The 57,671-nt window shown below is 55.9% G+C and carries 50 protein-coding genes and 1 pseudogene (1 of these 51 running past the window's edge); 20 read left to right on the forward strand and 31 right to left on the reverse strand.

Features of this window, described 5'->3' with window-relative positions; translation table 11 throughout:
- Positions 1-643 (reverse strand): annotated as a pseudogene (locus ACQY5R_RS13710) (glutathione S-transferase family protein); the annotation flags it as partial.
- A 70-nt stretch (positions 644-713) separates the two neighbouring features.
- The gene (locus ACQY5R_RS13715; protein ID WP_428609432.1) at positions 714-1,412 is read right to left on the reverse strand and encodes a pirin family protein; all 699 of its coding nucleotides are present in this window, start codon (positions 1,410-1,412) and stop codon (positions 714-716) included.
- Between the two features lie 88 nt (positions 1,413-1,500).
- On the opposite strand from ACQY5R_RS13715, the gene ACQY5R_RS13720 reads away from it, so the two are divergent.
- From ACQY5R_RS13720 to ACQY5R_RS13740, 5 genes are all read left to right on the forward strand, one after another.
- The gene (locus tag ACQY5R_RS13720) at positions 1,501-2,397 is read left to right on the forward strand and encodes a LysR family transcriptional regulator (RefSeq protein ID WP_428609434.1); all 897 of its coding nucleotides are present in this window, start codon (positions 1,501-1,503) and stop codon (positions 2,395-2,397) included.
- Between the two features lie 118 nt (positions 2,398-2,515).
- Positions 2,516-2,782 carry an HlyU family transcriptional regulator gene (locus tag ACQY5R_RS13725; protein WP_428609436.1) on the forward strand — a complete coding sequence of 89 codons (267 nt, stop codon included), beginning with the start codon at positions 2,516-2,518 and terminating at the stop codon, positions 2,780-2,782.
- Complete coding sequence (locus ACQY5R_RS13730; protein WP_428609438.1) at positions 2,779-3,420, forward strand: hypothetical protein; 642 nt, start codon at positions 2,779-2,781, stop codon at positions 3,418-3,420. Before ACQY5R_RS13725 ends, ACQY5R_RS13730 begins: the two co-directional genes overlap by 4 nt.
- Positions 3,421-3,455: 35 nt before the next feature.
- The gene (locus tag ACQY5R_RS13735; protein WP_428609440.1) at positions 3,456-6,119 is read left to right on the forward strand and encodes a CHASE2 domain-containing protein; all 2,664 of its coding nucleotides are present in this window, start codon (positions 3,456-3,458) and stop codon (positions 6,117-6,119) included.
- 25 nt (positions 6,120-6,144) lie between these two features.
- The gene (locus ACQY5R_RS13740) at positions 6,145-6,606 is read left to right on the forward strand and encodes a TerB family tellurite resistance protein (RefSeq protein ID WP_428609442.1); all 462 of its coding nucleotides are present in this window, start codon (positions 6,145-6,147) and stop codon (positions 6,604-6,606) included.
- Positions 6,607-6,623: 17 nt separating this feature from the next.
- Here the strand turns inward: ACQY5R_RS13740 and ACQY5R_RS13745 are convergent, their stop codons facing one another.
- On the reverse strand, positions 6,624-7,397 hold the full coding sequence (locus ACQY5R_RS13745) for an anti-sigma factor family protein (RefSeq protein ID WP_428609444.1): 774 nt from the start codon (positions 7,395-7,397) through the stop codon (positions 6,624-6,626).
- On the reverse strand, positions 7,394-7,906 hold the full coding sequence (locus ACQY5R_RS13750) for an RNA polymerase sigma factor (protein WP_428609445.1): 513 nt from the start codon (positions 7,904-7,906) through the stop codon (positions 7,394-7,396). Before ACQY5R_RS13750 ends, ACQY5R_RS13745 begins: the two co-directional genes overlap by 4 nt.
- A gap of 672 nt (positions 7,907-8,578) precedes the next feature.
- On the opposite strand from ACQY5R_RS13750, the gene ACQY5R_RS13755 reads away from it, so the two are divergent.
- Both ACQY5R_RS13755 and ACQY5R_RS13760 read left to right on the forward strand, forming a co-directional pair.
- Positions 8,579-9,037 carry a c-type cytochrome gene (locus ACQY5R_RS13755; RefSeq protein ID WP_428609446.1) on the forward strand — a complete coding sequence of 153 codons (459 nt, stop codon included), beginning with the start codon at positions 8,579-8,581 and terminating at the stop codon, positions 9,035-9,037.
- Positions 9,038-9,177: 140 nt separating this feature from the next.
- Positions 9,178-10,272: an alkene reductase gene (locus ACQY5R_RS13760; protein WP_428609447.1), complete on the forward strand. Its 1,095-nt coding sequence runs from the start codon at positions 9,178-9,180 to the stop codon at positions 10,270-10,272.
- A gap of 9 nt (positions 10,273-10,281) precedes the next feature.
- Here the strand turns inward: ACQY5R_RS13760 and ACQY5R_RS13765 are convergent, their stop codons facing one another.
- Positions 10,282-10,875: a c-type cytochrome gene (locus tag ACQY5R_RS13765; RefSeq protein WP_428609448.1), complete on the reverse strand. Its 594-nt coding sequence runs from the start codon at positions 10,873-10,875 to the stop codon at positions 10,282-10,284.
- A 277-nt stretch (positions 10,876-11,152) separates the two neighbouring features.
- On the opposite strand from ACQY5R_RS13765, the gene ACQY5R_RS13770 reads away from it, so the two are divergent.
- Positions 11,153-11,356, forward strand: coding sequence for an SAP domain-containing protein (locus ACQY5R_RS13770; RefSeq protein WP_428609450.1), 204 nt, complete (start codon positions 11,153-11,155; stop codon positions 11,354-11,356).
- Here ACQY5R_RS13770 and glgA read toward each other — a convergent pair.
- Complete coding sequence (gene glgA, locus ACQY5R_RS13775) at positions 11,347-12,816, reverse strand: glycogen synthase GlgA (protein ID WP_428609452.1); 1,470 nt, start codon at positions 12,814-12,816, stop codon at positions 11,347-11,349. The two genes, ACQY5R_RS13770 and glgA, sit on opposite strands and share 10 nt — an antisense overlap.
- Positions 12,813-15,026 carry a 1,4-alpha-glucan branching protein GlgB gene (gene glgB, locus ACQY5R_RS13780; RefSeq protein ID WP_428609454.1) on the reverse strand — a complete coding sequence of 738 codons (2,214 nt, stop codon included), beginning with the start codon at positions 15,024-15,026 and terminating at the stop codon, positions 12,813-12,815. Before glgB ends, glgA begins: the two co-directional genes overlap by 4 nt.
- 392 nt (positions 15,027-15,418) lie before the next feature.
- Here glgB and glgC point away from each other — a divergent pair, with 392 nt between their 5' ends.
- From glgC to glk, 6 genes are all read left to right on the forward strand, one after another.
- Positions 15,419-16,687 (forward strand): glucose-1-phosphate adenylyltransferase, encoded by a 1,269-nt coding sequence (gene glgC, locus ACQY5R_RS13785; RefSeq protein ID WP_428609455.1) that lies wholly within the window; start codon positions 15,419-15,421, stop codon positions 16,685-16,687.
- Between the two features lie 19 nt (positions 16,688-16,706).
- On the forward strand, positions 16,707-18,389 hold the full coding sequence (locus ACQY5R_RS13790) for a glycoside hydrolase (protein WP_428609457.1): 1,683 nt from the start codon (positions 16,707-16,709) through the stop codon (positions 18,387-18,389).
- A gap of 2 nt (positions 18,390-18,391) precedes the next feature.
- Positions 18,392-19,858: a 4-alpha-glucanotransferase gene (gene malQ, locus ACQY5R_RS13795; protein WP_428609458.1), complete on the forward strand. Its 1,467-nt coding sequence runs from the start codon at positions 18,392-18,394 to the stop codon at positions 19,856-19,858.
- Positions 19,859-19,861: 3 nt separating this feature from the next.
- Positions 19,862-22,357 (forward strand): glycogen/starch/alpha-glucan phosphorylase, encoded by a 2,496-nt coding sequence (locus tag ACQY5R_RS13800; protein WP_428609460.1) that lies wholly within the window; start codon positions 19,862-19,864, stop codon positions 22,355-22,357.
- 95 nt (positions 22,358-22,452) lie between these two features.
- On the forward strand, positions 22,453-24,114 hold the full coding sequence (pgi, locus tag ACQY5R_RS13805) for a glucose-6-phosphate isomerase (RefSeq protein ID WP_428609462.1): 1,662 nt from the start codon (positions 22,453-22,455) through the stop codon (positions 24,112-24,114).
- Between the two features lie 10 nt (positions 24,115-24,124).
- On the forward strand, positions 24,125-25,144 hold the full coding sequence (glk, locus tag ACQY5R_RS13810; RefSeq protein ID WP_428609464.1) for a glucokinase: 1,020 nt from the start codon (positions 24,125-24,127) through the stop codon (positions 25,142-25,144).
- Positions 25,145-25,296: 152 nt separating this feature from the next.
- Here the strand turns inward: glk and panP are convergent, their stop codons facing one another.
- On the reverse strand, positions 25,297-26,940 hold the full coding sequence (panP, locus tag ACQY5R_RS13815; protein ID WP_428609466.1) for a pyridoxal-dependent aspartate 1-decarboxylase PanP: 1,644 nt from the start codon (positions 26,938-26,940) through the stop codon (positions 25,297-25,299).
- Positions 26,941-27,264: 324 nt separating this feature from the next.
- On the reverse strand, positions 27,265-27,906 hold the full coding sequence (locus ACQY5R_RS13820) for a class I SAM-dependent methyltransferase (RefSeq protein WP_428609468.1): 642 nt from the start codon (positions 27,904-27,906) through the stop codon (positions 27,265-27,267).
- A gap of 474 nt (positions 27,907-28,380) precedes the next feature.
- Here ACQY5R_RS13820 and cfa point away from each other — a divergent pair, with 474 nt between their 5' ends.
- Positions 28,381-29,577 (forward strand): cyclopropane fatty acyl phospholipid synthase, encoded by a 1,197-nt coding sequence (gene cfa / locus ACQY5R_RS13825; protein ID WP_428609469.1) that lies wholly within the window; start codon positions 28,381-28,383, stop codon positions 29,575-29,577.
- 5 nt (positions 29,578-29,582) lie between these two features.
- Here cfa and ACQY5R_RS13830 read toward each other — a convergent pair whose 3' ends face one another.
- The 5 genes from ACQY5R_RS13830 to ACQY5R_RS13850 form a co-directional block, all read right to left on the reverse strand.
- Entirely contained in the window at positions 29,583-30,233 is a 651-nt protein-coding gene (locus tag ACQY5R_RS13830) for a response regulator (RefSeq protein WP_428609471.1), read from the reverse strand.
- 21 nt (positions 30,234-30,254) lie between these two features.
- Positions 30,255-31,604 (reverse strand): cache domain-containing protein, encoded by a 1,350-nt coding sequence (locus ACQY5R_RS13835; RefSeq protein ID WP_428609473.1) that lies wholly within the window; start codon positions 31,602-31,604, stop codon positions 30,255-30,257.
- Positions 31,605-31,773: 169 nt separating this feature from the next.
- A complete protein-coding gene (locus ACQY5R_RS13840) occupies positions 31,774-33,063 on the reverse strand; it encodes a TRAP transporter large permease (protein WP_428609475.1) in 1,290 nt (429 codons plus the stop codon).
- An 18-nt stretch (positions 33,064-33,081) separates the two neighbouring features.
- Positions 33,082-33,615, reverse strand: coding sequence for a TRAP transporter small permease subunit (locus ACQY5R_RS13845; protein WP_428609476.1), 534 nt, complete (start codon positions 33,613-33,615; stop codon positions 33,082-33,084).
- Between the two features lie 55 nt (positions 33,616-33,670).
- Positions 33,671-34,753 (reverse strand): TRAP transporter substrate-binding protein, encoded by a 1,083-nt coding sequence (locus ACQY5R_RS13850; RefSeq protein ID WP_428609477.1) that lies wholly within the window; start codon positions 34,751-34,753, stop codon positions 33,671-33,673.
- A 487-nt stretch (positions 34,754-35,240) separates the two neighbouring features.
- Between ACQY5R_RS13850 and ACQY5R_RS13855 the strand changes: the two genes are divergently transcribed.
- Positions 35,241-36,617, forward strand: coding sequence for a cache domain-containing protein (locus ACQY5R_RS13855; protein WP_428609478.1), 1,377 nt, complete (start codon positions 35,241-35,243; stop codon positions 36,615-36,617).
- Positions 36,618-36,752: 135 nt separating this feature from the next.
- Here the strand turns inward: ACQY5R_RS13855 and ACQY5R_RS13860 are convergent, their stop codons facing one another.
- From ACQY5R_RS13860 to ACQY5R_RS13880, 5 genes are all read right to left on the reverse strand, one after another.
- A complete protein-coding gene (locus ACQY5R_RS13860; protein WP_428609479.1) occupies positions 36,753-37,499 on the reverse strand; it encodes an SDR family oxidoreductase in 747 nt (248 codons plus the stop codon).
- A 158-nt stretch (positions 37,500-37,657) separates the two neighbouring features.
- Positions 37,658-38,137 carry a cupin domain-containing protein gene (locus ACQY5R_RS13865; RefSeq protein ID WP_428609480.1) on the reverse strand — a complete coding sequence of 160 codons (480 nt, stop codon included), beginning with the start codon at positions 38,135-38,137 and terminating at the stop codon, positions 37,658-37,660.
- A gap of 250 nt (positions 38,138-38,387) precedes the next feature.
- Positions 38,388-38,975, reverse strand: a complete 588-nt coding sequence (locus tag ACQY5R_RS13870; protein ID WP_428609481.1) for an RBBP9/YdeN family alpha/beta hydrolase — start codon at positions 38,973-38,975, stop codon at positions 38,388-38,390.
- 135 nt (positions 38,976-39,110) lie between these two features.
- Positions 39,111-39,764: a VOC family protein gene (locus ACQY5R_RS13875; RefSeq protein ID WP_428609483.1), complete on the reverse strand. Its 654-nt coding sequence runs from the start codon at positions 39,762-39,764 to the stop codon at positions 39,111-39,113.
- A 43-nt stretch (positions 39,765-39,807) separates the two neighbouring features.
- Positions 39,808-40,659, reverse strand: coding sequence for an alpha/beta hydrolase (locus ACQY5R_RS13880; protein WP_428609485.1), 852 nt, complete (start codon positions 40,657-40,659; stop codon positions 39,808-39,810).
- 144 nt (positions 40,660-40,803) lie between these two features.
- Here ACQY5R_RS13880 and ACQY5R_RS13885 point away from each other — a divergent pair, with 144 nt between their 5' ends.
- The gene (locus tag ACQY5R_RS13885; protein WP_428609487.1) at positions 40,804-41,436 is read left to right on the forward strand and encodes a gamma carbonic anhydrase family protein; all 633 of its coding nucleotides are present in this window, start codon (positions 40,804-40,806) and stop codon (positions 41,434-41,436) included.
- Positions 41,437-41,708: 272 nt separating this feature from the next.
- On the opposite strand, the gene ACQY5R_RS13890 is transcribed toward ACQY5R_RS13885, so the two are convergent.
- From ACQY5R_RS13890 to ACQY5R_RS13900, 3 genes are all read right to left on the reverse strand, one after another.
- Positions 41,709-42,287: a PEP-CTERM sorting domain-containing protein gene (locus ACQY5R_RS13890; RefSeq protein ID WP_428609489.1), complete on the reverse strand. Its 579-nt coding sequence runs from the start codon at positions 42,285-42,287 to the stop codon at positions 41,709-41,711.
- A 325-nt stretch (positions 42,288-42,612) separates the two neighbouring features.
- Positions 42,613-44,790 (reverse strand): malate synthase G, encoded by a 2,178-nt coding sequence (locus ACQY5R_RS13895; protein WP_428609491.1) that lies wholly within the window; start codon positions 44,788-44,790, stop codon positions 42,613-42,615.
- Between the two features lie 176 nt (positions 44,791-44,966).
- The gene (locus tag ACQY5R_RS13900; RefSeq protein ID WP_428609493.1) at positions 44,967-46,193 is read right to left on the reverse strand and encodes an MFS transporter; all 1,227 of its coding nucleotides are present in this window, start codon (positions 46,191-46,193) and stop codon (positions 44,967-44,969) included.
- Positions 46,194-46,615: 422 nt separating this feature from the next.
- Between ACQY5R_RS13900 and ACQY5R_RS13905 the strand changes: the two genes are divergently transcribed.
- Entirely contained in the window at positions 46,616-47,233 is a 618-nt protein-coding gene (locus ACQY5R_RS13905; RefSeq protein ID WP_428609495.1) for a LysE family translocator, read from the forward strand.
- A 39-nt stretch (positions 47,234-47,272) separates the two neighbouring features.
- Positions 47,273-48,214, forward strand: coding sequence for a DMT family transporter (locus tag ACQY5R_RS13910; protein ID WP_428609497.1), 942 nt, complete (start codon positions 47,273-47,275; stop codon positions 48,212-48,214).
- Positions 48,215-48,230: 16 nt separating this feature from the next.
- On the opposite strand, the gene ACQY5R_RS13915 is transcribed toward ACQY5R_RS13910, so the two are convergent.
- From ACQY5R_RS13915 to ACQY5R_RS13930, 4 genes are all read right to left on the reverse strand, one after another.
- On the reverse strand, positions 48,231-49,193 hold the full coding sequence (locus ACQY5R_RS13915; protein ID WP_428609499.1) for a YbgA family protein: 963 nt from the start codon (positions 49,191-49,193) through the stop codon (positions 48,231-48,233).
- 198 nt (positions 49,194-49,391) lie between these two features.
- The gene (locus ACQY5R_RS13920) at positions 49,392-49,856 is read right to left on the reverse strand and encodes an endonuclease domain-containing protein (protein ID WP_428609501.1); all 465 of its coding nucleotides are present in this window, start codon (positions 49,854-49,856) and stop codon (positions 49,392-49,394) included.
- A gap of 2 nt (positions 49,857-49,858) precedes the next feature.
- Positions 49,859-50,725 carry a TIGR01777 family oxidoreductase gene (locus tag ACQY5R_RS13925; protein WP_428609502.1) on the reverse strand — a complete coding sequence of 289 codons (867 nt, stop codon included), beginning with the start codon at positions 50,723-50,725 and terminating at the stop codon, positions 49,859-49,861.
- Positions 50,726-50,785: 60 nt separating this feature from the next.
- Positions 50,786-51,655: a LysR family transcriptional regulator gene (locus ACQY5R_RS13930; protein WP_428609504.1), complete on the reverse strand. Its 870-nt coding sequence runs from the start codon at positions 51,653-51,655 to the stop codon at positions 50,786-50,788.
- Positions 51,656-51,770: 115 nt separating this feature from the next.
- Here ACQY5R_RS13930 and ACQY5R_RS13935 point away from each other — a divergent pair, with 115 nt between their 5' ends.
- Positions 51,771-52,697: a DMT family transporter gene (locus tag ACQY5R_RS13935; protein WP_428609505.1), complete on the forward strand. Its 927-nt coding sequence runs from the start codon at positions 51,771-51,773 to the stop codon at positions 52,695-52,697.
- Positions 52,698-52,771: 74 nt separating this feature from the next.
- Here the strand turns inward: ACQY5R_RS13935 and ACQY5R_RS13940 are convergent, their stop codons facing one another.
- The 5 genes from ACQY5R_RS13940 to lpdA form a co-directional block, all read right to left on the reverse strand.
- Entirely contained in the window at positions 52,772-53,482 is a 711-nt protein-coding gene (locus tag ACQY5R_RS13940) for a TSUP family transporter (protein ID WP_428609507.1), read from the reverse strand.
- A gap of 284 nt (positions 53,483-53,766) precedes the next feature.
- Positions 53,767-53,910, reverse strand: a complete 144-nt coding sequence (locus ACQY5R_RS13945; RefSeq protein WP_428609509.1) for a hypothetical protein — start codon at positions 53,908-53,910, stop codon at positions 53,767-53,769.
- 76 nt (positions 53,911-53,986) lie between these two features.
- Complete coding sequence (locus ACQY5R_RS13950) at positions 53,987-54,496, reverse strand: c-type cytochrome (RefSeq protein WP_428609511.1); 510 nt, start codon at positions 54,494-54,496, stop codon at positions 53,987-53,989.
- A 222-nt stretch (positions 54,497-54,718) separates the two neighbouring features.
- Complete coding sequence (gene lipA, locus ACQY5R_RS13955; RefSeq protein WP_428609512.1) at positions 54,719-55,681, reverse strand: lipoyl synthase; 963 nt, start codon at positions 55,679-55,681, stop codon at positions 54,719-54,721.
- Between the two features lie 17 nt (positions 55,682-55,698).
- Positions 55,699-57,671: the 3' portion of a dihydrolipoyl dehydrogenase gene (gene lpdA, locus ACQY5R_RS13960; protein ID WP_428609513.1), read on the reverse strand. 112 nt of this gene lie beyond the right edge of the window; 1,973 of the gene's 2,085 nt are visible here — the last part of the coding sequence; its start codon lies off the right edge, out of view; its stop codon occupies positions 55,699-55,701.

Genomic DNA, 57,671 nt, shown 5'->3' on the forward strand with positions numbered 1-57,671 from the left:
GCCAGGGTGTCGTTTCAAGACGTTGCTCCAACTGTTCCAGTGCTTCGAACAGTTGATCAAAAGCCGTTTCATAGGCGTGCTGGGTGCGGGCAAACCCGGCTTTATAAACACCGTTGTTGATGCGCTCGTAGATATAGGCGTTGATCTCGTCAATCTGTCCACGCAATGGTGTCGGGTAGAGATCCACTGTCGGCTCTCCCCACTCATCGAAGGCTTCATTGAACATGCGGATGATTTCGGAAGATTCGTTGTTGACGATCAAGTCACGCTGTATGTCGTACAACACCGGGACCGTGACCACACCGTCGTAGTCCGGTTTTACCCGTTGGTAGAGCTGGGCCAGTTGGTGATAACCATGTACGTGATCCGTGGTGGCACCGGGGTAGTTGCCGAACAGCCAACTCTCTTCCGGCATTATCGGGTTGACCACCGATACCGAAATGACCTTTTCCAACCCCTTCAGCTTGCGGTAGATCAGGGTGCGGTGAGCCCAGGGGCAGGCCAGTGATACATAGAGATGGTAACGGCCGGGCTCGGCCTTGAAACCGCCCTCGCCACTGGGTCCTGCCGCACCGGTGGGCGTGACCCAGCTGCGGAATTGGGATTCCCAACGTACAAATTCTCCAGCCTGATTGTTTCGCATAGTTAGTGTTCTGTAGTGGTAGGGGGTTATCGAAAGCGCGTCGGATAGCGCGTGATGCCACGAAGAGGCCCTAAGGCAGGTCAAACAGCAGCACTTCCGCCTGGTCGATGCCGGTCAACGATACAGTGGGTTCGTCTGACAGGGTGATGGCGTCACCGGCGCTCAGGGTCTCGCCATTGATGAGCACTTTCCCCCGGGCTACATGGAGATAGGCGGTGCGCCCCGCTGCCAAGTCATGGCTGACGGAATCGCCCTGTTCCAACAGGGTGCCGTAGAGCAAACCATCCTGATGCGCGCTGATCGATCCGCTGCGGCCATCCGGAGAAACCAGGATCTGCAGGACACCGCGTCGCTCCGACAGGGGGAAATGCTTCTGGTTATAGCCGGGTGTCACACCCTGTCGATTGGGCAGCAGCCAGATCTGCAGCAGATGCACCGGTTCGTTGTGGGAGTGGTTGAATTCGCTGTGCAGGACGCCCGTTCCGGCCGTCATGCGCTGCACCTCGCCGGCCGGGATAACGGTGCCGTTCCCCATGCTGTCCTTGTGCTCGAGCGCACCGTCCACCATGTAGGTAACGATCTCCATGTCCCGATGCGGGTGGGTGGGGAACCCGCCGGAGGGGGCAATGTGGTCGTCATTGATTACCCGCAGGATCGACACCCCCATATGCTCGGGGTCGTAATAATCGGCGAAAGAGAAACTGTGGTAGCTCTCCAGCCAGCCAATATTGGCATGGCCGCGTGCCTCGGCTGTTCGGATCTGTTTCATGAATTCGGCTCCTCTGGTTGATGGATAGAGTTTAGTTGTTTAGTATTTGTCAATAAATATCATTATATGCAAATAACTATTACGAATAGTGAAACAATATGACTTGAATGCCCTGCGCAGTTTTGTTGCGGTGGTCAATGCCGGCAGCTTCAACAAGGCGGCGCAGCAACTCGATACCAGCACTCCGGCTATCAGTCGCCGCTTGGCAGCGCTGGAGCGGGAGCTGGGCGTGCGGCTGATGAACCGTACCACCCGGCGCTTTGATCTGACGGAGTCCGGTCGACAGTTTTATGCGGATGTCACCGCTATTCTGCAATCCCTGGAGGAGGCCGAAGAGCGGATCAATTGCGCCAGCGAAACCCTGAGTGGCACGCTGCGTATTGCCGCCCCCCTCAGTTTCGGTATCCACTGCCTCGGTCCGTTGTTACCCGCCTTTCTCGAACAACACCCGACACTACGTCTGCAGGTTCAACTGGAGGATCAGTTAACGGACTTGATTGCCGGGCAGGTGGATCTGTCGATACGCATCGGGGCGCTGTCCGATTCCAGTTATGTCGCGACCCAGATCAGCGAGCTGCCACGGGTGGTCTGTGCGTCACCGGATTATCTGGCGCGGCGGGGCGAACCCCGTGTACCGGCCGATCTGAAACAGCACAACTGTCTGCATTACAATAACCTGAGCCTGCGCGAAGAGTGGAGTTTTCAGGGCGACAAAGGGGTGGCTCAGGTCGAGGTGGGGGGAACGTTCTGTGCCAATAACGGTGAGTTGTTGTGCGAGGCGGCCCGGCAGGGCACGGGGGTGGTGGTACTGCCCGGCTTCCTTGTCGAGCAGGCTATTCAGCGGGGAGATTTGCAGCCGATCCTGACCGACTATCGTGCGACGCCTTTGGGGCTGTTTGTACTGCGCCCATCCCGCACCTTTACCCCGGCGCGCATCCGGTTGTTCATCGAATACCTGCAGCAGGCGTTTTCCGATTCTCCCTAGAATATCGGGGAGTCGCTGCAGGGACTTTATGAATGGCGGGCGATATGGGATAACAGGCCGATGGATGCGGGAACGAAAGGAACCGACAGGTGAGGCGAATGGGGGAGTTATGGGATTGATGGATTTTTTGAAAACGCTGACGACCGGTAAGGCCACCGTGGCCCAGGAAAAGCCGGAGCCGGTGCATTATAAAGGTTTCGACATCCAGCCCGACCCACTGCATGAAGAGGGCCAGTACCGCGTGCAAGGCTGGATATCCCAAGGCGATAAGCGCCACCATTTTATCCGTGCCGATCTGTTGCCGACTTATGCGCTCTGTGTCGAAGAGACGCTGCGCAAGGCGCGCGTACTGATCGATCAACAGGGAAGTCATCTGCTGTCATGAACCGCCACCCCACTGTTAATCGACACTATTTGATCGGTTCGATTTTTATCGCGCTGGGTCTGGTGCTGATGATGGGCGCGTTCGGTATCGGACCGCTCTCTCCAGCGGATCTGAATGGGCCAGCCTGGATTGGTGTAGCGACAGGTATGGTGTTTGCGGCTGCCGGTGCGGCGGTGATGCTGGGGCGTGACGCGCCTCGTCTCAGGCTCGCCCTGGTAGTGACTTTGTTGGCAGGTCTGGCCGTGATCGGTAACTGGATCGCGTTCGGCATTGGGGAGCGTACCTGCAACGGCAGTATCGGTCTATTGTTTGTCCTGACGGAGCAATCCCTCAGCGGTCTGGCTTGCCGTATCCCTTTCGCTGTCGGGGCGATAATGACCAACGGTATCCTGCTGTATGCGGTGGCCACACTGATTCAGAAAATAGCGGGTGGGCCGCCACGGCTGAATCGGCTGGTGAAACTGGCGGAGTGGCTGATGTTGTTGTCATTGGGACCGGTGCTGATTCCGCTGATCGCCGCACTGCTGCTCATGGCGGTGAGCGGCGCACTGTGGAAACGCCTCACCACCGGTTTCTGGCCGCGTAATGAGGCATTTATCCAGCGGCGTCGACTGAAACGGACACAGGGTCGTGGCTGAATCACCGCAAGACCATTCCGGCAGCGTGGCGGCGTATGCTGAATAGCGCGGCCACCACCATCAAGCGGGTGGGTCGGGGGCCGTTGCGCCTTTCGCCGGAGTGGTTGTTGCTGTCGCTACTGCTGATCGGCGGCATACTGTTTGCCATGCAGGCGCAGTGGCTGTGGCGCATCGATCAACTGTTCTACGATATCCAACTTAAAACCTGGTCGCGCGCGGCACCGGACGATATGGTGATCGTGGCCGTCGATAGCGCCAGCCTGTCGACCTACGGACGCTGGCCCTGGCCTCGGTCCCTGCATGCCGACCTGATCGACCGGCTCAGTGAACAGGGTGCGCGGGCGATCTTTATGGATATCCTGTTTGTGGAGCCGGAAAGACGTGATCCACAAGGGGACGCCCGGCTGGCGCAAGCGTTGGCCAGCAGCGGCCGTGTCTATCTGCCGGTCATTATCGAGCAGCAGTTTGACCGGTTGGTCGAGACCCTCCCCATGCCGACCCTGCGTGAGCAGGCCAAGGGGCTGGGGCATGTTGATATCGATCTGGATCCGGACGGCATCGCCCGGCGCGTGTTTCTGCGCGAGGGATTGGGCGAGGCCCGTTGGCCCAGTATCGCGGTGTCGATTCTGCGGGGGATGGAGCCCTCGATATTGGCGTCGTTGCCGGGCGGCCGCAACCCCGCCACCGCCTCTACCGGGCCGCAGACGATCGTGCGCGATAACCACGTTTTGATTCCGTTCGCCGGACCTCCCGGTCACTTTCACCGCATCTCCTACCAGGATGTCCTGCAGGGTCGCTATGCTGCGGACACCTTCGATAACAAGATCGTATTGGTCGGCGCAACGGCACCGGGACTGGGTGATCTGTTGCCGACGCCACTATCCGGTTACAACCGGCCGATGTCCGGCGTTGAGATCAATGCCAATCTGATCGATGCCCTGCGGCGCGGGATCACCATTGAATCACTGGGTCAGGCGCTGCAACTGCAGATTAACGGCGTGATCCTGTTTTTGGCGTTTCTCTCGTTCCCCCTGTTGAAGCCCAAGGTGGTGTTGCCGGTGCTGAGCATTGTTGCACTCATGACCTTGGGTATGAGTGCGCTACTGCTGCACGGGTTGCATATCTGGTATCCGCCGACCGCGATCCTGATCGGCCTGTTGTTGGGCTTTCCGCTCTGGAGTTGGCGCCGCATGGTACGTACCGTGCACTACTTTGAGCAGGAGTTGACCCGGCTGCGTGCCGAACCACGCGGTATCGGCTTTGCCGAGATTCCGGCCGAGATTAGCCGCGGGCTCGATTTTCTGCAGGCAATCCTGCAGCTCGAGGGCTGGATCCTGTTGGATGCCGGTGGAGCGGTCCTGCAACGGAATGGCTGGCAGGCGCCACCCACGGCGCCGATACTGCCGGTCCCCGCTGAACCGCTTATCCAGCAACAGCGGCTCTGGATCCGTATCCCCCGGGGCGACAGCTACTGGCAACTGGGTGTCGAGACGGCTCAGGAGCGGGTGGCGGATGAGCCTTCGCTGCAGTTGCTGGTCGACTACACCCAACAGTTTGCCGTCACCTATCTGCCGGAGCGCCGGGGCAATGTGGAGTTGGTCGAGCGTCAGGTACGCCGGGTGCAGACCGCTATTGCCGACCTGCGGGCGGTACGCCGGCTGCTGTCGGACATCTTGCGCCAGATGGTGGATGGGATGTTGGTGATCAATCTGGGTGGTGAAGTAGTGATGCACAACGAGCAGGCCGTCCGGTTGCTCGGCTTGCAGGATGAGACGGATTTGGCGGCACAAGACATGTTGTCACTGGCGTCCCAGTTGGAAATCAAGCAAGAGGGGGGGCTGGCGGAAGCCTTTCGCCAGGTACTGGTTGAGGGTGAAAACGCTTCCTTGGAGGGGCGTATTCCCCAGGGCAGTGAACTGCTGATCCAGCTCTCGCCTTTATCGGCGGCCGGTGGTCACTTCAACGGGGCCATTATTATCCTCTCTGATATTACCCGCCTGAAAGAGAGTGAACGCGCGCGCACGCAGACCTTGAATTTCCTCTCCCATGACCTGCGTTCCCCCTTGACCTCCATGATCTCCATGTTGGAGATTCAGCGCTCCGGAGTAGGCCAGATGGATATGGCCGAGATGACAGAGCGCATTGAACAGTATGCGCTTAAGGCGTTGAAGCTGGCGGATGACTTCCTGCGTCTAGCGAAGGCAGAGAGTGCCGATTACGACAATTTTCAAGAGGTTGATCTGGTATCGGTGGCGCATAGTGCGTTGGATGCGGTATTTGCCGAGGCACAGGAAAAGTCGATCCGGCTGTTGCGCAACCGGTTGCTGGAGCAGGCCTGGATCAAGGCCGACGGGGCGCTGCTGGAGCGCTGTCTGATCAACCTGCTGGAGAACGCCATCCGTTACAGTCCGGAGGGATCGACGGTGGCGTTACAGATGGAGGCGGGGGAGGGAACGGTACGTTGTCTGGTTATCGATCAGGGGCCGGGTATTGCCGAAGCGGATCAGGCACGCATATTCGCGCCGTTTCAACAGGTCAGAAAGAGCGATGACACCTCAGGAAAAGGTACCGGCCTGGGACTCGCGTTTGTCAAAGTGGTCGCCGCGAAACATCGCGGCCAGATCAGTGTCGAAAGTGAAATCGACGGTGGCGCACGCTTCTGTCTGTCGCTGCCTTTTGACCAGGATGAACCGCTGTAACAGCTTTTACGATAATCGAGAGCGCATGATAAACAAGATCAAACGTTTTTTTGAAACCCACCTGGCGCCGGAATCCTCCGCCATGGAGCGGGATCCACAGCATGCCCTGCAGTTGGCGGTGGCGGTGTTGCTGTTCGAGGTGGCCGAGTCCGATTACCGGCAGCATCCCGACGAGAAGCGTGCCTTGCTGGCGGCGGTGCGGAGCCATTTCCAACTGAGTACAACGGAGGCCGACGAGTTATTGGCCCTGGCGGAGACCGAACATGCCGACGCCACCGACTATTTTCAGTTCACCCGTCTGATCAATCAGCACTACTCCCCACCACAAAAGGTGCAGTTGGTTGAGGCGCTCTGGCAAGTGGCCTTTTCCGACCAGCAACTGCATCACTATGAAGAGCATGTCATACGTCGCCTAGCCGAGTTGCTGTATGTGCCGCATGACGATTTTATCGCCGCCAAACACCGTGCCAGCCAGTTGCTCGGATAGATCGCCAACCGATTGGATTAACGCAACACCAGTTGCTCATAGACGCGGTGAGCGGCGCGGGAGACCAGTTGCTTGTCCGCTTCGCCGATCAGTGCATAACCGAGTTTGCCGTCAATCCAGTAGAAGCCCTGTATGCCATTCTGCCGTGCGAAGCGGAAGGCGGTATCGTGGCCCGCTTCGCGGTTGTGACGAATGAACAGGGTCAGCCGGTCGCCCTGGGGATTTTCATACATAAATTGGGCGGCCGGGCTCTCCTCGCCGGGCAGCAGGCGGCCGCCGAGCAGCTGATATCCCAGGTCACTCAGTACCGGCGCCCGTATCGGTGCCTGCAGCCGTTTGCTCAACCAGCCGACCAGGTGCTGCTCCTGCTCCGCATCCACCTCCACCGGGTGACGCACTTCCGGGGCATAAACCACATGGGCCGTATAGGCGTTACTGAACAGGCTGGTGAGGTTGCGCTGCTGATCGTCGAAACCGCCCCGGCCGAACCAACCGCCCACCGCGCCCACAGCCAGGGTGGCCAGCATGGCGGCCACTCTGAGGGTGTGGCGCCAAATCGGTCGACCCGCCCTGGCCGTATTGTCCAGGTGTGGCGGGATCGGTTCATCCAGTACCGGATCATACAGTGAGTGCAGTGCCCGGTTTAGTTGCAGATAGCTGTCCGCCTGCTCACGGGCCGTCGCGGATCGGCTCAGGTGAGCTTCGACCGTACTGAGCCGGGTCGGGTCGAGCCGGCCATCGACATAGGCATGTATCTCCTGTTCGGTTATCTGCGGCGGCTGTTCGTTCACTTGATTCTCCTGAGAGTGGGCTGCGGCTCTCCGTGAAGCGCGGACCTGAGATTCTCCCGGGCACGGGATAGACGCGACATCACCGTGCCCACGGGGATGTCCAGTATCGAGGCCGTCTCTTCATAGCTGAATTGTTCCAGCCCGACCAACAGCAGCACCTGGCGCTGTTTTTCTGGCAGTCGATGCAATGCCTGCTCCAGTTCGTGCAGTGCCAACAACTGCTCCGGTTGTTCCGGGCTGGTCGTGTCCCGGTCGGTGTCGTGGGTGAGTGTTTCATGACCCGGCCTGCGTTGCAGGCTGCGTAGCGCGTTGACGTGCAGATTGTGCATGATGCTGAATAACCAGGGCCGGATATCGCCTTGGTCGCTCCATAGCCGCTGTTTGGACCAGGCCCGCTCCAGGCAATCCTGTACCAGATCATCCGCCATTCCCGCATCAGACAGCAGCGCCCGTGCGTAGCGGCGCAGGCGCGGGATTTGCTGACTGATCAGTTGTCCAAACGAGGGCATGGCGTCTCTCTGTGGGATGAATCTCTACTATTGTAGTTAACACCCGGGCGCGGTTTTTATTCCAAAAAATGTCAGGGCCTGTTAACGCTATGCTGATATCTATCGACGGAGGCCATTTTTTTGCAGGACAAGGCGCACTGAGCGTCGTGTACTTGCCGTACATAAGTGAAAGTGCAACGCAGTCATGCGGAAAAATGGCCCCGTCCCTCCGGGTTGGCCCTCCCAGGAGGCCATACTGCGTTGCACATCGCTTATTTGGAATAACCAAACTGCGCTCTGCGCGCCTTGCCTGGCCTCCTGGGAGGACCAACGCTGGGCATCCGCATAGTGTTAACAGGCCCTAGGCATGGAATAAAGGCCGACATAGGGGTGTTTATCTTTGCGTAACGGTGTTTTCTGAACGGAGAAAACAACAATAGGCCAACGGCCACGGCTGTTTCATAAAACCTTATATTTGGTATTTATAACACATTGATGATTGGTGATATTAAAAACAACAACGAGGAACGAAGGCATGAAAAAGGCATTTAGTGCGACCCTTCTCCCCCTGGGAGAAGGGCAGGATGAGGGTGCATGAATAAATAGCGAGTTACCTCATCCCATCCCCTCACCCTGAGGGAGAGGGTGTTTATAGGACAGCCGTGTCCAATGGAAATTCATGGAGAATGATATATGAAAAAACACTTTACCCAGATCACCCTGCTGAGTGGCTTGTTGGTCCTCGCGACCACCTCCGGTAGGGCGGCCGATTCAACGCAGGGTGCGATCGATTTCCGGGAGTCGGTGATGACGACCTTTAAATGGTATGTGCAGCCGATGGGCGCCATGACCAAGGGGAAGATCCCGTTTGATGCCGCGTGGTTCAAGAGTCGTGCCGACGGCTTGGCCAGCGCCACCCGGCTGGATGTCTCTGAAGGTTTTCCGCAGGGTTCTGTCGGTGAGAGTGAAGCGAAGCCGGAAATCTGGGATAACTGGGATGACTTCCTCAGCAAATACCAGCGCTTGCAGGACGAGGCCATCAAGCTGCAGCAGGTGGCGGCGACGGGAGATGAAGCGGCGATGAAGGAGCAGTTCGGTAAAACCGCGCAAGCTTGCGGCGGCTGCCATAAGAAATTCCGCAATAAAAAATGATCCGCCAGTTAACCGATGCCGGGCTGGGCCGGGAGGCCCGGCCTGAGCGGTAGTCTATTGCCTGAGAAGAGTGTGGCAGCGTCGCGGGTTGCTGATATGATTCTTTCCGACTACTACGGTGACGGAGAGGAGTGCCCCGCGTGAACAGCCCATCCCCCCTATTTTCGCCCTACCGGCTCGGCGATCTGCTGCTGAGTAATCGTGTCGTGATGGCTCCGTTGACCCGTAGCCGGGCGGCTGCCGAAGGCGTGCCGACACCGCTGATGGCCGAGTACTACGGTCAACGTGCCTCGGCCGGTTTGATTGTGGCCGAGGCCGCACAGATTTCCCGTCAGGGACAGGGTTACCAGGATACCCCGGGTATCTACACCCCGGCGCAGATCGATGGTTGGCGTCGGGTCACCGATACGGTACATGCGGCCGGTGGCCATATCTTTTTGCAGCTCTGGCATGTGGGGCGGGTTTCCCATACTTCTCTACAACCGGAGGGAGCATTACCGGTGGCGCCGTCGGCTATCCGGGCGGATGCCATGACCTTTGTCGACGATGCCTTTGTCGCCGCCAGCCAACCCCGGGCTCTGGCGACGGAAGAGATTTCGGGCATCGTACGTGATTACCGGCAGGCCGCTGCCAACGCCCTGTTGGCCGGTTTCGACGGCGTGGAAATCCACGCGGCGAACGGTTATCTGATTGACCAGTTTCTGCGCGATGGATCGAATCAGCGCCAGGATCGCTACGGGGGATCGGTCGAGAACCGTTGCCGTTTCCTGATGGAGGTGATGACCGCGGTGGTGGCCGAAGTGGGCGCACAGCGGGTCGGGGTGAGACTGTCTCCGGTCAGTCCCGCCAACGGGGTGAGCAATTCGGATAACCTGGCGCTGTTTGAAGCGGTTTTTGACCAGATGGACCGGCTTGCCCCGGTCTATCTGCATATCATCGAAGGGGCTACGATGTCGTCCCGGGACTTCGATCCGGATTTTGATTTCACGCTGTTGCGGCGTCGTTTCAACGGTACTTATATCGCCAATAACGGCTATACGGCGGAGCTGGCGCACGCACTGGTGGATGCCGACCCGCAGGCTTTGGTCGCTTTCGGCCGTTCCTTTATCGCCAATCCGGATCTGGTACGGCGACTGCAGCTCAACGCGCCGTTGCAGCGGCTGGACAAGCAGACCCTGTATGGCGGCGGTGCGGCGGGATATACCGATTATCCCTGCCTGTCTGAGTCGGAGTGACAGGCAAGCTCAGTTCATGCCGCTGATGTAATTGGCCAACGCCTCGATCTCGAATTGTGTCAGCTTTGAGGCAATCGAGTGCATGACCGCATTGTCATTGGTTCGGGCACGCTTATTGAAGTCCTGCAGTTGGCTGACCAGATAACGTTTGTGTTGGCCGGCTAAACGGGGGAGCTGCTTGGTCCCCATGCCTGTTTCGCCGTGGCAGTTTTTGCACGCCGCAACGCCCGAGTAGGCGTTGCCCTTGTGGAACAGGTAGTAGCCGACGGCGGCAAAATCCTTATCCCGAACCCGGTGTGCCTGCGGTGGCATGGAGGCGAAGTATTTGCCCAACGCCGCCATTTCCGCTTCGGTCAGGTCTGCTGCCATCTCGTTCATGGTGCCCTTGCGACGCCCCGCCTTGAAATCACTGAGTTGTTTGGCGATATATTCTGCGTGCTGTCCGGCCAGTCGTGGGTAGATGGCGCTGGAGCTTTCACCCTGCATGCCATGACAGAGATAACAGCGCTCTCCAACAATCTGCTTGGCCCGCTCCGCAGCCGTTTCGGCCAGTGCCGGAGCGGACAGCATTAACAGAACTGATATGCCTAGCATTCGTTTCATAATTTACTTCTCCCTACAACGAGGGCCGGCCTGACTTGTCGGGACGGCACCGATCATCCGTTTAGGCTATAGCAATCTATCTGCCGCTGGCAAAAGGTTTTCCCGTACGATCCGCTTCCCATAACCCTGGAATATTTGTGCTATATGTACAGGACTGGATCTTGACCGCCAGCCTGTCCGGCAGATGAATCGAGGCCCAGACAGGTTTACGGGAAGGCGTTATGCCCGACCCCCGCCATCCTGGCTGGGGTAGAAGATGAGAAAGGGAGTATATGGAATGAATATGCAGGATGTACGCCGTGTGGCAAAGGATATGGGTATCAAAACAGGTGGTATCAGTAAAATCAGGCTCATCCATACTATCCAACTGCAGGAAGGAAATTTTGACTGTTTTGCCTCGGACGTGGCGGGGCAGTGCGATCAATGGCAGTGCCGATGGCGCGATGATTGTGTGAAGGCGGCCAACCAGCGCTATAGCTGATGGGCGTCACGATCACGATCGGCCAGTGCCTGGTGATAAAGGTCTATGTAGTGGGCGGCACTGGCGTTCCAGGAGTAGTCGCAAGCCATGGCCGTGGTTTGTAACTGATGCCAGGTATCGGGTTGCCGGTATAGATCAAGTGCCCGGCGAACGGTGGCCAGCAGGTCCGGGGCGGTCTGGGCGGGGATGATAAATCCATTGGCCGTTCTGGTTTTGATCTGGGCAGGATTGGCGTCGATCACAGTATCCGCCAGCCCGCCTACATCTCTGACGATCGGTAGCGTCCCGTAGCGCAGGCTGTAGAGCTGGTTCAATCCGCAGGGTTCAAAGGAGGAGGGCATCAGGAACAGGTCGCTGGCCGCCTCCAGCAGGTGCGACAGCGGTTCGTTATAGCCAATGACCACCTTCATCTGTGTGGGATGACGGCTGGCCCACTCTGTGAGTTGGATTTCGTAATGGATTTCCCCTGTGCCGACGATGACCAGTTGGAGGGGCATGGCCAAGAGCTCCTCCATGCCCCGCAGGATGATCTCCAGGCCTTTCTGTTCGACCAGGCGGCTGATCATGCTGACCAGGGGCGTCTCACCGTCGACCGGTAATCCCAGTTGTGCCTGTAGGTAGGTTTTGTTAACACCTTTTTGTTCCAGGTTGGTCACGCCATAAGGTGCCGGAAGATGCGGGTCTTCCTGCGGATTCCATACCCGGTTGTCGATGCCGTTGAGGATGCCGGAGAGCCGCTGTCGGCGATGGCGCAGCAGTCCTTCAAGACCGTAGCCAAACTTCGGCTGCAGTATCTCGCGGGCGTAAGTCGGGCTGACGGTATTGAGGCGATCGGCAAAGGCCAATCCGCCCTTGATGAAGGAGAGTTGGCCGTAGAACTCCAGCCCGTCAGGGTGCCAGAGTCGTGCCGGAAGATTTAGGTCGAGAAAGGTTTGGTAATCAAACAGACCCTGGTATGCCAGATTGTGTATGGTGAAGACGGTTGCCGGTCGATTCGTATGCAGGTGGAGCAGTGCCGGGACCAAGCCGGACTGCCAGTCGTTGCCATGTACGATGTCCGGTCGCCAGCCCAGATCCAGCCGGCTCAGTGCAATATCCACAGCAACCAAGCAGAAGATGGCAAAGCGCAGGGCATTGTCGTGCCAGGGTTCGCCATTGTCGTCGATGTAGGGACCGCCCGGGCGGTCGAATGCCGCCGGGCAATGCACCAGCCAGACGGTGAGTCCGTTGCCCGGTAGCCGGGTTTCCAGCAGTTGTACCTCCTGGTTGTAATACCGGTTGCTTGCCAACAGGATCGGTTGTTCGACCTGTTGCATGACCTCCGGGTAGGCGGGTAACAGGATGCGCATCTCCTGCTGCCGCTTCACCAGGGCATCGGGCAGGCTTCCCGAGACATCTGCCAAACCGCCGGTTTTTATCAGCGGAAACAGTTCACTGGTCAGATAGAGGATTCGGTTCATGACGTCCTGGCTAATATCAGTCCGGCCAAGGGCGGCAGGTCAAGGCTTAGCGAGGCCGGACGCCCCATCCAGGTGCGTGCTTCGGCAACGAGTTCCTCGCCGCAACCCGCGTTACTGCCGGCATAATAGACCGAGTCAGAATTGAATATCACCCGGTAGCGGCCACTACGGGGGGCGCCGATCCGGTAGGCAGTCCTGATCACCGGCGTGAAATTCAGCACCACCAAAAGTTGTTCGTCGCCCGCTTTGCGCAGATAGGAGAGGACCGATTGGTCGGTATCATGGCAGTCGATCCACTCGAAACCCTCATAATCAAAATCGTACCGGTGCAGGGCGGCTTGTGTCGTATAGAGTCTGTTCAGGTCACTGACCAACCGGTGGATTCCCTGGTGCAGGGGGTATTGCAGGAGTGACCAGTCCAGGGGCTGGTCGAAGTTCCATTCGTCCCCCTGAGCGAACTCATTCCCCATAAACAGCAGTTTTTTACCGGGATAGGTAAAAAGATAGGTGTAGAGCAGACGTAAATTGGCGAACCGCTGCCATTCGTCCCCGGGCATTTTGTGGAGCATCGAGCTTTTGCCATGGACCACTTCGTCATGGGAGAACGGCAGGATGAAATTCTCGTTGAAGATATAGAGCAATCCGAAAGTGAGCCGGTCGTGGTGATAGCGGCGGTAGATCGGGTCTTGCTGCATGTAGTTCAGGGTGTCATGCATCCAGCCCATATTCCACTTCATGCTGAAACCCAGTCCGCCCAGATGGACCGGACGTGTCACCTGGGGCCAGGCGGTCGACTCTTCCGCCATCATCAGGGCACCCGGATACTGTTCATGCACGACGCTATTCAACTCTTGCAGAAATGCAATCGCTTCCAGATTTTCATTACCGCCGTGCTGGTTCGGTAGCCAGTCATCGGCCTGGCGGGAATAATCGAGGTAGAGCATGGAGGCGACCGCGTCGACGCGTAACCCGTCGATATGGAATTCATCCAGCCAGTACAGGGCATTCGCAAGCAGGAAGTTCTTTACCTCGCTGCGCCCATAGTTGTAAATCAGGGTACCCCAGTCTTTGTGCTCACCACGCCTCGGGTCTTCGTGCTCATACAATGCCGAGCCGTCGAAGCGCGCCAGGCCGTGTTCATCCTTTGGGAAGTGGGCCGGCACCCAGTCAAGGAACACACCGATGCCATGGGTGTGGAAATAATCGACGAAATAGCGGAAGTCATCCGCGTCGCCGAAGCGGCTGGTCGGTGCATAATAGCCTGTGGTCTGGTAACCCCATGAGGCATCCAGGGGATGTTCTGTGATCGGCATCAACTGGATGTGGGTAAAACCGGCTTCCTGGATATAAGCGACCAGGCGATGAGCCAACTCGCGATAGCCAAGAAAAAATTGCGACCGATCCCGCTGCCAGGAACCGAGATGGCATTCGTAGATGGAGAATGGCGTATGCAGCCACTCCTGATGGCGCCTTGCCGCCATCCAGTCGTGATCCCCCCAGGAAAAGGCAGAGCCTTGTTTGGCTATCGAGGCGGTATGTGGACGTAACTCCATCTGTCGTGCGTAAGGATCGGACTTGGTGAGGATGGCACCGCTCTCCCGGTTGCGCAACTCATATTTATACAGCGTGCCGTTTGCTAATCCGGGGATGAACAGCTCCCAGACACCGCTAGCCCCACAATTACACATCGGGTGACGTCGTCCATCCCAGTTATTGAAGTCTCCCACCACACTTACACGTTCCGCGTTGGGCGCCCAAGTTGCGAAGCGTATCCCGCTGATGCCATCGATGCACTTAAAGTGTGCGCCGAGTATGTCGTAGATGTGGTGATGCTGTCCCGCCGAGAAAAGCTGTAGGTCAAAATCAGTAATCTGCCGATCAAAACTGTAGGGGTCATGAAAACGGCTGAGTTGCCGATGGGTGTCGAGACGCTGCAGTTCGTAGTGTCTGGGTAGCGCCTGGCTGTCCCCGGTATAGATAAAGAAGTCGCTGCCATCAACTCGCGGCAGCGGCGAGGTGAAGGGGGGCAGGGAGAGTTCGAGGGTGTCCGGGGAGTAGAACAGTAGCGGTGACTGTGGACTGGATTGCCGGATACCTAGTACTTGACAGGGATTAAAATGGGCAGCATTGGCTATCCGCTCCATGTCTTGCCCGATCGACCGGAGGTAGGCACGTGTCTGGTTGTTTAGTTGCGTGATGTTAACCGCCATGAGTCTACCGTGGTATCTCGGGTTTCGTTACAGTCGGGCCTTTTTATTATAAACGGTATCTATATTGTTTGTTGTTACCATGCCTGTAGGTGCCTGAGTCATGCCATGCTTCTCCTGCCCTTATAAACAGAAATTATTATCTACGCCATCCACTCACGGCTGCGCAGTCCGGTATGACGATCCCGTCGATAAATCCGCCACCATTGTACCGTAACTTCTACTGGATAATTTATAACTATTAACTACTCTTTATGGGGCTATGTCGATTAAGTCGGACAGCAAACAGCATACGCCAGTTGTGAATAAGGCTCATTAAAATAAAAACCAATAAGGACCGGGCACGCACTGACTGAATAATTTTAATATTTGTCTGTAACAAGGAAAGTGATGCGATGAAGCATAAAAATCCGCCACGTTTTATCAGTTACTTGACCCGGAATACGTTGGCTTTAATCCTGGCTGGAGGGCGGGGGCTACGGCTAAAGCATTTGACCCGTTGGCGGGCAAAGCCGGCGGTACCCTTTGCCGGCAAATTCCGCATCATCGATTTTACCCTGTCCAATTGCGTCAATTCCGGGATTCGCCGAATAGGGGTGTTGACGCAATACAAATCCCACTCCTTGAATCTGCATATTCAACGGGGCTGGGGGCACTTTCGCGGTGAGTTGCGCGAATTTGTCGAACTTCTCCCCGCCCAGCAACGCATTGATGAATCCTGGTATTCCGGTACAGCCGATTCGGTTTATCAGAATCTCGACATTATCCGTACGCACTCACCCGATCACGTACTGATACTCGCGGGTGATCATGTCTATAAAATGGATTATGGAACGATGCTTGCCAGGCATGTGGATAATAACGCCGACATGACCGTAGGCTGTATTGAGGTGCCTATTGATCAAGCTTCCGCATTCGGGGTGATGGGTGTCGACGTCAATATGCGAATCAACCAGTTTGACGAAAAGCCGGCAGTGCCGAAGCCTATGCCGGGGAATACCGGTTTTGCGCTCTGCTCCATGGGTATCTATATATTCAATACCGATTTTCTTTATGAACAACTGATCCGGGATGCGGATGACAGCCGTTCCAGTCATGACTTCGGTAAGGATATTATTCCGAGAATCATCGATAAGTACCGCATTTATGCCTATCCGTTTACCGACTCGGATTCACGTGTCCAGGCATACTGGCGGGATGTAGGAACGGTCGACACATTTTGGCAAGCCAACCTGGAACTGATAGACGTTACACCTGAACTGAATCTGTATGATGATGAGTGGCCGATATGGACCTATCAGCAGCAGTTGCCCCCCGCAAAATTTATCTTTGATGAAGAGACCCGACGCGGTGTCGCCATCGATTCGATGATTTCGGGGGGATGCATTATTTCAGGCGCTACGGTAAAACGGTCCATGCTGTTTTCACATGTCAACGTTGATAATTATTCAACCGTCACTTCGTCGGTTGTACTGCCCGATGTCATGATCGGCAAGCACTGCAGGATTAAACGAGCGGTGATTGATAAGGGGTGTGATATCGAAGATTACACGGTGATTGGCGAAGATAGGGAGGCGGATGCCAAAAAATATTATGTAACCCCGAACGGGGTCGTTCTGGTTACACCGGAAATGCTGGGGCAATCGTTACATCATGTCCGCTAACAGTGACAGGGCAAGTGCGTTGAACGTCGTTCTGTACTGGCACATGCACCAGCCGGACTACCGTGACCAACGAAACGGTGAGTATCAACAACCCTGGACCTATCTGCATACCATCAAAGACTATGTCGATATGGTGGCTCATCTGGAAAATAATCCGGCCGCCAGGGCGGTGGTCAATTTTGCCCCAATACTGCTTGAACAGATCGATGATTATGCGTGCCAGCTGGAGGACTATCTGCATCATGGCAAAGCCTTGCGCGACCAATTGTTGTCGGCGTTGATCGACCCGGTACTCTATCTCGATACCCACAAGCGATTAAAGTTAATTAAGTCCTGTCTGCGTGCCAATCGATACCGTTTGATTGAGCGCTACCCGTTATTCAAAACCCTGGCGGATCTGGGACAAAATGCCGTAAAGGATCCTGAAACACTGGCCTATTACTCGGAGCAGTTTTTTATCGATTTGCTGGTCTGGTATCACCTGGCCTGGCTGGGTGAAACCGTGCGCAGGAAGGATGAGCGGGTCAAGTCGCTGATGGAACGGGCCGGCCACTACACCATGCATGACCGGCATCTGCTGATTGAACTGATGCATGAATTGATTAGCGGTGTCATCGGGCGTTACCGGCGCTTGGCGGAAAACGGGCGGATCGAATTATCCATGACACCTTATGCTCATCCGATGTTGCCACTGCTGATAAATTTTGATGTGGCCGATCAATCGCAAACGGAAATTCAAATACCCTTGTCATCTCAATACCCCGGCGGGCTGGAGAGGTGTCGTTGGCATATAGAGCAGGGTCAAGCAGTTTTCAAGAAGATGTTCGGCTTTGTCCCAGCCGGCTGTTGGCCTTCAGAGGGCGGGGTGAGTGCCGAATGCCTGGAGTTGCTGGCGGATATGGGCATCAAATGGGTGGCCAGCGGTGAAACGGTATTGCGCCATTCCCTCGACCGTTCAGGCTCTGATCCCGTCTCCTGCATCCATGATGCCTACACTTATAAAGAGCGGGATATGGCTTGCTTTTTTCGTGATGACGGGTTATCCGACCTGATCGGTTTTAGTTATTCGGATTGGCATGCAGATGATGCCGTGGCCAATCTATTGCACCATTTGGAAGGTATTGCCAAGAGTTGTGCCGATGTTCGCGAGCCGGTGGTTTCGATCATCATGGATGGCGAGAATGCCTGGGAGCACTATCCGGAGAATGGCTACCATTTTTTGACGGCGCTGTATGAAAGACTGGCCAACCATAGCCGTATCAGGTTAACGACCTACAGTGAATATCTTGGGTTGGATCAGGTCAGCAAGATCAATCTGGATCAGATTGTAGCCGGCAGTTGGGTATATGGGAACTTTTCCACATGGATCGGTGAGAAAGATAAGAACCGCGCCTGGGATATGTTGGTGGAGGCAAAGAAAACCTATGACAGGGTAATAGGTAGCGGGATATTGAGTGAGCAACGTTGCCGCGATGCCACCCTACAACTGGCGACCTGTGAAAGTTCAGACTGGTTCTGGTGGTTGGGTGACTATAACTCGGCCGAATCGGTTGCCATGTTTGACGAACTATTCAGGTTGCATCTGAGCAATCTGTACCAACTGCTTGAGGTGGAATCGCCGGACTATTTGACTCGCGCCTTCTCGGTGGGCACCGGTTCGCCTGCCATGGGTGGGGCAATGCGGCCGGGTAGGCAACCGTGAGTATGGATAAAACACGCTGTGCAGGCATCCTGTTACACCCTACCTCCTTGCCGGGGCATCAGCTGTCCGGCGATATTGGGCACGACGCTTACCGCTTTATCGAATACTTGCACGCCTGTGGTATCAAGGTCTGGCAAACGCTGCCGCTGTGCCCGACCCACCCGGACAGATCACCTTACCAGGGGTTGTCGGCACACGCCGGTAATCCGGAACTCATCAGCCTTGACTGGCTGGTTGATCGTGGTTGGCTCGATAGAGCGAGGGTACAAGAATCGGTCACCGATCCCCAATCCCGTAACGCTTGTCTTGAACAGGCATATAGCGGATTTAAACAAACCCGAGACGATGGCTGGCTGGCACGCCTGGCAGCCTTTAGACGTGAAAACGGCGCTTGGCTGGATGATTACTCACTGTTTATCGGGCTTAAAAAGCAGTATGGCATGACGCCCTGGTACAGTTGGCCACAGGATATTCGACAACGCCGCAGTGAGTCGTTGTTGCAGGCGGCGAGTGAACTGCACAGAGAGATCGACCAGGCTATATTTGAGCAGTTTATATTCTTTACCCAATGGCAGGAGATTCGCGCCTATGCGGCACAGCATAATGTGAGAATATTTGGCGATATGCCGATATTTGTCTCCGGTGACAGTGCCGATGTCTGGGCCAGGAGAGAGAACTTCCTGGTCGACGACGAGGGCGGTATGGCGTTCGTGGCAGGCGTCCCGCCCGATGCCTTTACACATACGGGGCAAAAGTGGGGCAATCCCCTCTATGACTGGGAGTCTATGCAGCATGACGGATTCGGTTGGTGGAAGGCGCGCTTAGCGACACAGTTGCAGCTGTTTGACCTGATCCGTGTCGATCATTTCCGTGGATTCGATGCCTGCTGGGAGATTCCGGCTGACGATGAAACCGCGGTGAACGGACATTGGCGTGACGTGCCGGGAGAGGCGCTGCTGTCGGCGTTGCATGAGTGTTATCCGGCATTGCCGTTAGTGGCGGAAGATTTGGGTGTGATCACCAGTCGGGTAACGGCGTTAAAGAATGCATTTGATTTGCCGGGGATGAAGGTGTTGCAGTTTGCTTTTGATGGGCACAGCGATAATCCCCACTTGCCACATCGACATCAGCCAGGTGATGTGGTGTATACCGGTACGCATGACAATGACACGACACTCGGCTGGGTAAAAAATACGCAGCCGCATACCCGGGCGTTTTTTTCGGAGTATACCGGTTGTCGTATCGAATCGGACAATGAAACGGCCACGGCCATGCTGCGCCTCGCGCTGGCTTCGGTCTCCTTTCTCTGTATGCTGCCTATGCAAGATATCCTGATGCTGGATTCCAGCGCCCGTATGAATATCCCGGGGACCATTGGCGGTAACTGGACCTGGCGTTTTACCTGGGATCAGGTAAAACCCGAATTGACGGAACAACTCAAGCATTTTATCGCCTTGTATCAGAGGTAAAAAATGACTGCTGAAACGAATAAATGTAGTGATGAACTGTTTGAACTGACACGACTTCCCTCGGATAGCTCCGCTATTGCCATTGATTTTCAACGCTACCTGACGCGGCATCTTGGGCGCTTTATCGGTTGCATCCCGCTCTACCAGTATGAGGCACTCTCTCTGGTTATACGTGACAGGATCATGATGGACTGGCGCGACACCTGGCGGCGCTACGATGAACCGGGTGTGAGAAAGGCCTACTATCTATCGCTGGAATTTCTGATCGGTCGTTCACTGGGCAATCATCTGCTTAACCTGGGGCTCGATCATTCAACCGAAGAGGCGATGAACCGCTTTGCGCTAAATCTGGAAGAGATTGTGTCCGAAGAGGTGGATGCCGGACTCGGTAATGGCGGTCTTGGACGCCTGGCGGCTTGCTTTATGGATAGCTGTGCCTGCATGCAATTACCGGTCATCGGTTATGGCATACGCTACCAATATGGCATGTTCCGACAGAGGATTGAAAATGGCTTTCAGGTAGAGGAGCCCGATCACTGGCTGCGTGACGGTTACCCGTGGGAACTGGAGCGACCCGAGTATAAGTGTGTCATCCGGTTTGGTGGCAGGATTAGCAGTATAGAGGAGGGGTATGGAAAAAGTCGCCCAGTCTGGGTAGATACATCGGATGTGTTGGCGATACCCTACGATGTGCCGATCTCCGGTTATCGCAATCACACTATCAATACACTGCGCTTATGGTCAGCGAGTGCCACCAGTGATTTTGATCTGGATGATTTCAATGCCGGTAGCTATTCCGAGGCGGTAGAGGCCAAGAATAACGCTGAGCATATCACGATGGTACTGTACCCCAATGATGTGAGTGAAAACGGCAGGGAGTTGCGCCTTAAGCAACAGTATTTTCTCGCCTCGGCCAGTCTGCAGGACGTACTGAGAATGTGGGAGAATACCGAAGGTCCCGATTACAGCCAATTCAAGTCCCGAAACGTATTCCACCTCAATGACACCCATCCCACGATTGCGGTCGCAGAACTGATGCGACTGCTGATCGATGAAAAAGGTTTGGCGTGGGAAGAGGCCTGGGATATTACCAGTCACTGCATGGCCTATACCAACCACACTCTGTTGCCTGAGGCGTTGGAAAAGTGGACGGTGGGTCTGTTCGAGAAGCTGCTGCCACGCCTGCTACAGATTATTTATGAAATCAATGCACATTTCTTGAAGCAGGTTGCCATGCGCTGGCCGGGCCAAGTCGATCGGCAGAGTCGCATGTCCATTATTGAGGAAGGCGATGTTAAACAGATTCGTATGGCTTATCTGGCCATTGTCGGCAGTTTCTCCATAAACGGTGTGGCCGCACTCCACTCCCGACTGTTGACGAGCGGTCTGTTTCGGGATTTTTACGAATTATGGCCGGAAAAGTTTAACAATAAAACCAACGGTGTGACCCCCAGGCGTTGGGTGGCGTACGCCAACCCCGGATTGCGGGCACTGATTACCGATAAGATCGGCGACGACTGGGTGCAGGATTACAGCAAAATAGCCGCCATCCGGGAGTATGTGGAGGATACGGAATTTATTCAGCGCTGGTATGAGGTGAAACAGGCCAATAAACAGCGTCTGTCAGAGATGGTGGAAAATACCTGTGGAGTGAAATTCGATACGACGGCTCTGTTTGATGTGCAGGTCAAGCGGATACATGAATATAAAAGGCAGTTGCTGAACGTACTGCATGTTATCCACCTCTATGATCGGATCAAACGCGGTGACAGTGCTGACTGGACAAAGCGTTGCATTCTTATCGGCGGCAAGGCCGCACCCGGTTACAAGCTGGCGAAGAAGATCGTCAAGCTGATTAATAACGTGGCGGAGGTCATCAATAGCGACCCGCAGGTAAATGAAAACATCAAGCTCGCCTTTATCCCGAATTATGGTGTATCGAAAATGGAAGTGATCTGCCCGGGGACGGATCTCTCCGAACAGATATCGACGGCCGGTAAAGAGGCGTCGGGTACCGGGAATATGAAATTCATGATGAACGGAGCTATCACTATCGGTACTTATGATGGCGCCAATATTGAGATCATGGATGCGTTGGGGTCCGGCAACTATTTCCTGTTCGGCCTGCATGCCGAAGAGGTCGAGGCGGCACGCGCTCATTACAATCCGGGCTTGTTGGTAGAAGAGGATGAAGACCTGCAAAGGGCTATGCATCTGTTGCAGTGTGGTCATTTCAATACCTTTGAACCGGCTATTTTTGATGATGTGATCCAAGCGCTGCTGAACCCGAATGACCCCTGGCTGACACTGGCGGATTTCAGGAGTTACGTGGATGCACAGGAGCGGGTATCACGCGCCTATCTGGATCGCACGCACTGGGTGCAAATGAGCATTATGAATACTGCCTGCAGCGGCCCGTTTTCTACTGATAGGACCATTAGTGAATACAATGCCGGTATCTGGAATTTGCAGGCCAAACCCGTCATTGAGCGGTCTTAGGGTGTGCTAAAACACTCTGATATCGATCAGGCACCCTGATAACAGGTTGCCAATAAACGTGGCTACTTGTCCGGATAGCGAAGGAAGAGGTGACTATGTCAGTGTTAACCGAGATGGAGTCGTGGACGGCACTCAGTCAGCACTATGAGGTGATCCGTCATCAACACATGCGCGATATGTTTGATACCGATCCGCGGCGCTTTGAGCGCTTCTCCCTGCGCTTGAATGACCTGCTTTATGACTACTCGAAAAATCATATTACCGGAGAGACACTCGCTCTTCTGTTGAAGCTGGCGGAGGAGTTGGAGCTGAGCCAATGGATAGCGCGCCTGTTCGACGGTGACCTGATCAATAATACCGAACAGCGTGCCGTGCTGCATATGGCGTTGCGTGCCAACCAGGACGAGGTCATCGCACTGGACGGGGTTGACGTGGTCAGTGAAGTGAGGGCGGAGCGACTCCGCGTCAACAAACTGGCCGAGGCCATCCGGCGGCGGGATTGGCGGGGGGTGACCAACCAGCCGATTACCGATGTGGTGAATATCGGCATTGGCGGTTCACACCTGGGGCCACTGATGGTGACCGAGGCCCTGCGGCCCTACAGGTTGCATGATCTGAATGTACATTATGTATCAAACGTCGATGAAAACCACATCAACGATACGCTGGAGTTCCTCAATCCGGAAACCACCTTTTTTATAATCTCATCCAAAACCTTTACCACCCAGGACACCATGGTCAATGCGGAGACGGCCAGGCAGTGGTACATACACAAGGTCGGTTCCGATGAACAGATAAACCGCCACTTTGCCGCCGTCACCTCCAACGCCGTATTGGCCAGACAATTCGGCATAGCCGAGGACAACATATTTAGGATATGGGATTGGGTTGGGGGGCGTTATTCACTCTGGTCCGCCATCGGCCTGTCTATTGTAATCGCCATCGGCTCTGAGCAGTTCGAACAGTTGCTGGAGGGCGCGCATGATGTCGATGTCCACTTTCGGCAGACTCCGCTGGATCGCAATATCCCCGTGATCATGGCCTTGCTCGGCGTCTGGTATAACAACTTTTTCAATGCCCAGACCATGGCGGTGTTGCCCTACGATCAACATCTGCACTGCTTCCCGGCTTATCTCCAACAGGCGGATATGGAGAGCAACGGCAAGTCTGTAGATCGGTCCGGGCAAGCGGTGGACTATTCCACCGGTCCCGTCCTGTTTGGTGAGATCGGTATTGCCGCCCAGCACGCCTTTTTCCAACTTTTGCACCAGGGAACCAAACTGGTCCCGGCGGATATCCTGGCGCCGATCTATACGGTTCGCTGTATCCAGCGCCATCACCGGGCATTGATGTCCAACGTGTTTGCTCAGACCGAGGCGCTGATGCGTGGTAAAACCGAACAGGTGGTGCGTCGGGAGATGCGTGACAAGGGGGTGACGCCGGACGAGATAGAGCGTCTGTTGCCATACCGGGTGTTTCCCGGAAACCGGCCAACCAGCACCTTGCTGTTCAATACGCTTGACCCCAAAACCCTCGGTTCGCTGATTGCCCTGTATGAGCATAAGATTTTCGTGCAGGGGGTGATCTGGAATATCAACTCCTTCGATCAGTGGGGTGTCGAGTTGGGCAAACAGCTCGCCTCCGCCATTTTGCATGAGCTGGATGATGTAGAATCGGTGTCGGGTCACGATTGCTCGACCAATGGCTTGATCAACTATTACAAGCGGCAGCGGCCGCGAAATTCGACCCAGGCGTAGCAGGACTCCGATGCGAATATTGGCCGGTGATGTTGGCGGTACCCACACCCGCTTGATCTATCTGGATGACGATGCGGCTTGTTCCGGCCACTTCCAAACCACCTTTGCCAGTGCTCGCTACAGTTCCCTTGAGCCGATCATTGATGAATTTATTTCCAGGCATGCGTTCACGTTACCCTTCGACGCCGTATCGCTGGCCGTAGCCGGCCCGGTGATGTCCGGCCGGGCGGCGATCACCAATCTGCCCTGGGAAGTCAGCACAGAGATGCTCAGCAAACAGCTCAAGACTAAAACGGTGTATTTGCTGAATGACCTGGCGGCGGCGGCCTATGCACTGCCGATCCTTCCAGCGGAGCAGTTGGTGCTGGTCAATCCGGGCGCGGTTGAGCGGCCCGGCCCTCAGAGTAATGCCGTTGTGGTAGCGTCCGGCACCGGTCTGGGGGCGGCGTATCTGGCCTGGCTTGGCGATCGCCAGGTTGTCTTCAGCAGTGAAGCCGGACATGCCGGTTTCGCCCCGGCCACGGCTGAACAGGAACAGTTGCTAACCTGGATGCAGCAACAGTGTGGCCGGGTCAGTGTCGAAATGCTGCTCTCCGGGCGTGGTATCTTCATGCTCTACCGTTTTTTTAGGGACGCCTTGGGAGAGAGTGAGTCCCCTTTGGTACGTGAGCAGATTAAGCGGGCGACCGATCCGGCGCCGGTTATTAGTCAGCATGCCCTGGCGGCTGATGACCCCCTCTCCGTTCGCACCCTGACCTGTTTTGTTGAAATACTCGGCTCGGTAACCGGGGATATCGCACTGCACTACTTTCCATTGGATGCCATCTATCTGGCGGGGGGGATCGTGCCGAAAATACAGGCACTGCTGACCGCTCAACACCTTCTTACACCGCTGGTGAAAAAAGGTCCGATGCAGACTTACCTGGAGCGGTTACCGGTTGTGTTGATTACCAAAGAGACCGCCGGAATCGATGGGGCGGTGGCCTATGCCCGCCAACAAGCCGGTCTTGCTGCCGGCCAAGGATCCTAACCCACGCATGCGGTTTGGCGACGGTAGCGGGTCGGCACGGGGGCCTGCCCCTACAGATCGGTTCACTTAACCGACATATAGCCCTTAGGGGCACCCTCTGTGGTTGTCCGGTTAGCCGCAGGTTGGACAGACTTGTGTGTCTGTGTGGATGCTCAGTTGCCAGAGATCAGTTCATCCAGGCTGTTCAGCGTTGCCACGGCCTGCTCATCCTCGCTGGCGATCCGTTTCTGTTCGGCCAGCATCTCTTGCAGGATCCCGGGGGTTGTCAGGGGGTTGGCCAACACTACCCGGAACACCGTGAGGGTATCGTCACCATACTGAGGCGGCGAGAGTCGGGTACGGGAGACGAAGCTGCGGCCGGCGGCGCGCTGGCTCTTCTGTATCTGCTTGGTCAGCCTGTTGAGCTGTTGGTTGATCTCGGTGCGCTGCGTTTCGGACGCCTTTTTTAAGGCAGCCTGGATCGGCGCGGGGACGTAGCGGTAGGTGAGCAGATTCAGTTCCGGTCGGGTGACCAGTTCAAAATCGGCCTCGGACTCGATCATGTCGGCGAAGGTATGCGCAATGTCGATGCCTTTGTCGATCAGCAGTTCATAACCTTTGCGGCCGATGATGTTGAGCGCCGAATGGACCAGCATCGCGGTACCGGGGCGTGAACCCTCCAGGGTGTGGCTGCCAAGATCTTTCGAACCTTTACGCAGGATATATTCGGCATGGTGCTCAATACTGGTGAGCGAGCAGGGATTTTTGAATAGCACCATGCCCGCGCCCATCGGCACATAGAGCTGCTTGTGGGCGTCGATGGTCACGGAATCGGCCCGCTCAATCCCTTTCAACAGGGATTTGTGGCTACGGGAGAAGAGGGTGGGTCCGCCCCAGGCGGCATCGACATGGAAATGGCAACCCTGCTCCTGGGCGATATCCGCCAGTCGCTCCAACGGGTCGACGTTGCCGGTCTCGGTGGTGCCGGCGATGCCAACCAGGCTGAGTATCTTGATGCGCTGTTGTGCCAGCCGTTCGCAGGTCGCCAGCAACTGATCGATATCGATACGGTTATCCCGGTCTGTCGGGATGGCGATGATGGCGTCCCGGCCGATCCCCAATAGGTCGGCCGCCTTACCGAACGAGTAGTGTCCCCGTTGTGAAATCAATACCGCCACACCCTCACAACCGTAGTGTTTGAATGCGCGGTGGAGTCCCTCTCGGGCGACGCCGCTGAACCCCTCCCTCGCTGGAAACAGCTTGTTTCGCGCCACCCAGAGTGCCGTGATATTGGCCAGGGTACCGCCGGAACAGAATGCCCCCAGGGCGCTATCCCGGTCATGCATCCAGCGTTGGTAATAGGTTTCGTCGTTGCCGTAGACAAGGGCGTGCAACATACCCAACACCTGCCTCTCCATGGGCGTGAACGCCTTGGAGGTCTCGATCTTGACCAGATTCTGGTTCAGCGCGGTCATGATCCGTGATAACGGCAGCATAAAGCTGGGCAGGGCGGAGGTCATGTGGCCGACAAACCCGGGTGCGGCGGTATGCACGGACTGGGCCACCAGGGTGTCCAGCAGGAATTCGGTATAGTCGGAGACGAAGGTAGGCTGTTCCGGTATCCGTGGGGAAGAGAAATCCTGCTCAATAATCGCCAGATCCTGCTCGGTCGCCACGATCCGGTCACGCAAGAACCCGTTTAGGTTCTGGGATATCTCTTGATCGATTTTACCCAGCGTGGAATCGGGGGACTCCGGTACGGTGAAGATCCGATAGAGATTACTCAGATTCGCGACGGCGTGTTTCTGGTCACTCATTTTGACTGGGTTCGTCATCGTTGTTGGAACACCCTGCTGATTGCCAAGGGATGAATGTAGAGCCTGTTGCACCCCCTGTCGAGTATTTTTTGCTGCTCTGCGTCATTGGTGAGAATCGGGCGTGGTTATCTATATGCTTGTTTTTTATGAAATAAAATAGTAAAGGTATCGATTGAAAGGATCCGGTCTTGAGACAAAAGGAGGGTGCTGGATGGATCCGTTTACCCTTATGGTATTGGGGTTGCGGAAGAGGGGGTACGAATAAGAATGGATAGTGATCGTCTAGGGTAACGTGGGGCCATGAGTGATCAAGAGGACAAATAGTTAGCGCGTATAGCTTAAGATCTGTCCTCGAAAAGGCCGGTCAAGGAAATCGGCATTTTTCGGTTTTGCCTGACTATGGGTGTAGCCGAGAGATACCATGCGTTTACTAAAACGTGCATGGTTACCGCGGCCCGGGTCGACCAGCACGACTTCGCAACGGGGCTTCGCGTGCTGATCAATAAATCCGGAGAGCAGCTCGACCTGTTCACGTTCATAGAGCAGGTCGCTGCCGATAAGCAGGTCAAATTCGCCCAAATCGGTCTCTGTGTCGGCCCAACCGGTGCGTACAAAAGGGATGTCGTTGCCCTGGTTCAGGCGAACGTTGCTGGCTAAAAAGGATTCCGCTTCCGGATGATAGTCGGTGGCGGTGATATCCGCCCTGCGATGGTTGAGTACCAGACTGGCCAGGGCGATGCCGCAGCCCACCTCAAGAATGCGTTTGCCGGCAATCTGGTAATCGAGCATGTGGTGGGCGAGCACCTCTCCAGAGTCCCAGACTACCCCGAATAGCGGCCACAGCGCGGATGAAATGCCCAGTTTTTCGGCAACACCATGCTCATCCTGGAACTGTTGTCGGTCACGTAAGGTTCGCAGGTGGATGTCCAGATCACCAAATTCTATAGTCCGGTAACGTATGCGCATGGGTGTCATCTATAAGCCGTGGGTCAGGTTAAAACGCACGATTAACCTGGGCTATTCGACGCATGAGGAGGCGCCACTGTACAGGTATCCGGGCAATATTGCCAAAACGGTCCGGTTAGACCCGTTAAAAAAAGAGAGGTACCCAGATTGAGCCTGAAGTGTGACGGCGAGTCGGTCTAACCGTACTTATCCGGTTGGGTTACCGGTTTTAACCGGCCAGAGTGCGGTAGACACGGGCAAGAGTCGGCTATAATTTTACTATTGCTACCCGGATCTATTTAGCCGGTGTCAGTAAATTCATGCCGCTATCGAATGAGTAGATCAATCATAAAAATAATTTTGTCGTAATACGTGTGCAGGGTTGTGGCTGGATATTGCAGTACGGCTTTTACCGCGATTAATATGACCGGCGCTGCATTCTATTCAGGTTTTTTGTACATCGCACTGTGTACGGATTGTCTTGGGAGGAGGCGTATGGTTGAGACAGGCGATTTATTTGCAGGCAGACCCTCGGAAGGATGGTCCGGTCACAATAATAATACTGATCCACGCCCGGCGCCTCCGCCAATCCTGCGTGATCTGGCCGCTGAGGCGGATGTGCGCTTCAATGGGCATCGTCCTTGGGATATTCAGGTGTTCCACCCCTCCGTTTATCGACGCATCCTGATGCAGGGGTCGTTGGGTTTCGGCGAGTCATTTGTTGATGGTTTGTGGAGTTCGCAACGGTTGGATGAAACCGTTAGCCGTTTGCTTGCCATGAATGTGGAAGTGCGGGTCAATCGTCGCACCCGTATGCGTTGGCTGGCGGCCCTGCTCAAGAATGTCCTGTTCAACCGTCAGTCCCGCCAGCGTGCTTTTCAGGTTGGAGAGCAACACTACGACATCGGCAACGACGTATACACCGCCATGCTCGATCCCACCATGAGTTACAGTTGTGGCTACTGGGTCCGGGCGGAAAATCTTGAACAGGCACAGCAAGCGAAACTGGACCTGATTTGCCGCAAGCTCAACCTGCGTCCCGGTTTGCGTCTGCTCGATATCGGTTGCGGTTGGGGCGGTCTGGCCCGTCATGCCGCCGAGCACTATGGGGTGACGGTAGATGGCATTACGATTTCACGCGAACAGTTGGCATTGGCCAGGGAGCGCTGCCAGGGGTTACCGGTCAATCTTGAATTGATGGATTACCGCGACCTCAAGGGGCGGTATGACCGGGCGGTATCGATCGGCATGTTTGAACATGTCGGGCCGAAAAATTATGCCGCTTATTTTAAAACCATCGATCGGGTACTTGATGATCAGGGTATTTTTCTGTTGCACACGATCGGTGAGTATAACGACAGTACCGCCACCGATCCGTGGATCGATAAATATATATTTCCCAATGGTAAGATTCCTTCCCCGCGACGCGTGGCGGCGGCATTTCAGCCCTATTTTATCCTCGAGGACTGGCATAACTTCGGTGATGATTATGATCGTACGCTGATGGCCTGGTGGCGCAACTTTGACGCCGCCTGGTATCGGCTAAAGGCGCACTATGATGAGCGTTTTTACCGGATGTGGAAATATTACCTGCACAGCTGTGCCGGATTCTTTCGCTCCCGCCAAGGCCAGTTGTGGCAATTAGTGCTGACGAAGCGTGGTCGAACGGCTACCTATCGATCTTTGCGTTGAGCGCTTCAGGAGAGTTTGATCAGATTGTGTTCGATGGCATAGCGGGCCAATCCGGCAGCGGTGTGTATGTCCAGTTTGTTTTTGATATTTTGGCGATGGGTTTCCACCGTCCTCACGGAGATGTCCAGGGTGCGGGCAATATCTTTGTTGCACTGACCTTCGGCGATCAACGTAAGAACGGTTTCTTCCCGTTTGGTGAGGTTGCTCTCCTGCCCGCCGGTTGCCTTATCGAAATTGTTGAACAGGCTTTTTGAGGCGCCGGCGCTAAAATAGGTACTACCCTGATATACCGCCTCTATCGCCTTGATCAATTCGTCAGACGAGACATCTTTGAGCACATAACCGCTGGCGCCTTCATGCATCAGCTTAACGATATACTCCTGGTCATCATGCATACTCAGAATCAGGATACGGATGCCGGGGAGTTCTTCTTTAAACTGGCGGGTTGCTTCCAATCCTCCCATCACCGGCATGTTCACATCCATCAGCACGATATCCGGTTGTAGCGTGCGGGCTTTTTCAATCGCTTCCTTGCCGTTATTCGCCTGGCCTACCACATCGATATGCGGCTCTTCCTGCAGGCGTGAGCGGATGCCGTCCAGTACCAGAGGATGGTCGTCGACCAGAAACACTCTTATCGGTTTATGCTCAGTCATGGGATAATCGCCGTTACAAGATTACAGTTCACTTCTTAGCAGGGCCCGGAGGCGGGTGCCTTCGCCGGCCTTTGCCATCAGGCTGAATTCTCCGCCCAACAACTCCACCCTTTCGCGCATATTACGCAGACCGATGCCTTCTGCAAAGCGATCGATCTGAGGATCAAAGCCACGACCGTTATCTTTTATCTCCAGCGTCACGCTGTCGCCCCTTTGCGACAACCTGAGCTGTACCATGCATTGGCCGGCGTGACGTTCGATATTGGTCAACGCCTCCTGTACCACCCGGTATAGGGTGATTTCGATATCTTCCGGCAACCGCTCCTCCGGTAACTCCACCGTGAGATCGGTGGTGATGCCGGTCCGTTCCGTGTAGTTGCCGGTAAGGCTCTCCAGTGCCACCGCCAGCCCCATGTCATCGAGCAGCCGGGGGCGCAGGTCGTGGGAGATGCGGCGCACCTCCTGTATGGCATCGTTGAGAACGCCGGCACCGCTTTTGAGATCGTCCAGTGCCGTGGTATGCCCTTTTTGCAGCTTGGTGATAGCGGATTCAATACGAAATTTCACCGATACCATGAGCTGATTGATACCGTCATGCAGTTCCCGGGCAAAGCGTCTCCGCTCACTGACTTGAAAACGAACCGACTTATGGGCCAGTTCGCGAAGTCTGATATCGGCCAGGCGGCTCTCATGCAGATTGATGGCGATACCGATCAAGGCGATCATGATGACGCTGCCGACGATCACCACCAGCATGGTGAAAAAGGTGCTGCGGATATTTTTATTGACTTGGGCGCGGATTTTCGCCACCTCGCTGGCCACATCATCGATATAAAGGCCGGTACCCAGCATCCAGTTCCATCCCGGCACCTGTACCGCATAACTGAGTTTCTCTTCCTCTTTTCCCGAAGAGGGCTTGTTCCAAAGGTAGCGGTGAAATCCGCCTCCCTCCGCGGCAACCCGCAGCAGGTTACGGATGACATAGTCACCCTTACTGTCTTGCAGGTCGTAGAGGTTGCGACCGACTATTTCATTCAGGATCGGGTGTACCAGATTGACGCCATTCCGGTCGTAGACGAAGAAATAGCCGTCTTCACCGTAGGTCAATTCATTGAGGATCTGTTTGACCCCTTCACGGGCGGTCTGCTCATCCAGGCTCTTGTCACGGATGATGTGATCGATGGAGGTCAACGCCAGGCTGATGTAATTCTTCAGCTCGCGCTTTTTCGAGGCGAGTAAATTCTCTTTGAAGGTGTGGATCTCATCCTCGGCCAGAATCTGCGCTTGATTGACGTTGATCAGCGTAATCAGGCTGGCCACCAATAGGAGCGGAAGTATGGCCAATAAGAGTATTTTGGTTTTTAGGGACATAGGCGATTACACGGCATGACACGCCCCTATCCTGACAAAAAAATCTGTTCATGTAACGCAAATAATGGCTGGCTACGCACTAATACTGAGCTGAAAGTCCGTATTAGTGGGCATACAAGTTGGATTCAAGTTGATTGGAGCCGCCCTTGGGCGACTCCAATTCTTGAGGTCAAGCCAATCCGTAAAGGCCGGGAAACAGCAGAATGGTAATCACGATGGCAATCTGCATCAGGATGAAGGGGAGAACGCCACGATAGATATCGATCGTCCGCACCTCCGGCGGGGCTACGCCTTTCAGATAGAACAGGCTGAAGCCGAACGGCGGCGTCAGGAATGAAGTTTGCAGATTCATGGCGATCAGGATGGCAAACCAGAGCGGGGCGATACCCAGGTTTTCCGCTACCGGTGCCAGCATGGGGACAATAATGAAAGAGATCTCCACGAAATCGATAAAGAAGCCCAACACCAGAATGACCACCATGGAGAGGATCAGAAAACCCATGTGGTTACCGGGCAGGTTGCTGAGGATCTCTTCCACAATGAGGTCGCCACCGGAATAGGTGAATGTCATGGAGAAAGCGGTGGCACCCAGCAAAATGGCAAATACCATGGCGGTGACCTTGACCGTCTCCATGGCCGATTCAAACAGCATACTCCAGCTGAATTGGCGGTAGAACAGGGCCAACAGCAGCGCCCCGAAGCCGCCCAGTGCGGAAGACTCTGTCGGGGTGGCGATACCGGCAAAGATAGACCCCAGCACCACAAGGATCAGAACCAGGGGCGGCAGTACCGCCTTCAGGGCCCGGATGTACTGCTCATGGCGATGATCCAAGTCTTCATCCATCGGCATGGCCGGCGCCACTTCAGGATGCAGAAAAGACTTGATCAAAATGTAGGCGACGTAGACGCCGATCAAGACCAGTCCCGGCCCAACAGCCGCCTTGAACAGGTCGCCGACCGGTATTCCCATCACGTCACCAAGAATGATCAGGATAATCGATGGTGGAATGATTTGCCCCAAGGTGCCGGCTGCACAGATGGTGCCGCAGGCAAGACGTTTGTCGTAATTGAACTTCAACATTACCGGCAGTGAAATCAGGCCCATTGCCACAACCGATGCGCCTACCACACCGGTAGATGCCGCCAACAGGGCGCCGACCAGGATGGTTGAGATCGCCAATCCGCCGCGCACGCTGCCGAACAGTTTACCCATGGACTCCAGTAACTGGGCTGCCAATTCGGTCTTCTGCAAAATGATGCCCATAAAGATGAAGAGCGGAATGGCCATCAGCACGGTGTTTTCCATAATGCTGAAGATGCGGAACGGCATGAAGGCAAACATATCCGGCCCAGCGGCATACAGGCCAAACAGCAGCGCTACACCACCGAAAGTAAAAGCTACCGGGAATCCCAGCAGAAGCAGCACCAAGGCTGCAAAAAACATTACGATACCAATCATTGCGTATTACCCGCTGGATCAATAAAAAGATTCGGTGTTGAGGTCTTGATGACGCCCTAGCAGCGTATTGACCGAATGCAAGGCCATGCCGATGCCGCTGATTGTCATTGACAAGAAGGCAAACGGGATCATTGACTTGATCAGCCAGCGGAAGGGGAGTCCGCCCGGGTCACCCGATTGTTCGCTCATCTGGAATGATTCCCGGACAAAATCGATGCCGTAAAAACAGACCAGAAGGGAAAAAGGGAGGAGGAATAGCAAGGTACCTAACAGGTCGATCCAGGCTTTGGTTTTTACCGACTGGCGCTCATAGACGAGATCGACACGCACATGTCCGTTATGGCGCAGCGCATAGGATATTCCCAGCATGAATACACTGGCATAGAGGTGCCACTCCAGCTCTTGCATACCGATGGAAACGTCGTTGAACAGGTAGCGCATGATGACGTCGAAAAAAACATTGAATAACAGAGCAATCAACAGTACACCGGCGACCTTACCTAATAAGTCGGCGAAACTATTGATAGCGTTTTCGAGTTGCAGAAGGAACATAGGTGACCCCGGAAACTAGACGGCAGCCGGATGGCTGCCGTCTATCTGGTTTATATTACTGAGTAGATTCGCTGCTGTTCAGGTATGCCAGGTCTGAAATGTCGGTCCAGACACGTACCTGTTTAAGGTATTTCGCCTGAGACTCGATGATCTCTTTAGCCATGGGATCCTTCGCTGCCTGTTCGATGAGCAATTCGCTGTTGGCTTTCTTCATCGCGTCGATGACTGACTTGGGGAAGGTTTTGATCTTGATATTCGGGTATTCGTTCTTCATCTTCGCCCAGTTCTCACCACTGGCGTGATAGGACTGGATATACATGTCGTAGGCCGCGGTACGCATGGCAATACGTAGGATCTCCTGCAGGTCGGCCGGCAACTTGTTCCAGGACTTCTTATTGATCATGAACTGGAGTTCGGTCGCTGGTTCATGCCAGCCTGTGTAATAGTAGGGGGCGATCTTGTGGAAACCCATGCGCAGATCCAGAGAGGGGCCTACCCACTCCAGAGCATCGATCGTGCGGCGCTCCAGCGCCGTGTATAGTTCACCGGCCGGAATGTTGGTCGGTTTGGCGCCCAGTTTAGCCAGCACTTCTCCAGCAAAACCGGGGATACGCATTTTTAGTCCCTGAAGATCCTCGACAGAATTGATCTCTTTCTGGAACCATCCGCCCATCTGATTACCGGTGTTACCTCCTGGAAAAGAGAGTACGCCATGTTTATCGTAAACCTTCTCCATCAATTCCATGCCGCCGCCATAATAAAACCAGCCGTACTGTTCAGGCGCGGTCATGCCGAACGGCATGGTGGTGAAATAGAGGGTATCCGGATCTTTGCCTTTCCAGTAATAGGAGGCGGAATGGCCCATGTCGTATTGACCTGCCCGTACCATATCAAACACACCGAGCGGCGCTTTGTGTTTGTTCTTGGAATCGATGGTGATGATCAAACGTCCATTGGACATCTGCTTGGCCATCTCCGCCATGTTTTTGGTGGCATCACCAAAAATGGGGAAGTTGGAGGGCCAGGTTTCCGCCAACTTCAGCCGGTAGGTTTTCTCCGCGGCAAAAGCGGGATTAACCAGTGCGACGACGCAGATCGCGGCTGCCATCAGCTTTTTAGGCAGTTTTGATTTAAACATTATCTCTTATCCTCTCTCACTGTCTGATCCACAGATCAGGGGTTGATTTGTAACGGGAAAGCAAGTGGAGCAGCGCTTCGCCGCTTACCAATGCTGCCTAAGAGGGGCCAGATTGACTATTCGTAATAGTGCGCAAGCTGGTGGAAAGAGTACTTATGACGATGGCGGTTAGTACGAAAGGCGGGTAAGTAAATTTACGCAAAATCGTGCTAGAACCTGACGAGGTTTCATTGCTTTTGCGGCGCACAAAAAATTGGGTCTGTATGCATGATCCCGTTTTAATAGCGGAAGAAAAACATAACTTAGTGAGTGATATCCAAAACGCCCATTACCGGTAATTACGCATTCAAGATACGTATAATCACTGATGGAAAGTGCCTGATAGGAGAGATAGGGTCCTAGTGAAGTAGACCGGGCGTTGGGTGAAGTTAATCAACATTTTTTAGATAGAGAAGGGATTCTAAATGGTTGGGTGAGGTGATTGCCGATGAGCAATTTAAGCTTCCGAAATAAGATTATGTTGTTGGTGTTGGTTCCTCTATTTGTTTCCAGTGCCGCCATTACGACGGCATCCGTGGTATTGATTCAGGGATATGGAGATAACAATATTATATCAATACAGCATCACTTGAAGGAGGCACGGAAGAAGGAGTTAAACAATTATACGACACTCGCCGTATCATCAGTTAAACATCTATACGATAAACCCACGTTCGATAATGGTTCCAGGGAAGAAGCGAAGACTATCTTAAAAAATCTTGTATTCGGCGAAGATGGGTATTTTTTTGTATATGACTATCAAGGCATAAATATCGCACATCCAAAAAAGCCGCAGTTAGAAGGAAAGAATTTATATGAGCTGTCGGATGTTAATGGCGTAAAAATCATCAAGGAGTTGGTAGAGGCTGCTAAATCCGGAGGTAATACGGTTAGCTATTTATGGGATAAGCCGTCACTCGGTAAAAAGGTTGAAAAGCTTGGTTATGCAAAGGGTTTGCCAGAATGGAAATGGATGATTGGCACAGGGCTCTATAGTGATGACATCAATGCGGCTGAAACGGTATTGAAGGATGAGCTTGACGACAATTTGCTATTTTCCCTCATATTACTCTCATCCATTGCGGTAGTCGTGTTACTGACGACAGGATTGGTGACAGCGAAAATCACCTTACATGAAGGTCGCCTGGCGGACAAAAAGTTAAAATTGCTGAATAGAAAATATCGTGACATTCAGGAAGAAGTCAGAGGTAAGCTGGCCAAGGACATCAAAAACACTATCGAGATCCCACTGGAAAACGCGATCTCCAGTATTCATGATGGGCATGTTGAAGAGATTGCCGCTGAGTTAGGCAAGGTTGTAGGAAACGCCGCACTACTTGTCCAGGATCTACGGCCGGATGAATTGGATCAACTCGGTCTTTTTGTGGCTATTAAACAGCTTACGCTTGCGTATGAAAAAAAATACACATCGAGTATACGGCTGGGATTGCCTGCTTATTCGGTCCGTCTGAATCCCCGACTGGAAACAAAAATTTATCGTGTAGTAGAAGAGCTTTTAAAGAATGCGGCGCAACATGCCAAAGCGAAGACAATACACCTGCGACTGCGTAAATCTGGTAGCCAATTGCATCTGCATTACCAGGATGATGGGATGGGTTTTATCTCTGGGGTTATCGACTCAGAACATCACATGGGTGTGGGGCTTAATAGTATCAGAGACCAAATAGAATCAGAAAATGGCAATATCAATATTTTCTCAACACCCAACGTTGGCACGCTCATTCGAGCAAATATTCCCATTATAGAAACTCATGTTAGTGAATCTATCGTTGAAGGTGATCTGGAGTATGGCGTTTCCGGGTGAGTGTATGGGTATTCTGTGTTTAATAGAGTGATTTGATGTGACGAGAGGGTAATGCCAATATGATTGGCTTGATAATCAATCAGTCGCCTATAAAGTGCGCTTGCTACGGGCAATTGAAATGGACACTATATCCCTTTACTTACCTCCAGTCAGGTCAATAAACGAGCCGGTTGCATAGGAGGCCTCGGCGGATAATAGCCAGAGAATGGCATTGGCTACCTCTTCAGGATAACCGCCACGTTGCATCGGTATGCTCGTCTTTAAACGGTCAATCCTGCCGGCTTCTCCGCCACAGGCATGGATGTCGGTGTAAATAAATGCAGGCCGCACGGCGTTGACGCGAATCCCCTCGGCCGCTACCTCATGTGACAAACCGGTAGTAAAGCTGTCTATGGCGCCTTTGGATGCGGCGTAATCCACATACTCGCCGGCGGACCCCAGGCGCGATGCTGCGGATGATACATTAACAATAGCTCCGCCTTGGCCGCCATAGCGATACGACATGCGTAGTACAGCCTCTTTGGCACAGAGGAAACAGCCGGTCACGTTTGCGGTGAGGATACGGTTCAAGCGATTTGCATCCATTTCATCGACACGCATCTGTCGTTCCAGAATGCCGGCATTGTTAACCAGGGCGGTAATCGTACCCAGGCATCGGTCGACAGTGTCAAACAGTTTGGCTACCTCGTTCTCCTTGGTGATATCCGCACGAACCGATATCGCCGTTGCGCCCTTTGATCGAATCTCCTCTACCAGCGCATCGGCTGCCTCTTGGCTATGCAGGTAGTTGACGCAAACGGCATATCCTTCTTCTGCGGCGCGTCTGGCGGTGGCCGCACCGATTCCCCGGCTGGCGCCGGTAATGATGACGATGTTCTCCATCTTGACGGGCCTCTATTCAATTCGACGGACCGGGCTTGTGTTCGAACCGTACTCAATTATGCAGGTTTGCTCCGAACGCATCGGTCGTCAGGTCTATGCCGGTTGATCTGCTTGCGTTGGGTATCCGCATAGTATTGAGGAACTTGCTTGTTGGACGCCTAGTAAGGTGTGCCATCCTTATGCGTGAATCGCCATCCACCTTCGATCATGGCGGCCTGGATATCATCGTCGGGATAGAAGGCTTCGTCCCCGGGTGTTCTGTCGCCAATCTCAAGGTAAATCACCTCCTCTTCCGTCTCGTTGATGAGGTTGCTGGCGTTGTTTGCACCCGCCTTGAAACCGGCGCACATGCCCGGCTGGAGACGAGTCTTGCCGGCGTTACTGTGCAGCGTGGGTTGGCCTTGCAGGATGTAGATAAATTCATCCTGTTTGCTATGGCTGTGACGAAGTGCCGATACCGCACCGGGGGCAAGGTGTGTCAGGTTTACACCAAAATTCACCAGTCCGAAAAAATCACCCAGTTGGTGTTTATCCCTGCCAGCCATGCGTGAAGCAAACGGCTCCGGGTAGACAGAGGGTTTCGTGCGCATAGGTACATCGACTGCCATAATGGCATCGGGACAGGATTTCTCAGACATCTCTTCTCCTTTGTTTAGCTATCGACGGGTTGTTTGGATAGGGAGGGTATCTCTTTATCACGGTTGATACCTTTCGTCACTCCTCATTACCCGGTACCGTTTTGGCATTATAGGCGAACGTGTTATGCAAACTGTGGCATTTATTGATGGAAAACGGATGGATGGAGGAGCGTAATAGGACACTGCGAAGCCCTCGGTTGTTAACGGCGGTATATTGCCAAGGATCCGTCAATGCGCCTCCTGATGCCGCTCAGCCAGCGGCGCTGTTTCCCGTTGGTCGTTGATGACTGCCCGTGGTGATCAGTTCATCCAGCCAGTGCAAACCCGTCTCCCAGTCACCCAATCCGGATTCGTGGTTGATGTGGCCGTAGTCACCGATCAGTTCGATGCGGGCGCCGAGGCGTTTGGCAAACAGGCTTCCCCGGTCCAGCGCGGAGTAGGGGTCATTGCTGCTCAATACCGCGATGGAGGGGAAGGGCAGGGGCGTGAGTCGTGGCTGAGAGAAGCCCTGAATAGCGGACGGCAGGTCGGGCCGTTGTACGTCGGGAATGGCAACCAGCAGGGCGCCGATCACCTTGTCATGGGGATGCGTACTGGCCCATTCCGCTACCGTGATCGTACCCAGGCTGTGTGCGATCAGCAGCACCGGTCCATCGGCAGCCGCGATCTCCCGGTCCAAAGCGGCAACCCAGTCGTCATGTTCAGGGAAGTCCCAGCTTGCGGGTTGGGTGCGTCGGCTGTTCGGCAACCGCTGTTGCCAGCGCGATTGCCAGTGGGCTTCACCGGAATTACCGTAACCGGGGACGATAATGTAATTGATGGGATTGAGGGTTTCCATGCGTTGACCGGGTGTTAGGGATAGTCAGGTGTGTCCAAGTATAGGCAGTCAAGGACGGGTGGAAAAAGAATGGATGGCTATTTGGTTAGTCTATTCCGTTATGACGGCAACCCGGCACTGGGTAACTGCATCGCATTAACGGGATCTCAATATCTTTTCTCCACCGGGTGTTGCAATAACGGCTTCCAGATAAGGTGTGGTGGCGTTGTCCAGGGGGTGTATCTGTACCAGTTCCGCCGCACCTATCGTGTTCAAGTTGGCTGCCAGCCAATCCGGGTAGGGGTGGTGGATATGCAGTTGTTGCAGGCGGCAGCCCCTGTCTGCCATCCGATTGGCGGGATGTGTGTCGGTTTGCCACTGCATGACATAGGGGAGCATGCCGCCCGCAAGCAGTCGACCGTCACCGGGTAGCCCGAACAGCCAGTGCAAATCTCCACGGCTGATCGGGGTGACTTTGCCGAATGAGGCGGGCGTCTTGCTCAGCAACGCCTCGATATCCTGGGTATTGACCACCCAGGTGAGTAGTGCGGGCCGGTTGTTGAGGGCGTGACTGACGTGAGGATCATCCAGGCCAAACCAGCGCGGCCTGGCCGGCGTCTGTCCGTTAGGGTTGACCGCAATTACCTCCAGAAACAGCTCGTTGCCGAGCTGCATGAGGTGATTATGGGTCCCCAATTTCTCATGGGTACCACCGATGGGTATCTCCACGCCCAGTTGGGTTTTGACATAGGCCACACCCTGTGCCAGGTTCGCGGCGCCAATGACCAAGTGGTCGATTCGTGTCGGCATGGAACACTCCGGGATGAAGGATGATAGGACATTTTAGCGGGGATCAGCGTTTGGTAGGAAGATGTGTTGCCAGAAAGGCATCAATCCCGTGTATATAACTTTCTCCGCTTAGGAGAAAGCCCATGTTGTGATCGCCGGTTAAACGTAGAAACGCCTTGGGCGGCGGAGCGGTTTCATACAGGACCCGGCCGTGACGGTAGGGGATGATCTCATCGTCCGGGCTATGGGCCACCAGCACCGGGCAATGCACGTGAGAGAGGGTGTCACGGGTTCGATACTGCAGTCGGGCCAGGAACCTTACCGGTAACCACCGGTAGAGCTCGGCGGCCAGTTCGGGAACCGAGATAAAGGCGGACTCCAGAATCAGTGCCGCCGGTTGTTTCTCGGTCGCCAACCGGGCCGCTATCGATGCCCCGAGTGAGCGACCGAAGAGCACGATGTGCCCGGGTGACTCACCACGTTCGTCCACCAGGTATGCCCAGGCGGCCCGTGCGTCCAGTTGGGTACCGTTCTCGCTCGGTTGTCCGCTACTGCGTCCATAGCCCCGGTAATCGAATATGAGTACATTGAGGTTGAGGCGATGAAAAATCTGTAGCGAATCGAGTCGATGGGAGAGGTTGCCGGCATTGCCGTGGAAGAACAGCAGCGTACCCCGTGCGTTATCGGTCGGGATGTACCAACCGTGCAGACGCTCGCCATCTGCCGTATTGAGCTCGAGCTCTTCGTAGGTCAAGCCGACGGCTTGCGGGGTGGTGGCGATTTCTCTCGACGGGAGATGAGGAAGATAGAGCAGTTTATGCTGGTTGAAATAGATCGCCAGCAGTAGCAGCAGATAGGCCCCAAACAGGGTTGAGAACAGATAGAGCAAGGTTCGGGATAACTCTGGCGTTGACATAGTGTCAGCATAGCCTATCGGTTCTAAAGGGTTGGTGACGCCGCCTTCTGGTACGCTATCTCTATCTGTCGGCCATGATAGACTCATGCCGTAAGCCCGCCTCAAATAATTGACTTAATACAACTGGCAGCTAGGAGGTTTAACATGTTGATCCAACATAACGGCAAGATGCCGACTATCGACGCCACGGCCTATGTGGCGCCCAATGCGGTTGTCTGTGGGGATGTGACGGTCGGTCCGGGCTGTCGCATACTGTTTGGCGCCCAAGTCATCGCGGAGAGCGGGGCTATCTCAATCGGGCAAGAGTGCATCATTATGGAGAATGCGGTGCTGCGCAGTTCGGCACGCCATCCGTTGAACATCGGTAACAATTGCCTGGTCGGTCCCAATGCCCATGTGGTGGGTTGCACCCTGGAAGATCAGGTGTTCATCGCTACCGGCAGTGCCATCTTTCACGCTGCCTACATCGGGCGGGGCAGCGAAGTCCGCATCAATGGCGTGGTCCACTTGAAGACCCATTTGGCAGAGGAGACCACGGTGCCCATCGGCTGGGTGGCGGTCGGCAATCCGGCCCAGGTATTGCCTCCCGATGCCCATGAGCAGATCTGGGAGATCCAGCGGCCGCTGAACTTTCCACTCACAGTTTACGGCTTCGAACGCGATGAGGTGGATATGGTCAAGATCACCCGTCGCTTGTCCGAATCGCTTGCCGCGCATGTCTCGGACCAGATAACCGATACGGCACTTCCTGTCGCTTCCGGGTCGGAGCAGGATTAATCGAAACAATCCGACTTCGTTTTTTGGAAGCGGCCGTGAATAGCGGGTAGGATGCGGTTCGCAAGCTCACCGGCACCCTACGATGGTTTTCCCGGATCTGGGGTCAAGAGGTGCCCACTTCCATACCAGGACAAAAGCACCGGTGCTGCCAGAGGCATACACCGGTACTTGTATTTTTTACAAGCGGCCTGGGGTGAAGTTGCTGGGCTATAAAGTAGAAAACCCCACCAAAGCCGGCTTTGGTGGGGTCTTTGGATAATGATCAATCCACTCTATTTCTGTTTTTTTCTAGCAAAACCAAAACCAACCAAGCCAAGGCCTATGAGGGCGACAGACGTCGGTTCAGGCACGGATGCTCTGGCAAATGTGGGATCAGCCCACGCAGATACCGTCCCAAATGATGGTGTGCTGCTGATATTCCCCCCGTTACTCGCATTCACGCCAACGTTATAGAGGTAGATTCCATTCCCAAAATTATCAACGCTGGTCGCTGAGGTACTACCTGTTCCGAACCAATTAGTCGACAGTAACGCTCCGGTGGCATCGGTAGAAAATCCTGTTGAACTCCCGCTTGTAAACCAGCTATCAAAAAAACTGGCTGTGTATCCACCTGCGGTAAACGTCGCGGAAATGGTGTCATTAACCCCCCAAGTTTGGGATAACAAGCTGTTTCCGCCATTATCAGATATCACTTCAATTGTTACGGTATCGCCTATGGATGTAAGACCCCCTACGCCTGAGACCGACTGCACCTGACCTGTATAGGTAAACAGAACGGGTACAGCATATGCGGATGTGGCAGAAAGGCCCATCAACAGAGCGGTGGCCAGAATCGATTTTAATATTTTCATGAAGGAACCTTTTTTTCGTTCATTTAACTCCTTATGAAAAACTAGGCATTTATCATGCCACGTATTTAATATCAATGACTTACAGGATGGCTCTATGTATTCCGGATACGGGGTGTAAAATTCATTGACAGTTGGGCGTGTCGGATTTTGGTTATTTATCGATGGTGGGTTGAGGGTAAGAGAGCCGGCGTGGTTTTAAATGTGCTGTCGCTGAAACCGTTCGAGACGGCACCATCATGCTGATCGATTATTTAGCTGGCGCATAACAAAAAGCACCGGTGCTGCCAGAGGCATACACCGGTGCTTTTTTGTCATACGCGGTCGTTTAGCGCTGTCCGTACTTCGCCTTGGCCTCGCGCCGCCGGGCGTGCAGTACCGGTTCGGTATAGCCGCTGGGTTGTTCACAACCCTTGAACACCAGATCACAGGCGGCCTGGAAAGCGACACCGTCGAAGTCGGGCGCCATGTTGCGGTAGTTGGGGTCACCGGCATTCTGCCGATCCACCACCGCGGCCATGCGCTTAAGGGTCTCCATCACCTGATCCGCCGAGCAGATGCCGTGGCGCAGCCAGTTGGCGATGTGCTGGCTGGAGATGCGCAGGGTGGCTCGATCCTCCATCAGGCCCACGTCGTTGATGTCAGGCACCTTGGAGCAGCCCACGCCCTGGTCGATCCAGCGTACCACATAGCCGAGGATGCCTTGGGCGTTGTTGTCCAACTCCTGCTGGATCTCTTCGGCGCTGTAGCGGCGGTCGCCCATCAGGGGGATTTCCAGGATGGCGTCCAGGCTGGCCAGTTCACGCGAAGCCAGCTCGTTTTGGCGCTCGGCCACGTTGACCTGGTGATAGTGGATGGCGTGCAGGGTGGCGGCGGTGGGTGAGGGTACCCAGGCGGTGTTGGCGCCAGCCATGGGGTGCGCGACCTTGGCTTGCAGCATGTTGGCCATCTGATCGGGGATGGGCCACATGCCCTTGCCGATCTGCGCCTTGCCGCGCAGGCCGCAGCGCAGGCCGATATCCACGTTCCAGTCTTCGTAGGCCTTGATCCAGGGGAGCTGTTTCATCTCTTCCTTGCGGGCAACCGGACCGGCTTCCATGCTGGTGTGAATCTCGTCACCGGTGCGATCGAGGAAGCCGGTGTTGATGAAGACCACGCGCTCCTTGGCGGCCTGGATACAGGCTTTCAGGTTAACCGTGGTGCGGCGCTCTTCATCCATGATACCGACCTTCATGGTGTGGCGTGCCAGTCCGAGTGCATCTTCGATGCGGCTGAACAGCTCGCAGGTGAAGGCGACCTCTTCCGGACCGTGCATTTTCGGTTTCACGATATAGATGCTGCCACGCCGGCTGTTTTGATACTTACCGTTGCCTTTCAGGTCATGCAGGGCGATCAGGGCGGTCATCATGCCGTCCAGAATGCCCTCGGGGATCTCGTTGCCGTTACGGTCAAGGATCGCCTCGTTGGTCATCAGGTGGCCCACATTGCGGATAAACAGCAGGCTGCGTCCCGGCAGGGTCAGGCTGCCGCCGCTGGGAGTCTGGTAGGTGCGGTCCGGATTCAAGTGCCGGGTGATCGACTTGCCGCCCTTCTCCATGTCGGCGGTCAGGTCACCCATGAACAGGCCCAGCATGTTGCTGTAGACCACAGCCTTGTCTTCCGCATCGACGGCGGTGACCGAGTCTTCGCAGTCCTGGATGGTAGTGATGGCAGCCTCCAGGATCAGATCCTTGATGCCGGCCGCGTCCGCGTTGCCGATCATCGAGTTACGATCGATCTGGATTTCGATATGCAGGCCATTGTTTTGCAACAGAATCTGGCTGGGTGCTTCGGCGTCACCGTTAAAGCCGATCAGCTTTTCCGGTTGCGCCAGTTCGCTGCGACTGTCGTCACTCAGAGTAACGGACAGTTTTCCAGTGGAGATTCTATAGTCGGTGGCATCCTTATGGCTGCCGCGGGCCAGCGGTGCGGCCTCGTCCAGCAGGTTGCGTGCGGTCTCGATCACCTTCGCGCCACGGGCCGGGTTATAGTCGGCCGTGATGGCCAGCTCGCCGTCCTGGGGAATGGCATCGGTGCCGTAGAGGGCGTCATACAGGCTGCCCCAACGGGCATTGGTGGCGTTCAAGGCGTAGCGGGCGTTGTTGATTGGCACGACCAGTTGGGGGCCGGCCATCTCGGTGATTTCCGGGTCGACGTTGTCGGTTTCGATAGTGAAATCAGCTACTTCCGGCAGCAGGTACCCGATCTCGATCAGAAAGGCTTTGTAGGCGGCGGCATCCAGCGGTTGGCCGGCGTGCTGCTGATGCCAGGCATCGATCTTGCCCTGCAATTCATCCCGTTTTGCCAGCAAGGCGCGGTTTTTCGGTGCCAGGTCGTCGACGATATGTTCCAGCTGGCTCCAGAATTCCGCGGCGCTGACGCCACTTCCGGGTGCGATCTTGTTTTCAACTAACTCTTTGATCACGTTGGCGATTTGCAGGCCGCCGATCTGTGTGCGTGCTGTCATGTAAAGCCCTTGGTTACGGTTGATATTCGATTGGATTGCCGTCACCCGTTCCCGCACTGCGGTGGGGTTCCGCACTGTTAGGTGTAAACAAGTTCGCCGGGTCAGGGGATAACAGCAAATAATCAGTCTATCAAAAACCTGTATGGAATGTACCCCTGGCGAATCAGGGGATTTGCTCAGCCGGTTTCCGCCGCCAGTCGAGCCAGGGGTCTTTCATTGATCGGAAGATGGATGATGGCCGCCAGCAAGCCCAGTACCACGCCGGCCCACCAGATGGCGTTGTAGGTGCCGGTGGTGTCATACAGACGGCCGCCCAGCCAGACGCCCAGGAAGCTGCCCAACTGGTGGCTGAAGAAGACGATACCGAACAGCGTCGCCATGTAGCGCACGCCGAATACCTGGGCAACGATGCCGGATGTGAGCGGCACGGTGGAGAGCCAGAGAATCCCCATGGCGGCGGCGAACAGGTAGATCGTGAGGGCCGTTTTCGGTGCCAGCAACATGGCGGTGATCACCGCCGCCCGGCTGACATAGATAAACGCAAGACCGCCCTTTTTGCTCCAGCGAGTGCCGGCGGCGCCGGATAGGAAGGAGCCGGCAATATTGAACAGGCCGATAATCGACAGGGCATAGGCGCCCACTTCCGGTGCCAGTCCCAGATCCTTCACGTAAGAGGGGAAGTGGACGGTGATAAAGGCCACTTGAAAACCGCACACGAAGAAGCCGGTGGTGAGCAGGATGAATCCGCGATGGCCCGCCGCTTCCCGCAGTGCCTCGACCAGTGACTGATCATAAGAGGGCTCACCGATATGGGTATGACTGCCCGGCAGCACGAAGGCGAGGGGAATGATGATCAGTGCGCTGGCGGCCAGGATCAGCAGTGCCGATTGCCAGCCAAAGGCGGCGATGAATTGCTGGCCAAGCGGGGAGAAAACCACTTGCCCCAGGGACCCGGCGGCGGTGCCGAGACCCAATACCAGGGTACGCCGCTCCGGCCCGACCACCTTGGCCATGGCGGCCAGAGCGATGGAGAAGGCGGAAAAGGCGATACCGAGACCGGTCAGTACGCCACCGAACAGATGTAGCCCGAGGCTGCTGTCGGTGGTGGCCATACCCCACACGCCGATGCCGTAGAGCAGGGCGCCGAACGAGAGTACCTTCGGCGGCCCGTAGCGGTCGGCCATGGCGCCAGCCACCGGGACGCCGATGCCCCAGAGTAGGTTCTGGATGGCCATGGCGAGGGCGAAGGTTTCCCGGCTCCAGCCGTGGGTGAGGGTCATCGGTTCCAGAAAGAGGCCGAACACCGAGCGGATGCCGAAGCCGATCATGGCAACCAGGCAGCCGGCGATAATGATCAGCAGCGGCGTGCGCCATTGAGGCAGGTTGAGGTTTTGTGGACTCACGATGAATTTCCTTCGGTTTCGGTGGATTTCGAATGGTACCCGATTTCGGCTTGTTTAATAACAGGTGCAGGGAGGGGTTAATTTCATCTGCAACCGATCGGGCCGCGGGGGTCGGAGTTGAATTGAATCACCCATGAACGGAAATATATTTATGTGTATGCCTCTGTACAAATGATGATTTTTCAATTGCTGATGAATTTTTCTCATCTGTATACAGACCGCAGGAGTCGCTGCCTGTGTCGCGGGAGAGAAGTTGCGCGGCAGTTTTGCAGACGCGCCCACTGTGCCGGGCGCATGCCACCGATAGCCTCAGCCGCGGAAGCCGGCAGGCCGCGCTGTTATTGTTGTTTTGGCGGCTGTCTTGGCTGTGCCAATAGGTTATGATGCGACAGGTTCATCACTGGTCCATACGGTCTATTCCCATGTCGGCAGAAAGCGCACTGGCCTTTTTTGTGGCCATCTTCATCTTCTCTATCACGCCGGGCCCCGGGGTGTTTGCGATTTTGGCCCGGGCCATGACTGAGGGAGCGGCGGCTTGCGTCACGCTGGCGCTGGGTATGGCGATCAGCGATATTATCTACCTGGTTTTTGCCTGCTACGGTTTGGCGGCCATTGCCGAACATTGGGGCGGCGTGTTTACCCTGATCCGGATTCTGGGTGCCGCTTACCTGCTCTACCTGGGTTGGAAGATGTGGCGTTCCCGGCCCCGCCTGGATGCAGAGGCAGACGGGGTGAAGTCGAGCGATCAACTGAAGAGCTTTATACAGGGTTTTCTGATCTCCGCTTCCAATCCCAAAGTGATCCTGTTTTATATCGCTTTTCTGCCGACTTTCATGGACCTGAGCGGGCTTACTACCCGGGATATCCTGTTGGCCTCGCTGCTGACTTTGACCGGTCTGATGTTGGGACTGATGCTGATCGCGGCCACGGCCTCCTGGGCGCGTAAACAATTCCGCTCCGAACGGGCGATGCGCGGCCTCAACCGGGTGGCTGGATCCATCATGATGGCGGCGGGCGCCTTTATCGGCCTGCGCCATTGATACCTCCTTGCCATACGCTAAATAGACCCTGAGCCGACCATGACTGATCGTAAGACCCTCCTTGACCTGCGGGCCATGGCTATCCTGTTGGTTCTTTGTGCCAGTTGGGGGTTGCAGCAGGTGGCGGTAAAGTTGGCCAGTGTTGGCATCTCGCCCTTTTTTCAGGCGGGTATCCGTTCACTCGGCGCCACCCTGTTGCTGTTGATCTGGGTGTGGTGGCGGCGGATACCGATACGGCAACGGGACGGTTCCCTCGGTTGGGGGGTACTGGCCGGACTACTGTTTGGCGGTGAGTTTTTGCTCATCTTTTGGGGGCTGGAGTTTACCAACGCTTCCCGGGCCGTCATCTTCCTTTATCTCTCGCCCTTTGTGGTGGCGATTGGCGCGCACTACTTTGTCGAAGGTGAACGGTTGCGCTGGATCCAGGTGGTCGGTTTGGTGGCCGCCTTTGCCGGCATTCTGCTCGCCTTTGGCGAATCCTTCACACTCCCGTCACGCAAGATGCTGATCGGTGACAGCATGCTAGTGGTCGCGGCGATACTCTGGGGTTCCACGACCGTGGTGATCAAGGCGTCGGTGCTGCACACCCTGGCGCCGAGCAAGACCCTGCTCTATCAACTCGGGGTATCCGCCATCCTGCTGTTAACGGTCTCCTGGGCAGTCGGGGAGCCGGGTGTGGTCAAGGTCTCTCCGCTGATTCTGGGCAGCCTGCTGTTTCAGACCGTTTGGGTCGCCTTTGTTACCTTCCTGGTCTGGTTTTGGATGGTACGCCACTATCCCGCGGGGCGCCTCTCCGCCTTCACATTCCTGACCCCTCTGTTCGGCGTGCTGGCCGGACACCTGATTTTGGACGAACCGCTCTCTTTGCTTCTATCGGTGGCGCTGTTGTTTGTCGGCGCGGGGATCTACCTGGTGAACCGGCCGGAGCGGGGTGGGGTTGAATTGCCTGTGCCGCCGGTAGTTGCTGAAGAGCGGGAATAACGCTAGTCCGATCGGACTAAAGCTGATTTCGTAATCCCAGCTTTTCCGGATGGGGCTGCAGATAAACCTGGTTGGCAATGTAAGGGTCCGGATGGAGCCGGAAATAGTGTCGGAACAGGGTGATGGGCACCACCAGCGGGATCTCGCCCAGGCGATAACGTTCGATGCTCTCCCCCAGCTCCTGTTTGTCGTGCGCGCTGATGCGGCGTTTCAGGTAACCCATAATGTGCTGCAGTACATTGGTGTGGCCCTTGCGGTTCACCGGTCGCTGCAGGGCGTTCATCAATTCACAGAAATAGTCGTGGCCGATCCGCTTGATCACAGGCTTCTGCACATTTGATAGCAGTCGCCCCATACGTTTGTAGGCGGCTTGGGAGTGGGCCATCACCAGGTATTTATGTTGGGCATGAAAGTCAATTAACTTGGCCGGGGTCAGCCCTTCGGCCTGCAGTTGTTGCCAGTGGTGGTAAACGAACACCCGGTTGATGAAATTCTCCCGTAGCACCGGGTCGTTCAATCGCCCCTCCTCTTCCACGGGCAGATTGGGCAGGCGTGACATCAGGGTTGCAGCGAAGATGCCGGCCCCCTTGCGCTCGGCGCACCCTCCCTGCTCCGGGTAAACCTTGACCCGCTTCATGCCGCAACTGGGCGAGTCCTTCTTCAGGATATAGCCGCTGATGTGATCCAGCGTGGAAACCGTTTTGTTGGAAAATGCCTGGAGCTGGCGGGTCACATCCCATTCCGGATCGTCCACGCCGACAGCCCGGGGATTGTGCGGATCGCCCACCAGACGGATCGGCGGACGGGGCGCCGGCATGCCACTGCCCATCTCCGGACAGATCGGCACAAAACGCAGGTATTCGCCAAGCTGGTCGGTGATGAAGCGGTCGCGCTTGTGGCCGCCATCGTAGCGCACCGGCTCTCCCAGCAGGCAACTGCTGATGCCGATGGTGACGGGATTGTCGTGGTTCTGTTGCATGATTCGACGCTGGTGATGGTTGTTTAGTTAATTTGTTGATCCCCTCACCCTATCCCTCTCCCGGAGGGAGAGGGGACCCACTACTTGGAACCGTGCATCCCTGGAGCGTGATCACTCAGATTACAAGGTTGTACGCAACCGATAGCGGCATGCGTTGTGCTCCCTCTCCCTCAGGGAGAGGGTTGGGGTGAGGGGCGTTCAACACTCAAGCAATGCCGATGCGATGCGTTCCAAAACAGCGTCGGTTTCCCCCAAAATCTCATGGTTCCAGAAGCGTAACACCTTATACCCCATCTCCTCGAGTCTCGTGGTTCGTCTGGTGTCATAGTTTGCCTGCTCGGCATGTTGACCACCATCGGCCTCGACAATCAATTTCGCTTCCAGGCAGACGAAGTCAGCAATATAGGGTTCAATCACCACTTGATGTCGAAACTTGTAGCCTCGCATCTGGTGGTTCCTTAGACGTTGCCATAACAATAACTCTGCCTCGCTGGCCTGGCGTCGTAGCCGGCGAGCCCGTGACTGAAATCTTTCCGATTCCCTTGCCCGGCTGTCTTCCTGGCCAGCGGGAATGCGGTCCAACTTATCTTCCAAGATTTTAGAGCCTCCGTGATGGTCCGGCACCCGGTATATAGGCCGAACGCCGGCCTGTCCATTCTGCACTTCTACACCTTCGACGTAATCTCCGCCAGCGCTTTGGCCAGGGTATCGTATTGAAAATGGTAGCCGGCGTCGGGTAGGCGTTGGGCAATCAGGTATTGTCCCGAAGCCAGGGCTTCAGCACCTTTTTTACCGAATAGTAACTTCAGCGCGAACAGCGGCACTGGCAGTAAGGCAGGACGGTGTAGTTGTCTCCCCAACGCCTGGGAAAATTGGCGATTGGTCATGGGGTCCGGAGCGCTAAGGTGATAGATCCCGTTCAGTTCCGGGTGTGCCATGGCAAAGATATAGGCCCGGACCAAGTCATCGATATGAATCCAGGAGAAGGGTTGGCGGCCGTCTCCCACCGGCCCGCCCAACCCCAGGCGAAACGGTAGTAGCAACGGCTTCATGATGCCGCCGTCCCGGCCCAACACCAGGCTGAAGCGGAAAATCAAAGTGCGTATGCCGAGCTCCTCTGCTTGTCGTGCGGCGGCTTCCCAGTCACGGGTGAGTTGACCGAAAAAGCCGCTGGCGTTGGGTGGGTCGGCTTCGCTGTAACGACCCTCACTGTCGAAGGCGCCCATGGCGGAGGTGGAGATGAACAGGTCCGGGCGTCGCTCCAGTCGGCCCATCGCCTCAACCAGGGTACGGGTGGTGACGACGCGGCTGTCATACAGTGCGCGCATGTAGGATTCAGTCCAACGCTGACTGATGTTTTCGCCCGCCAGGTTGATGACCGCATCGCAACCCTGGATCCGTTCGGCCAAAGCGGCTACGCCAGCCTGGCAGTCGCGGCGTCCCAGCTTGACCAGTTGGTGACCCTCTTGCTCCAGCCGGCGGCAGAGGTGGCTGCCGACAAAACCGGTAGCACCGGTCATGGCGATTTGCATGTGCGTTCCTGTGGCTCGTGGACGGTTATCCGGATATTTAAAGCATAGCTCAGCTACTCCTCAGGGAGGAGGATAACGCAGCGCAAACCCGGCGCGGATCTGCTGTGCCAGCTCCCTGACGATGACGCTGCTGCCACGCCCCGGTAGCCGTAGATTGATGTAGTAGCGGGGAAGCGGCGGCAGGCCGATGGCGGGATCGATGGTGGAGAGGGTATCCGGGACCACTTGGGACATATAGGGCGCAATGGCCATATCCGCCTCCAGGGTGGCGATCACCGGTTCAATGCTGCCGACCTGGCAGATCGAGAGCCACTCCAGCCCGGCTCCGTTGAGCGCTTCGACGGCCGAAGCGCGGAAACCGCAGGACTCAAGGCCAAGCGCCACCGGTAGCGGCTGGCGATGGCTCGCCTCGCCATTGATGGCGCCGATCCAGACCAGGGCGTCGGTCAGCAGCAGCTCTTCCGGGTCGCCCTTGATCGACTCGGTAGTGAGGGTGAGATCGATCTCTTTCTTTTTCAGCCTCTCCAGCAGCACCGGCGTGGAGTCGCTGATCAGGGTGACGCGGATGTTGGGGTACTCCCGGTTGAAACGTTTTAGGATTGGCGGCATGAACGGCCGCACGATATCCGGTGGCACCCCGAGCAGGATCTCGCCGGTAAACTCCGGCTGACGCATCAGGTGCAGTACTTCGTCGTTCAGCGCCAGCAGGCGGTTGGCGCTGGCCACCAGCTTTTCGCCGTCGGGGGTAAGCCGCATCTGTTTCTGCCGCCGATCGAACAACCGCTTGCCGAAGTAAGTCTCCAGTCGCTTGATCTGTTGGCTCACGGCCCCCTGGGTGAGGTTGAGGATCTGGGCGGCTCGGGTCATACCGCCGTTCTCGGCGACCGCCAGAAAGGTGCGGATCAGGCCGACATCGATATCACGGTTCATGCTTTACCTATCATTAGTGTTCGTAATTATCTCTATTATGATAATTCGTTTTAATAATACATGACGGGCGCGTATAAGATAGCTTTAGTTCCAACGAACGGACTCTCACCGAGCCATGATTACCCACTCTGTCAGTCTCTATTTCGCGGCCGTCTTCATTTGGGGTTCCACCTGGTACGCGATTAAGTTCCAACTGGGTAACGTCCCTCCCGAGTTGTCGGTTGCCTATCGCTTTGCCTTGGCGGCACTGATTCTGTTTGTCTGGTGTCTGCTGCGTGGTTTGCCGTTACGTTTTGATCGGCGTGAGCATCTGTGGATGGCGCTGCAGGGACTGATGTTGTTCTGTCTGAATTACCTGATCTTTTATTGGGCTACCGCCGAACTGACCAGTGGTCTGATCGCGGTGATCTTCTCCACCATTGTGTTGATGAATATCGTCAACAGTGCGCTGTTTTTTCGCAAACCGGTGGATGCCTCCATGGTGATGGGTGCCCTGATCGGCCTGGTGGGTATCACCCTGGTGTTTTGGCCCGAAGTGGCCAGCCTGCAGCAGAGTGGCGGTGCCCTAAAGGGATTGGTGCTGAGTCTGATCGGTACCTTTGTCGCCTCGCTGGGCAATATGATCTCGGCCAGAAACCAGGCTCGGCGATTGCCGGTGATCCAGAGCAACGCCTTCGGTATGGCCTACGGTGCCCTGATCCTGTGCCTCTACGCCCTGGTGCAGGGGGGGGAGTTCGTTTATGACGGGACGCTCGCCTACAACCTGTCGCTGCTCTATCTGGCTCTGTTTGGATCGGTACTCGCTTTCGGCAGTTATCTCACCCTGCTGGGCCGAATTGGACCGGAAAAAGCGGCTTATGCCACGGTGCTGTTCCCCCTGGTGGCGCTGGGCATCTCCACCCTGTTTGAACATTATCACTGGAGCCTGATGGCGGCTGGCGGTGTGACGCTGGTGGTATTGGGTAACGTGCTGATCATCATGCCGAAGCGGCTATTGTGGCGCTTGGTTCGGCGGCCAGGACTGGTGGAAGAGAACCTGTAGGGCGAGCGTGCAATCCCGGTTGTGCGGACAACGGATAGCACATGCGGCGTTGGTGGGTCCATTTGATCGATCGGCTATGCCAACAAAAGCTTGGTCGCCATGGCGATGGTGGCCAGGATGATGGCCGGTCTGACTAGGGCTGCGCCGCGTCGGATGACCAGACTGGAGCCGAGGCGTGCACCGATAATTTGCCCCAGCGCCATAACGAGGGCAGCGCTCCAGATCACCTGTCCACTCCACAGGAAAATCACCAGAGATGTGGTATTGGTCATCAGTACCAACGGTTTGGTGTGGGCGGTGGCACGGCGCAGGTTGTAACCCAGCAGGCTGGTGAAGGCGAACGCGAAAAAGGAACCGATGCCGGGACCGAAGAATCCGCCATAAAAACCGATACCGCCCCCCACGGACCAGTTGAAATGGGCGCTGCTGAGGCGCGGGTGTGAATCGTGATCGTCGACCCGGGGCGAAAACCAGAAGTAGAGGGCGATACCGATCAGCAGAAACGGGATCAGCCGCTGCAGGAAATCACCCGAAATATGCTGTACCACGACGGTGCCGGCAGCCGCACCCACGCCGGCGCAGAGCAGGGCGGGGTAGAGGCGGGCAAAGTCTATGTGGCCGTTGCGGAAAAAGTTAATGGTGGAGGAGAGGGTGCCAAACACGCTCTGGAATTTGTTGGTGGCTAGGGCGTTAATGGGCGGTATACCGATGGAGAGCAGTATTGGCAGCGCGATCAAGCCACCTGCCCCGGCAATCGAACTGACAAATCCGGCGGCAAATCCCACCAGGGCCAGCAACGCCAGCAGGTGTAGTGAAAGTTCGATGTGCTTGTCCCCGGGATAATATTTGTGATGGCTACCGGCGTAGCGGCCGGCGGCAGATGATCGAGCGGGCTATTTTGACAACAGATGGGTGGAGGAGCAACCGTGCGGGTGCCTGAGCGGATATGCCCAGGGCGGTGAGAGGAAGGTTATGTTGCGCGGCTCACCCCAGCCGATGAGATCTCAAGGACTTTGCCGGGTGACGGTGAGAAGGTGCGTGCTGATGGGAAGGGATGAATCGGGTTCGGCTATTGCTGGTAAAGGTTGTCGAAATAGTCCTGCACCGCTTCATCGTCCAGCTCATCCAGGTCGTCCAGATCGATATAGCTGTAGTCGAACTCGTCGTGTTCAAAACAGGCTTCGGAAAAGCCGTGTGATAGGTTGTCGTTCATGGCTGTAGCTCCTGTGATTAATGCAACAGGGCACAGGCTAGCTGAGGAATACGTCAGCTTGATGACAGTTTCAGGACTACTCTTTCTCCTGTCCGGTGATCATCCACAGCATCTGTAGCAACAGGGTGTTGTCCAGGCGTGATTGCTGGCAGGTTTCGAGATGTTTCTCTTCGTGGCAGATCTTGTCAAACAGCAAGGTGGACTTACCTTCATACTCGACAAACAGTTGACGACTCCGGTCCACCACATAGGCGACGGCGGAGGAGACGTCACGTTCGCTGAGATCTTTGAGCCCCCCTTTGGGCGGCATTTTGCCATGACCGTTTAGGGCGTGATTGATCAGTGTCGGCAGCGGCGTTTTCAAGCGCTGTTCCCAATCCTGGACCGATCCCAATTGTGGTGCGCCGGAATCGGGTTCGCCGTGACACTTAATGCAGCGCTGGGTGAAAACCACCCGCCCCAGGCCGAGGTTGTATTGTTGAGGTTCGGTTTTGACCGGCCCGGGATGGTTTGCCCAGGCCGTACCGGCTAGCAGTGTGCCGAGCAGGAGAAAAAACGGTGGTTTGGTCAAGCTGAAATGGCGCATATTGTACTCTTGCCTGCTATGCAGGCTGTCTGGGCTGGAGAACCCGCCGCAGAGGTCTGCTAGGGACGGTCAGACAGAAACCCGGATTTCCAAAGTCGATAGTTGAATGCTACCGGTATCCGCTGCGAGACGCATTGATGCAAGTCGCGAAAAAGCGGCTTGCCGACCATTTCCCGATATTTGGAACAGGTCGGCACCCGTCGGGTGCCGAAGTGTGGAGCGCTAATCAACCAGACCGGCCGCCTGGGCATCGGCGTGGTAAGAGGAACGGACGAAGGGGCCGCTCGCCACATGGGAGAAGCCGAGTGCTTCGCCGAAGTGTTGCAACTGTTCGAATTCGGCCGGGGTGACATAGCGATTGACCGGTAGATGGTGCGGGCTCGGTTGCAGGTACTGGCCCAGGGTGAGCAGTTCGCAGCCGTGGTTGCGCAGATCCTGCATCACCTGGCTGACCTCCATCAGGGTTTCCCCCAGTCCCAGCATCAGGCCGGATTTGGTTGGCACCCCGGGGTTGCGCTGCTTGAACTGTTTGAGCAGATCGAGTGACCATTGGTAATCGGCGCCCGGCCGCACCGATTTGTACAGTCGCGGCACCGTTTCCAGGTTGTGGTTGAACACATCCGGCGGTGTGGCGCTGAGCGTTTCCAGCGCCGGTTGCATGCGTCCACGGAAGTCGGGAACCAGTATCTCCACCTTGATGCCCGGGTTGGTTTCCCGCACGGCCTGGATGCAGGCCGCATAGTGCCCGGCACCGCCATCCGCGAGATCGTCCCGATCTACCGAGGTGATGACCGCATAGCGCAGTTTCATCTTGCGCACTGCCTCGGCCAGACGCGCCGGTTCGCCCTGATCCAGGGCCAGCGGGCGGCCGTGGGCCACGTCGCAGAACGGGCAGCGGCGGGTACAGATATCGCCCATGATCATGAAGGTGGCGGTACCGTGGTGGAAACACTCGGCCAGATTGGGGCAGGCTGCCTCCTGACACACCGTGTGTAGGTCGGTTTCTGCAATCAGCGCCTCGACCCGGCGCCGTTGCGCCGGGTTGGGGAGCTTGATGCGCAGCCACTCCGGCTTCGGCAAGGGTTTGGCAGCGGGTACCACCTTGATCGGGATACGCGACACCTTGTCGGCGTCACGCAGTTTCTCACCCGCGATCACTTGGCGTTTGGCACTGGAGTTTGTCATTTGGCTAGCCTGGTCCGTTACTTCTTGCGTTTCGGGATAAACAGATCGGTGATGCTGCCTTCGAAGGCTTCGGCCGCCATCGCCACCGTCTCCGACAGGGTCGGGTGGGGGTGCACGGTCAAACCGATGTCGGAGGCGTCACAGCCCATCTCGATCGCCAGACAGACCTCGGCGATCAGGTCACCGGCGTTGGGGCCGACGATGCCGGCACCGATCACCTGGCCGGTCTCTTCGTCGAAGATCATCTTGGTCAGGCCCTCGTCCCGTCCCAGGGAGAGCGAACGGCCGCTGGCGGCCCAGGGGAAGGCGCCTTTGCCGTATTTGATCCCTTCGGCCTTGGCTTCGGCCTCGGTCTTGCCGACCCAGGCGATCTCCGGATCGGTGTAGGCGACGGAGGGGATCACCCAGGCGTCGAAGAAGGTGCTGAGTCCGGCGCACACTTCGGCCGCCACCTTGCCTTCATGCACCGCCTTGTGCGCCAGCATCGGCTGACCCACCACGTCGCCGATGGCAAAGATGTGCGACACATTGGTGCGCTGCTGCTTGTCCACATGGATAAAGCCGTGGTCATCTACCGCAACGCCGGCGTTCTGGGCGTCGATCTTGTGGCCGTTGGGTGAACGGCCGACCGCGACCAGGATCGAGTCATAGAGCTGCGGTTCCGGTGCCTTGGCCCCCTCGAAGGTGACGCGCAATCCCTCATCCAGTGCTTCCACTTGGGTGACGCGGGTCTGGGTCAGGATCGCTTCGTACTGCTTCTCCAACCTCTTGTGCAGGGGTTTGACGATATCCTTGTCGGCGCCGGTGATCAGGCTATCGAGCATCTCGACGACCGTGATCTGGCTCCCCAGGGCGTGATAAACCGTCGCCATCTCCAGACCGATGATGCCGCCGCCGATCACCAGCATACGCTTGGGGATCTGCTTCAGCGCCAGAGCGCCGGTGGAGTCGATAATGCGTTCGTCATCCGGCAGGAACGGCAGTTTCACCGGCGCCGAGCCGGCGGCGATGATGCACTGGGTGAAGCCGATCGTCGTGGTCTGGCCCTCGGCGTCGGTTACTTCGATATTGCTTTGGTCGATAAACTTGCCGTAGCCGTTTACCACTTGCACCTTGCGCTGTTTGGCCAGCCCCATCAGGCCGCCGGTAAGGCGGGTAACCACACCGTTTTTCCATTCACGCAGGGCATCCAGGTCCACTTCCGGTTCGATGAACTTGAGGCCGTGGTTGCGGAAATCGCGCGACTCTTCCAGCACCTTGGCGGCGTGCAGCAGCGCCTTGGAGGGGATACAGCCGACATTCAGGCAGACGCCGCCCAGGCTGCTGTGACGTTCGATCAGGATCACCTTCTTGCCCAGATCGGCGGCGCGGAAGGCGGCGGTATAACCGCCGGGGCCGGCACCCAGTACCACGACGTCGGCCTGGATGTCGGCATTGCCGATATAGGCGGTCGGTTCCGGGCCTGCCGCTACCTTCGGTGCGGCCGGTGCCGGGCTGCTGCTGACGGAGGATGTCTGCGTACCGGCGCCACCGGGGCTGGCAACCTCCAGGGTCAGCACCAGATCGCCCTGGGATACCTGCTCGCCCACTTTCACATGGACTGAGTGAACGGTGCCGCTGCTGGGAGAGGGGACTTCCATGGAAGCCTTGTCGCTCTCCAGGGTCAGCATCGGCGTTTCTACGTTGATCTTGTCTCCAGGCATCACCAGCACTTCGATTACGTCCACATCCTGGAAGTCGCCGATATCGGGGATGTAGACGTCCTGCAGTACGGTTTTGCCGGCATCTCCCGGCGCCGCGCCGCTGTTGGCGTTTTTCTGTAGCGTCGGCTGTGGCTCCTGCGCCGCCACCTTGGGTTCGACCGCTTTGTCCAGGCTGAGGATCAAGCTGTCTTTGGATACCTTGTCGCCCAGGTTGACGAATATCTCCTGCACCGTACCGGAGAGCGGTGAAGGGATCTCCATGGAGGCCTTGTCGCTCTCCAGGGTGA

It is taken from the genome of Sedimenticola sp., assembly GCF_050289425.1.
In the GTDB taxonomy this organism is placed as follows: Bacteria; Pseudomonadota; Gammaproteobacteria; order Chromatiales; family Chromatiaceae; genus Sedimenticola.

Coding starts and splice junctions, on each gene's coding strand:
- ACQY5R_RS13725 (WP_428609436.1), top strand. CDS start 2,516: ATGGATTTTTTGAAAACGCTGACGACCGGTAAGGCCACCGTGGCCCAG.
- ACQY5R_RS13755 (WP_428609446.1), top strand. CDS start 8,579: ATGAAAAAACACTTTACCCAGATCACCCTGCTGAGTGGCTTGTTGGTC.
- pgi (WP_428609462.1), top strand. CDS start 22,453: ATGTCAGTGTTAACCGAGATGGAGTCGTGGACGGCACTCAGTCAGCAC.
- ACQY5R_RS13875 (WP_428609483.1), bottom strand. CDS start 39,764: ATGCCGACACGAATCGACCACTTGGTCATTGGCGCCGCGAACCTGGCA.
- ACQY5R_RS13915 (WP_428609499.1), bottom strand. CDS start 49,193: ATGCAACAGAACCACGACAATCCCGTCACCATCGGCATCAGCAGTTGC.
- ACQY5R_RS13935 (WP_428609505.1), top strand. CDS start 51,771: ATGATTACCCACTCTGTCAGTCTCTATTTCGCGGCCGTCTTCATTTGG.
- ACQY5R_RS13740 (WP_428609442.1), top strand. CDS start 6,145: ATGATAAACAAGATCAAACGTTTTTTTGAAACCCACCTGGCGCCGGAA.
- ACQY5R_RS13855 (WP_428609478.1), top strand. CDS start 35,241: ATGAGCAATTTAAGCTTCCGAAATAAGATTATGTTGTTGGTGTTGGTT.
- ACQY5R_RS13845 (WP_428609476.1), bottom strand. CDS start 33,615: ATGTTCCTTCTGCAACTCGAAAACGCTATCAATAGTTTCGCCGACTTA.
- glgA (WP_428609452.1), bottom strand. CDS start 12,816: ATGAACCGAATCCTCTATCTGACCAGTGAACTGTTTCCGCTGATAAAA.
- ACQY5R_RS13735 (WP_428609440.1), top strand. CDS start 3,456: ATGCTGAATAGCGCGGCCACCACCATCAAGCGGGTGGGTCGGGGGCCG.
- ACQY5R_RS13910 (WP_428609497.1), top strand. CDS start 47,273: ATGACTGATCGTAAGACCCTCCTTGACCTGCGGGCCATGGCTATCCTG.
- glgC (WP_428609455.1), top strand. CDS start 15,419: ATGAAGCATAAAAATCCGCCACGTTTTATCAGTTACTTGACCCGGAAT.
- ACQY5R_RS13835 (WP_428609473.1), bottom strand. CDS start 31,604: ATGTCCCTAAAAACCAAAATACTCTTATTGGCCATACTTCCGCTCCTA.
- ACQY5R_RS13850 (WP_428609477.1), bottom strand. CDS start 34,753: ATGTTTAAATCAAAACTGCCTAAAAAGCTGATGGCAGCCGCGATCTGC.
- ACQY5R_RS13880 (WP_428609485.1), bottom strand. CDS start 40,659: ATGTCAACGCCAGAGTTATCCCGAACCTTGCTCTATCTGTTCTCAACC.
- ACQY5R_RS13800 (WP_428609460.1), top strand. CDS start 19,862: ATGACTGCTGAAACGAATAAATGTAGTGATGAACTGTTTGAACTGACA.
- ACQY5R_RS13930 (WP_428609504.1), bottom strand. CDS start 51,655: ATGAACCGTGATATCGATGTCGGCCTGATCCGCACCTTTCTGGCGGTC.
- ACQY5R_RS13890 (WP_428609489.1), bottom strand. CDS start 42,287: ATGAAAATATTAAAATCGATTCTGGCCACCGCTCTGTTGATGGGCCTT.
- ACQY5R_RS13905 (WP_428609495.1), top strand. CDS start 46,616: ATGTCGGCAGAAAGCGCACTGGCCTTTTTTGTGGCCATCTTCATCTTC.
- lipA (WP_428609512.1), bottom strand. CDS start 55,681: ATGACAAACTCCAGTGCCAAACGCCAAGTGATCGCGGGTGAGAAACTG.
- cfa (WP_428609469.1), top strand. CDS start 28,381: ATGGTTGAGACAGGCGATTTATTTGCAGGCAGACCCTCGGAAGGATGG.
- ACQY5R_RS13950 (WP_428609511.1), bottom strand. CDS start 54,496: ATGCGCCATTTCAGCTTGACCAAACCACCGTTTTTTCTCCTGCTCGGC.
- ACQY5R_RS13820 (WP_428609468.1), bottom strand. CDS start 27,906: ATGCGCATACGTTACCGGACTATAGAATTTGGTGATCTGGACATCCAC.
- panP (WP_428609466.1), bottom strand. CDS start 26,940: ATGAGTGACCAGAAACACGCCGTCGCGAATCTGAGTAATCTCTATCGG.
- ACQY5R_RS13830 (WP_428609471.1), bottom strand. CDS start 30,233: ATGACTGAGCATAAACCGATAAGAGTGTTTCTGGTCGACGACCATCCT.
- ACQY5R_RS13765 (WP_428609448.1), bottom strand. CDS start 10,875: ATGAAACGAATGCTAGGCATATCAGTTCTGTTAATGCTGTCCGCTCCG.
- ACQY5R_RS13865 (WP_428609480.1), bottom strand. CDS start 38,137: ATGTCTGAGAAATCCTGTCCCGATGCCATTATGGCAGTCGATGTACCT.
- ACQY5R_RS13840 (WP_428609475.1), bottom strand. CDS start 33,063: ATGATTGGTATCGTAATGTTTTTTGCAGCCTTGGTGCTGCTTCTGCTG.
- ACQY5R_RS13730 (WP_428609438.1), top strand. CDS start 2,779: ATGAACCGCCACCCCACTGTTAATCGACACTATTTGATCGGTTCGATT.
- ACQY5R_RS13770 (WP_428609450.1), top strand. CDS start 11,153: ATGAATATGCAGGATGTACGCCGTGTGGCAAAGGATATGGGTATCAAA.
- ACQY5R_RS13750 (WP_428609445.1), bottom strand. CDS start 7,906: ATGCCCTCGTTTGGACAACTGATCAGTCAGCAAATCCCGCGCCTGCGC.
- glk (WP_428609464.1), top strand. CDS start 24,125: ATGCGAATATTGGCCGGTGATGTTGGCGGTACCCACACCCGCTTGATC.
- ACQY5R_RS13925 (WP_428609502.1), bottom strand. CDS start 50,725: ATGCAAATCGCCATGACCGGTGCTACCGGTTTTGTCGGCAGCCACCTC.
- ACQY5R_RS13885 (WP_428609487.1), top strand. CDS start 40,804: ATGTTGATCCAACATAACGGCAAGATGCCGACTATCGACGCCACGGCC.
- ACQY5R_RS13715 (WP_428609432.1), bottom strand. CDS start 1,412: ATGAAACAGATCCGAACAGCCGAGGCACGCGGCCATGCCAATATTGGC.
- ACQY5R_RS13860 (WP_428609479.1), bottom strand. CDS start 37,499: ATGGAGAACATCGTCATCATTACCGGCGCCAGCCGGGGAATCGGTGCG.
- ACQY5R_RS13895 (WP_428609491.1), bottom strand. CDS start 44,790: ATGACAGCACGCACACAGATCGGCGGCCTGCAAATCGCCAACGTGATC.
- glgB (WP_428609454.1), bottom strand. CDS start 15,026: ATGGCGGTTAACATCACGCAACTAAACAACCAGACACGTGCCTACCTC.
- ACQY5R_RS13870 (WP_428609481.1), bottom strand. CDS start 38,975: ATGGAAACCCTCAATCCCATCAATTACATTATCGTCCCCGGTTACGGT.
- malQ (WP_428609458.1), top strand. CDS start 18,392: ATGGATAAAACACGCTGTGCAGGCATCCTGTTACACCCTACCTCCTTG.
- ACQY5R_RS13945 (WP_428609509.1), bottom strand. CDS start 53,910: ATGAACGACAACCTATCACACGGCTTTTCCGAAGCCTGTTTTGAACAC.